54 protein-coding genes and 1 tRNA gene are annotated in these 49952 nt (G+C 63.3%); 22 read left to right on the top strand and 33 right to left on the bottom strand.

Annotation, left to right across the window (positions count from 1 at the left end; genetic code table 11):
• Window positions 1-97 precede the first annotated feature (97 nt).
• The 6 genes from LB565_RS26545 to LB565_RS26570 all read right to left on the bottom strand — a co-directional run bounded on the left by LB565_RS26545 (window position 98) and on the right by LB565_RS26570 (window position 5954).
• A complete protein-coding gene (locus tag LB565_RS26545) occupies window positions 98-508 on the bottom strand; it encodes a GtrA family protein (protein WP_224589065.1) in 411 nt (136 codons plus the stop codon).
• Window positions 505-1326 (bottom strand): ChbG/HpnK family deacetylase, encoded by an 822-nt coding sequence (locus tag LB565_RS26550; RefSeq protein WP_224589066.1) that lies wholly within the window; start codon window positions 1324-1326, stop codon window positions 505-507. The genes LB565_RS26545 and LB565_RS26550 overlap by 4 nt, the downstream gene beginning before the upstream one ends.
• Window positions 1323-2291: a glycosyltransferase family 2 protein gene (locus tag LB565_RS26555; protein WP_224589067.1), complete on the bottom strand. Its 969-nt coding sequence runs from the start codon at window positions 2289-2291 to the stop codon at window positions 1323-1325. The genes LB565_RS26550 and LB565_RS26555 overlap by 4 nt, the downstream gene beginning before the upstream one ends.
• Window positions 2284-3444 (bottom strand): glycosyltransferase 87 family protein, encoded by a 1161-nt coding sequence (locus LB565_RS26560; protein ID WP_224589068.1) that lies wholly within the window; start codon window positions 3442-3444, stop codon window positions 2284-2286. Before LB565_RS26560 ends, LB565_RS26555 begins: the two co-directional genes overlap by 8 nt.
• A 225-nt stretch (window positions 3445-3669) precedes the next feature.
• Window positions 3670-4707: a zinc-binding dehydrogenase gene (locus LB565_RS26565; RefSeq protein WP_224589069.1), complete on the bottom strand. Its 1038-nt coding sequence runs from the start codon at window positions 4705-4707 to the stop codon at window positions 3670-3672.
• A 5-nt stretch (window positions 4708-4712) separates the two neighbouring features.
• Window positions 4713-5954, bottom strand: a complete 1242-nt coding sequence (locus LB565_RS26570; RefSeq protein ID WP_224589070.1) for an acyl-CoA dehydrogenase family protein — start codon at window positions 5952-5954, stop codon at window positions 4713-4715.
• Window positions 5955-6074: 120 nt separating this feature from the next.
• Here LB565_RS26570 and LB565_RS26575 point away from each other — a divergent pair, with 120 nt between their 5' ends.
• From LB565_RS26575 to LB565_RS26600, 6 genes are all read left to right on the top strand, one after another.
• Window positions 6075-6890 (top strand): SDR family oxidoreductase, encoded by an 816-nt coding sequence (locus LB565_RS26575; RefSeq protein WP_140842233.1) that lies wholly within the window; start codon window positions 6075-6077, stop codon window positions 6888-6890.
• Window positions 6891-6942: 52 nt separating this feature from the next.
• On the top strand, window positions 6943-7422 hold the full coding sequence (locus LB565_RS26580) for a MaoC family dehydratase (protein WP_095766281.1): 480 nt from the start codon (window positions 6943-6945) through the stop codon (window positions 7420-7422).
• Window positions 7419-8456 (top strand): phosphotransferase, encoded by a 1038-nt coding sequence (locus LB565_RS26585; RefSeq protein ID WP_224589071.1) that lies wholly within the window; start codon window positions 7419-7421, stop codon window positions 8454-8456. The genes LB565_RS26580 and LB565_RS26585 overlap by 4 nt, the downstream gene beginning before the upstream one ends.
• A gap of 18 nt (window positions 8457-8474) precedes the next feature.
• Complete coding sequence (locus LB565_RS26590) at window positions 8475-9251, top strand: SDR family NAD(P)-dependent oxidoreductase (RefSeq protein WP_224589072.1); 777 nt, start codon at window positions 8475-8477, stop codon at window positions 9249-9251.
• A 160-nt stretch (window positions 9252-9411) separates the two neighbouring features.
• On the top strand, window positions 9412-10056 hold the full coding sequence (locus tag LB565_RS26595) for a TetR/AcrR family transcriptional regulator (RefSeq protein WP_224589073.1): 645 nt from the start codon (window positions 9412-9414) through the stop codon (window positions 10054-10056).
• A 166-nt stretch (window positions 10057-10222) separates the two neighbouring features.
• A complete protein-coding gene (locus LB565_RS26600) occupies window positions 10223-10462 on the top strand; it encodes a DUF680 domain-containing protein (RefSeq protein WP_224589074.1) in 240 nt (79 codons plus the stop codon).
• A gap of 120 nt (window positions 10463-10582) precedes the next feature.
• On the opposite strand, the gene LB565_RS26605 is transcribed toward LB565_RS26600, so the two are convergent.
• The 5 genes from LB565_RS26605 to LB565_RS26625 all read right to left on the bottom strand — a co-directional run bounded on the left by LB565_RS26605 (window position 10583) and on the right by LB565_RS26625 (window position 16069).
• Window positions 10583-10807, bottom strand: coding sequence for a hypothetical protein (locus LB565_RS26605; protein ID WP_224589075.1), 225 nt, complete (start codon window positions 10805-10807; stop codon window positions 10583-10585).
• 72 nt (window positions 10808-10879) lie between these two features.
• On the bottom strand, window positions 10880-11464 hold the full coding sequence (locus tag LB565_RS26610) for a sarcosine oxidase subunit gamma (RefSeq protein WP_224589076.1): 585 nt from the start codon (window positions 11462-11464) through the stop codon (window positions 10880-10882).
• Window positions 11457-14450 (bottom strand): sarcosine oxidase subunit alpha, encoded by a 2994-nt coding sequence (locus LB565_RS26615; protein ID WP_224589077.1) that lies wholly within the window; start codon window positions 14448-14450, stop codon window positions 11457-11459. Before LB565_RS26615 ends, LB565_RS26610 begins: the two co-directional genes overlap by 8 nt.
• On the bottom strand, window positions 14447-14743 hold the full coding sequence (locus LB565_RS26620; protein WP_040997306.1) for a sarcosine oxidase subunit delta: 297 nt from the start codon (window positions 14741-14743) through the stop codon (window positions 14447-14449). The genes LB565_RS26615 and LB565_RS26620 overlap by 4 nt, the downstream gene beginning before the upstream one ends.
• 72 nt (window positions 14744-14815) lie before the next feature.
• A complete protein-coding gene (locus LB565_RS26625; protein ID WP_224589078.1) occupies window positions 14816-16069 on the bottom strand; it encodes a sarcosine oxidase subunit beta in 1254 nt (417 codons plus the stop codon).
• A gap of 203 nt (window positions 16070-16272) precedes the next feature.
• On the opposite strand from LB565_RS26625, the gene LB565_RS26630 reads away from it, so the two are divergent.
• From LB565_RS26630 to LB565_RS26660, 7 genes are all read left to right on the top strand, one after another.
• Window positions 16273-16839 (top strand): YrdB family protein, encoded by a 567-nt coding sequence (locus LB565_RS26630; RefSeq protein WP_224589079.1) that lies wholly within the window; start codon window positions 16273-16275, stop codon window positions 16837-16839.
• On the top strand, window positions 16745-17503 hold the full coding sequence (locus LB565_RS26635) for an SDR family oxidoreductase (protein ID WP_224589080.1): 759 nt from the start codon (window positions 16745-16747) through the stop codon (window positions 17501-17503). The genes LB565_RS26630 and LB565_RS26635 overlap by 95 nt, the downstream gene beginning before the upstream one ends.
• Window positions 17504-17612: 109 nt before the next feature.
• A complete protein-coding gene (locus LB565_RS26640; RefSeq protein ID WP_224589081.1) occupies window positions 17613-17999 on the top strand; it encodes an SET domain-containing protein in 387 nt (128 codons plus the stop codon).
• 179 nt (window positions 18000-18178) lie between these two features.
• A complete protein-coding gene (gene rpsU / locus LB565_RS26645) occupies window positions 18179-18445 on the top strand; it encodes a 30S ribosomal protein S21 (protein WP_224589082.1) in 267 nt (88 codons plus the stop codon).
• A 132-nt stretch (window positions 18446-18577) separates the two neighbouring features.
• Window positions 18578-19429, top strand: coding sequence for a tetratricopeptide repeat protein (locus LB565_RS26650; protein WP_224589083.1), 852 nt, complete (start codon window positions 18578-18580; stop codon window positions 19427-19429).
• A 211-nt stretch (window positions 19430-19640) separates the two neighbouring features.
• Complete coding sequence (locus tag LB565_RS26655; RefSeq protein WP_224589084.1) at window positions 19641-20117, top strand: DUF992 domain-containing protein; 477 nt, start codon at window positions 19641-19643, stop codon at window positions 20115-20117.
• Window positions 20118-20346: 229 nt separating this feature from the next.
• The gene (locus LB565_RS26660; protein WP_224589085.1) at window positions 20347-21798 is read left to right on the top strand and encodes an MFS transporter; all 1452 of its coding nucleotides are present in this window, start codon (window positions 20347-20349) and stop codon (window positions 21796-21798) included.
• Window positions 21799-21847: 49 nt separating this feature from the next.
• On the opposite strand, the gene coaBC is transcribed toward LB565_RS26660, so the two are convergent.
• From coaBC to ubiE, 3 genes are all read right to left on the bottom strand, one after another.
• Window positions 21848-23323 (bottom strand): bifunctional phosphopantothenoylcysteine decarboxylase/phosphopantothenate--cysteine ligase CoaBC, encoded by a 1476-nt coding sequence (gene coaBC / locus LB565_RS26665; protein ID WP_224589086.1) that lies wholly within the window; start codon window positions 23321-23323, stop codon window positions 21848-21850.
• A 72-nt stretch (window positions 23324-23395) separates the two neighbouring features.
• Window positions 23396-24970: a 2-polyprenylphenol 6-hydroxylase gene (gene ubiB / locus LB565_RS26670; RefSeq protein WP_224589087.1), complete on the bottom strand. Its 1575-nt coding sequence runs from the start codon at window positions 24968-24970 to the stop codon at window positions 23396-23398.
• Between the two features lie 58 nt (window positions 24971-25028).
• Complete coding sequence (gene ubiE, locus LB565_RS26675; RefSeq protein ID WP_224589088.1) at window positions 25029-25805, bottom strand: bifunctional demethylmenaquinone methyltransferase/2-methoxy-6-polyprenyl-1,4-benzoquinol methylase UbiE; 777 nt, start codon at window positions 25803-25805, stop codon at window positions 25029-25031.
• Between the two features lie 168 nt (window positions 25806-25973).
• Here ubiE and LB565_RS26680 point away from each other — a divergent pair, with 168 nt between their 5' ends.
• From LB565_RS26680 to LB565_RS26690, 3 genes are all read left to right on the top strand, one after another.
• The gene (locus LB565_RS26680) at window positions 25974-26948 is read left to right on the top strand and encodes an adenosine deaminase (protein ID WP_224589089.1); all 975 of its coding nucleotides are present in this window, start codon (window positions 25974-25976) and stop codon (window positions 26946-26948) included.
• A gap of 154 nt (window positions 26949-27102) precedes the next feature.
• Window positions 27103-27732, top strand: coding sequence for a uracil phosphoribosyltransferase (upp, locus tag LB565_RS26685; protein ID WP_224589090.1), 630 nt, complete (start codon window positions 27103-27105; stop codon window positions 27730-27732).
• Between the two features lie 198 nt (window positions 27733-27930).
• On the top strand, window positions 27931-28497 hold the full coding sequence (locus LB565_RS26690) for a TIGR02281 family clan AA aspartic protease (RefSeq protein ID WP_224589091.1): 567 nt from the start codon (window positions 27931-27933) through the stop codon (window positions 28495-28497).
• Window positions 28498-28503: 6 nt separating this feature from the next.
• On the opposite strand, the gene deoA is transcribed toward LB565_RS26690, so the two are convergent.
• The 6 genes from deoA to LB565_RS26720 form a co-directional block, all read right to left on the bottom strand.
• A complete protein-coding gene (deoA, locus tag LB565_RS26695; RefSeq protein WP_224589092.1) occupies window positions 28504-29820 on the bottom strand; it encodes a thymidine phosphorylase in 1317 nt (438 codons plus the stop codon).
• Window positions 29820-30623 (bottom strand): purine-nucleoside phosphorylase, encoded by an 804-nt coding sequence (locus LB565_RS26700; protein ID WP_224589093.1) that lies wholly within the window; start codon window positions 30621-30623, stop codon window positions 29820-29822. The genes deoA and LB565_RS26700 overlap by 1 nt, the downstream gene beginning before the upstream one ends.
• A 13-nt stretch (window positions 30624-30636) precedes the next feature.
• Window positions 30637-31029 carry a cytidine deaminase gene (cdd, locus tag LB565_RS26705; protein WP_224589094.1) on the bottom strand — a complete coding sequence of 131 codons (393 nt, stop codon included), beginning with the start codon at window positions 31027-31029 and terminating at the stop codon, window positions 30637-30639.
• A gap of 76 nt (window positions 31030-31105) precedes the next feature.
• The gene (locus tag LB565_RS26710) at window positions 31106-32077 is read right to left on the bottom strand and encodes an ABC transporter permease (RefSeq protein WP_224589095.1); all 972 of its coding nucleotides are present in this window, start codon (window positions 32075-32077) and stop codon (window positions 31106-31108) included.
• Between the two features lies 1 nt (window position 32078).
• Window positions 32079-33218: an ABC transporter permease gene (locus tag LB565_RS26715; protein WP_224513932.1), complete on the bottom strand. Its 1140-nt coding sequence runs from the start codon at window positions 33216-33218 to the stop codon at window positions 32079-32081.
• Window positions 33215-34747 carry an ABC transporter ATP-binding protein gene (locus LB565_RS26720; protein ID WP_224589096.1) on the bottom strand — a complete coding sequence of 511 codons (1533 nt, stop codon included), beginning with the start codon at window positions 34745-34747 and terminating at the stop codon, window positions 33215-33217. The genes LB565_RS26715 and LB565_RS26720 overlap by 4 nt, the downstream gene beginning before the upstream one ends.
• Window positions 34748-35011: 264 nt before the next feature.
• Here LB565_RS26720 and LB565_RS26725 point away from each other — a divergent pair, with 264 nt between their 5' ends.
• Window positions 35012-35221: a SlyX family protein gene (locus tag LB565_RS26725; protein ID WP_224589097.1), complete on the top strand. Its 210-nt coding sequence runs from the start codon at window positions 35012-35014 to the stop codon at window positions 35219-35221.
• A gap of 22 nt (window positions 35222-35243) precedes the next feature.
• Window positions 35244-35651, top strand: coding sequence for a hypothetical protein (locus LB565_RS26730; protein ID WP_224589098.1), 408 nt, complete (start codon window positions 35244-35246; stop codon window positions 35649-35651).
• Here LB565_RS26730 and LB565_RS26735 read toward each other — a convergent pair.
• From LB565_RS26735 to LB565_RS26750, 4 genes are all read right to left on the bottom strand, one after another.
• Window positions 35646-36101, bottom strand: coding sequence for a GNAT family N-acetyltransferase (locus LB565_RS26735; protein ID WP_224589099.1), 456 nt, complete (start codon window positions 36099-36101; stop codon window positions 35646-35648). The two genes, LB565_RS26730 and LB565_RS26735, sit on opposite strands and share 6 nt — an antisense overlap.
• Before the next feature lie 97 nt (window positions 36102-36198).
• On the bottom strand, window positions 36199-37188 hold the full coding sequence (locus tag LB565_RS26740; RefSeq protein ID WP_224589100.1) for a BMP family protein: 990 nt from the start codon (window positions 37186-37188) through the stop codon (window positions 36199-36201).
• A 236-nt stretch (window positions 37189-37424) separates the two neighbouring features.
• Entirely contained in the window at window positions 37425-37751 is a 327-nt protein-coding gene (locus tag LB565_RS26745) for a hypothetical protein (protein WP_224589101.1), read from the bottom strand.
• A gap of 84 nt (window positions 37752-37835) precedes the next feature.
• On the bottom strand, window positions 37836-38531 hold the full coding sequence (locus LB565_RS26750; RefSeq protein WP_224589102.1) for a hypothetical protein: 696 nt from the start codon (window positions 38529-38531) through the stop codon (window positions 37836-37838).
• A 456-nt stretch (window positions 38532-38987) separates the two neighbouring features.
• Here LB565_RS26750 and LB565_RS26755 point away from each other — a divergent pair.
• Window positions 38988-39077 (top strand) — tRNA-Ser (locus LB565_RS26755).
• A gap of 280 nt (window positions 39078-39357) precedes the next feature.
• On the opposite strand, the gene LB565_RS26760 is transcribed toward LB565_RS26755, so the two are convergent.
• From LB565_RS26760 to LB565_RS26790, 7 genes are all read right to left on the bottom strand, one after another.
• Window positions 39358-40590, bottom strand: coding sequence for a MalY/PatB family protein (locus LB565_RS26760; protein WP_224589103.1), 1233 nt, complete (start codon window positions 40588-40590; stop codon window positions 39358-39360).
• A gap of 48 nt (window positions 40591-40638) precedes the next feature.
• The gene (locus LB565_RS26765; protein WP_224589104.1) at window positions 40639-41418 is read right to left on the bottom strand and encodes an amino acid ABC transporter ATP-binding protein; all 780 of its coding nucleotides are present in this window, start codon (window positions 41416-41418) and stop codon (window positions 40639-40641) included.
• Between the two features lie 12 nt (window positions 41419-41430).
• Window positions 41431-42570: an amino acid ABC transporter permease gene (locus tag LB565_RS26770; RefSeq protein ID WP_224589105.1), complete on the bottom strand. Its 1140-nt coding sequence runs from the start codon at window positions 42568-42570 to the stop codon at window positions 41431-41433.
• Between the two features lie 3 nt (window positions 42571-42573).
• A complete protein-coding gene (locus tag LB565_RS26775) occupies window positions 42574-43761 on the bottom strand; it encodes an amino acid ABC transporter permease (RefSeq protein ID WP_224589106.1) in 1188 nt (395 codons plus the stop codon).
• A 68-nt stretch (window positions 43762-43829) separates the two neighbouring features.
• Complete coding sequence (locus tag LB565_RS26780) at window positions 43830-44843, bottom strand: amino acid ABC transporter substrate-binding protein (protein ID WP_224589107.1); 1014 nt, start codon at window positions 44841-44843, stop codon at window positions 43830-43832.
• A gap of 171 nt (window positions 44844-45014) precedes the next feature.
• Window positions 45015-46172 (bottom strand): LysR family transcriptional regulator, encoded by a 1158-nt coding sequence (locus tag LB565_RS26785; RefSeq protein WP_224589112.1) that lies wholly within the window; start codon window positions 46170-46172, stop codon window positions 45015-45017.
• 275 nt (window positions 46173-46447) lie between these two features.
• On the bottom strand, window positions 46448-46663 hold the full coding sequence (locus LB565_RS26790) for a KTSC domain-containing protein (protein ID WP_224589108.1): 216 nt from the start codon (window positions 46661-46663) through the stop codon (window positions 46448-46450).
• 103 nt (window positions 46664-46766) lie between these two features.
• Between LB565_RS26790 and LB565_RS26795 the strand changes: the two genes are divergently transcribed.
• The 3 genes from LB565_RS26795 (at window position 46767) to LB565_RS26805 (ending at window position 49115) form a co-directional block, all read left to right on the top strand.
• The gene (locus tag LB565_RS26795; RefSeq protein WP_224589113.1) at window positions 46767-47384 is read left to right on the top strand and encodes an alpha-ketoglutarate-dependent dioxygenase AlkB; all 618 of its coding nucleotides are present in this window, start codon (window positions 46767-46769) and stop codon (window positions 47382-47384) included.
• Window positions 47385-47464: 80 nt separating this feature from the next.
• Window positions 47465-47860 carry a hypothetical protein gene (locus LB565_RS26800; RefSeq protein WP_224589109.1) on the top strand — a complete coding sequence of 132 codons (396 nt, stop codon included), beginning with the start codon at window positions 47465-47467 and terminating at the stop codon, window positions 47858-47860.
• A 64-nt stretch (window positions 47861-47924) separates the two neighbouring features.
• Window positions 47925-49115 carry an NADH-quinone oxidoreductase subunit D gene (locus tag LB565_RS26805; RefSeq protein WP_224589110.1) on the top strand — a complete coding sequence of 397 codons (1191 nt, stop codon included), beginning with the start codon at window positions 47925-47927 and terminating at the stop codon, window positions 49113-49115.
• 77 nt (window positions 49116-49192) lie between these two features.
• Here LB565_RS26805 and LB565_RS26810 read toward each other — a convergent pair whose 3' ends face one another.
• Both LB565_RS26810 and LB565_RS26815 read right to left on the bottom strand, forming a co-directional pair.
• A complete protein-coding gene (locus tag LB565_RS26810; RefSeq protein ID WP_224513916.1) occupies window positions 49193-49627 on the bottom strand; it encodes a hypothetical protein in 435 nt (144 codons plus the stop codon).
• A gap of 114 nt (window positions 49628-49741) precedes the next feature.
• On the bottom strand, window positions 49742-49952 hold a 211-nt coding region (locus tag LB565_RS26815; RefSeq protein ID WP_224589111.1), incomplete at its 5' end, for a hypothetical protein.

The following is a 49952-nucleotide window of genomic DNA, read 5'->3' on the forward strand; positions in this document are numbered from 1 at the left end:
CAGCCAGCATCTTGAATCACAAATCCAACCGAGCGGGAATCCCTTCCGATTCTATCGAGCAGTGAAACGCTCTAGCGGCCGGATACCGGCCGAGTAACTATTTTATGAGCCGGCCCTCGATCGACCAGCGCGCCGCCAGGAAGTTCAGCACGGCCGCGACCACGACGCCGATGATCTTGGCCGGCCACACACCGACGGTCCCGGCCAGTGCCGCGATCGAGAGGCTCGAAACGCCAAGCGAAATCAGCGCCCCAAGCGAGACGAAGCGCAGGAAGGAATGGTGCAGCCGGATGCCCCGGTCCCGCTCGAACGACCAGAAGCGGTTCGCCACGAAGGAGAAAAGGACCGCGACGAACCAGGCGCCGACATTGGCGGCCAAAGCCGGCACCGCGAGCTTGAGCAGCAGGAAGAATGCAGTGAGATCGATGCCGGTGTTGACCAGCCCGACCAAGGCGAAACGGACGATCTTGTTGCCGGTCGAACGCTGCTGCGGCTGGCCGGCGCTCATGCTTTGCCGTCCATGACGCGCGTTCCGGCCCGTTCGAGGCTGGCGCCGAAATCCTCCGAACTCAGAACCGTGAACTCGACCTCACGCGCGCCCTGCATCGGGTCTCGCGCCCGTAAAATGTCATCGACATGGCCCGGATGACACATGAACAAACCTTGTTCGGGCAAGGTGCCGACCGCGGCGCGCAGCGTCGGAGCGAATTTTTGCGGCTGCCGCCAGTCATAGATGCCGCAGAGCGGCGTCATCACGTTAAAGCCGGCCCGCTGCATCGACCTGTTAAAGCCCGCGGCCAGAGCGGCGATCGCCGCGATCTTGGGCGTCGCTGCATCCAGGCCGGGAAGCCCGGGCGCGCCGCGCAGCGCCGGCTTGTGCGCGCTCCCCCCAAACCGCGCGAGCAACCAATTCCGTACCACGGGAAGAAAATGCACATGCTGGTGTCCGTCGATATGGTCGGGCGGGCCAGCCAGCGCTTCGGTGAAGCGGTCGTACTGGGCGTCGAGCTCGGCATGAATGTGCCGCTCGTCGATGCGCGCGCGCCGCACCGGCAGCGCAAGGCAGGAAAGCCCGGGCAGCTTGCCTTCCGGCGCCAGGCTGGACGAACCCGTCGCGGCGATCTGATCGGTGAGGGTCAGGTGCAATCCGATGGCCGCCCGTCGACGGAATGGCCTTATGCGCGCCGCCGCCGCTTCCCAGTCCGGAAAGCCGGTCATGCAACTGGTCCCGGTCAGACGGCCGCCCTCGATAAGGTCGAGGATCGCATCCGATACCCCCGGCGCAAGGCCGTAATCGTCGGCGATCAGGCGGATCGACCTGGTCATCTCTCGGCAGCAATCTGCTCGGCGGCATTGCCATGCAGCACGTCGCGCACGATGTAGACGGGCCGGTCCTTGCTTTCGCTGAGCGTGACCCAGACATACTCGCCGATCAGGCCGAGCAGCGCCAGGTTAAGGCCTCCAAAAAGAACGACGGCAACCATGATGCTGGGGTAGCCAGGCACGGCGATGCCGTAGAACAGCACCTCGAAGAGCACCTTCACGCCATACGCGAGACCTGCGAATGCGGCCAGCAATCCGATAAGGCTGATGACGCGCAGCGGGATCACGGAAAACGAGGTGAACCCTTCAAGCGAGAACGCGATCAGGTTGAACCTTGTCCATTTGGACGTGCCGCTGGCGCGATTTTCCGGCGAGTAAAGCACCGCCTTCTGGCGGAAGCCGGCCCAGGCGAACAGGCCCTTGTTGAAACGGCGCTTGTCGCGCACGCTGGTCAGGGCACGCGCCACGGCGCCGCGCATGACGCGGAAGTCTCCGGCATTTTCGGGGATATCGAAGCGCTGACTGCTGTTGATCAGCCTGTAGAAGAGCCGCGCCAACTGGCTGCGCCGCCAGCTCCCCTCGCGCCGGTCGTTCTGCGCGTAGACGACATCGATCTGCGGATTCTCGACCAGTTCTGCGATCATCCTCAGGCTGATATCCATGGAATGCTGGAGGTCGGAGTCCATGATCAGGACCATGTCGCCGCGGGAATGATCGAGGCCGGCGAGCACCGCCGCTTCCTTGCCGAAATTGCGGCTCAGCCGCACGATCTCCCAGGAGCCGGAGAGCGCAGCCGCGAACGTCTCGGCGCTGCCGTCGCGGCTGCCGTCGTCGACGAGTATCTTGCGGACCGTCATACCGAAGCGCTCCGCCACGCCCACTTCCAGCCTGTCGAGCAGCCCGACAAACGCAATGGCGGATTCGGCCTCGTTGAAGAACGGCGCGATGATGTCGAGCACCTCAGCCATGCGCGACGGCCCCGGCGGCAGGCGCCTTCTGTCTGTCTTGCATCCAGAACCAACCGACGAGCGCGCAGGCGATTATGCTGATGCTGACCGGCCGGAACCACAGGTGGAAGAGATCGTGCAGTCGCAGGTCGACACTGGTCAATCCGGTGACGAAGAGCAACGCTGCCAAGGACCAGCACATGGCCATGGCTCCCTTCTCCCGCCAAAGCATGGCGATGGAGAGGCCGGCAGGCACCGCCACCATGGCGTAAGTGTTCTGCTCGACCCGCGGATTGAAGACGCACATGTAGAATGCCGCGACGAGGAAGATGGCGAGTCCGTTGGAGTCCAGTCTGCGGTCGAACTGGAGCACCAGCCAAAGTGTGAGCAGACCGGCGACGACGCGCACGATCGTCGCGTCAAACTCGGAAAGCGGCATCCCAAACCGCGTGAAAGGCGCCGTGAAGTCGGCCGGGACGAAGGGGCCAGTTGGGTCGACCGTCATCGAAGTCAGCAGCCGGAAGAAATCGTGATATTGCGCGTTGACGTAGTCGGTCGACGCAAAGCCATAGGGGATGGCGAGCGCGACGAGCACCGCCAGCACCAGCACCGGTATCAGCCTGGGGCGCAGCGCTCCCGCCAGAAGCAGCATGATGATCGCGGTCGGCTTGGCGATGATCGCAAGCATGGCCCAGAAGAAGCTTTCGGCCCGGCGCCCCTCGAGTGTCGACAGCGTGAGAAACCAGCATGCGCCGGTGAGCAGGATCGTCGCCTGGCCGTTGCGAAGCGCCGCAAGCGCTAGCGGCAAGGCAAGAAAAAGACCGAAGGACAGCAGCCATGTCTGCTCCTGGCCACCAAGCTTGCGCACCTGACGCATCGCGGCAAAGGTCAGCAAGCCGAAGCCCAGCATGTGCCACAAGATATTGCCCAGATACGGCCCGAGCTTCAGCAGGGGAACAAAGAGGACGGCGAAGGCGGGAGCGTAAAGATACCCCATGGCGACTTCGACCTGGTACAGCGGTTGGCCGCTCAGAAACGCTTCACTGCCATGCCTGTAGATATGGACCACCGAACGCGCATCGGGCGACCACAGCGCCAGGCCAAGCACAATCAGAAACGACCCGACCCAAAGCCAAAACCCCAAACGGTCGAAAACCGGCTTGGTTACCATCATAGCGCACCCCGCGTTCCGACCAGGACGGCTTTCCCATCGCCGCCTGGCTTCACCGCCGGCGAGATATCACATCGAATGGAATAAAACATCCGAGCGTGAATGTTACCGGCGCGGCGCAAGGAAAGGCGCAACAGCGGCAATTTTCCGCCGCTGTCTTGTCGATCACAGCTTTGTGTTCAAGGCACTGGTCTGGTCTGAACAGCTGCGATCGCCGCCCGGATCGCTTCACGGCCTGATGAACACCTTTCCGTTGGGCTTGGCGAGCTCGGCCGGCAGCCGCGCCATCGCCTCGTCCAGCGGCACGACCGCCGTGACGTCGGTCGACCAGCGTCCGTCGGAAAAGCGCTTCTGCGCTTCCAGCACCGCCGGGCCCAGCCTGTCGCGGAACTGCCGCATCCATTCGGCCAGCCAGAAGCCCTCGACGCGCTTGTGCTGGAAGATCAGTTGGCCGGGCTCGCGGATCACCGTCGGCTCGGCATCGAGCCTGCCATAGACGATCCAGCGCGCGCGTTTCGGCATGGCGTTGAAGATGGCGGAAGCCAGCGGGCCAGTGACGGCGTCGAGGAAGATGCGCGGCTGCTCGGCTTTCATCGCCTCGCGCAACGCCACCTCGAATTCCGCCGCCTTCTCGTTGAGCACATGGGCGGCGCCGAGCTCCTTCAAAAGCGGGATCTGCTCGTCGCGGCGCACCGTGACGATCGGCCGGAAACCTTCCTCCTTCGCCAGCCCGATGATCAGCTTGCAGAGCTGGCTGGCGCCGGCCGTCATGATAAAGGATTTTTCGCCCTCCTCCCTGACGATATCGAACATGGCCAAGGCGGTGAGCGGATTGACGATCATCGCTGCGCCGTCCTCGTCGCGCACGGTGTCGAGAAGCGGAATGCAGGACGCCGCCTCGGCGACGGCATAATCCGCCCAGGCGCCCCAGTTCGATACGCCGGTGGCGAAGGCGACGCGTTTCCCTGCAAGGCTTCTTGCATAGGGATCGTCGCCCGTGGCGACGACAATGCCGACGCCCTCGAAACCCGCCGGACGGCCCTTGACCCGCGGCTGGCCGTAATGGCCCTTGATGAAGGCGATGTCGGACGGGTTGATCGAGGCGAGGCTGACCTTGATCAGCGCCTGTGTCGGCCCTGGCGCCGGCACGGCTATGCGGCCGGGCTGGAGGTAAGGCTCCATCGCTTCGAGTGCAGCCGCCGAAGGCGTCCTGGTGTAACCGTCGCCGACAAGCAGCAGACCCTGCATTTGCGACGGAAGCGTCATGGCCGTCAGACCTTTTCCTGCGTGTATTTCTTCAGTTCCGTGCGTGCCACCTGGCGCCGGTGCACGGCATCCGGCCCGTCGGCCAGCCGCAATGTCCTCAAATGCGTCCAGGAGCGGGCGAGCGGCGTGTCCTGGCTGATGCCTTGCGCGCCGAACATCTGCACCGCCTCGTCGGTGACCTTCAGCGCGACGCGGGGCGCCACCACCTTGATCTGGCTGATCCAGGGAGCGGCCGCGCGAGCGTCTCCCTGGTCGATCATCCACGCAGCCTTGAGGCACAAGAGCCGCGCCATTTCGATCTCCATGCGGCATTCAGCGATGATGTCGACATTGGCGCCGAGCTTTGCCAGCGGCTGGCCGAAGGCCTCGCGCCGCACCGAGCGCTGGCACAGCATCTCCAGCGCCATCTCTGCCTGGCCGATGGCGCGCATGCAGTGATGGATGCGGCCGGGCCCGAGCCGCCCCTGCGCGATCTCGAAACCCCTCCCCTCGCCGAGGATCAAATTCGCCGCCGGCACCCGGACGTTATCGAATCTCAGATGCATATGCCCATGCGGCGCGTCGTCATCGCCATAGACCTGCATGGGCCGCAGCTTGGTGATGCCGTTGCTGTCGGAGGGCACCAGGATCATCGAATGCCGGCGATGCTGCGGCTCCTCGTCCGATCCGGTCCTGACCATGACGATATAGATGGCGCAGCGCGGATCGCCCGCTCCGGAAGCCCACCATTTCTCGCCGTTGAGCACATAGTCCTCGCCGCGGCGCTCGCAGCGCATCGAAATGTTGGTGGCGTCCGAGGACGCCACATCCGGCTCGGTCATCAGATAGGCCGAACGGATTTTCCCTTCGAGCAGCGGATCCAGCCAGTCCCGCTTGTGCGCTTCCGAGCCGTATCGCTCCAGCACCTCCATGTTGCCGGTGTCGGGCGCCGAGCAGTTGAAGGTCTCGGCGCCGAGATGCGCCTTGCCCATCTCCTCCGCCAGATAGGCGTATTCGACGGTGGAAAGGCCGTAGCCGCGCTTGGAATCGGTGAGCCAGAAGTTCCACAAGCCGCGCTCGCGCGCCGTCTTCTTCAAGCCTTCCAGGATTTCCGTCTGCCTGGCCGTATAGGCCCAGCGGTCGCCCCCCTTGCCGACTTCAGCGAGAAACTCTTCGCCGAGCGGCGCGATCTCGTCGCGCACCATCGCCGCCACGCGCTGATGGATCGGCTTCAGCCGCTCGGTCATGCCGAGATTCATGTCCGCCATCGCTTCCGCCTTTCCGAAGATAAATCTTTACCCGTGGCAAGGATGACCGTACTTCGGCTAGCCTTGTCAACGCGAGTCCTCGGGCGAGTCCCCTTGCCGGCCAGGATGTAGAGGAGTGCCATGAGCTATCTGGACAAGCTGTTCTCGGTCGCCGGCAAGACCGCGCTTGTGACGGGGGCGGCGACCGGCATCGGCCGCATGGTGGCGACCGGGCTGGTGCGCGCCGGTGCGCAGGTGATGATCGCCTCGCGCAAAGGCGAGGATTGCGCGAAAGTCGCCAACGAATTGAACGCGCTCGGCGGCTCCGGCCATGCCGAGGGCTTTGCCGGCGACGTCTCCAGCGAAGCGGGCATCGCGGCACTCGTCGCCGAGGTCAAGGCACGCACGGAACGCCTGCACATCCTGGTCAACAATGCCGGCATTTCCTGGGGTGCGCCGCTGCAGGATTTCCCCTACCACGCTTGGGCCAAGGTGTTCGGCGTCAACGTCACCGCCGTCTTCCACCTGACACGGGAGCTCTTGCCGCTGCTCGATGCCGCGGCGAGCGACGAGGATCCTGCCCGCGTCATCAATCTTGGCTCGGTGATGGGCACCCAGCCGCTGGCAGACGACGCCTATTCCTACGCGGCTTCGAAAGCCGCGGTGCATCATTTGACGCGCACGCTGGCGATCGAGTTCGCCGCCCGCCGCATCACCGTAAACGCCTTTGCGCCCGGCCCTTTCCAGAGCCGCATGACGGCCTTTGCCACCGCGACCGAGGAGCAGGCGAAACATGTCGGTAACCATGTTCCGCTTGGCCGCATCGGCGTGGCGGATGACATTGCCGGCGCAACGCTTTATTTGTGCAGCCGTGCCGGAAGCTATGTCACCGGCGCCATCCTGCCTATCGACGGCGGCCAGTCGGTGCAGCATGGAATGACTTTGTTCAAGGAATAAGCTGCCCGGTTCGAGGAATCGCTATTCGGGCGGGGGTGCGGAGGACATCAGCGTGGAACCGATCAGTCTCGATACGCTTCTGGCAAGCGTCGGCAAGGAGGTCGGCGTCTCGCCTTGGCGAACGGTCACGCAGCGCATGATCGACCAGTTCGCCGATGCGACCGACGACCACCAATTCATCCATTGCGATCCGGAGCGCGCCGCGCGCGAGACGCCGTTCGGCGGCACCATCGCGCATGGCTTCCTGTCGCTGTCGCTTTTGTCGGCAATGACCTTCGAGACCATGCCGCCGCTGGAGAACAGCAAGATGGGCGTCAATCACGGCTTCGACACGCTGCGTTTCCTGGCGCCGGTGAAGACGGGTTCGCGCATCCGCACCCGCTTCGTGCTGGCGGACGTCAAGGTGCGGCCGTCCGGCTGGGTGCAGACGGCGCATGACGTGACCATCGAGATCGAAGGTTCGAAGAAACCGGCGCTGACGGCGCGCTGGCTGACCTTGACACTGATCGAGCGTCAGCCCGAGAACGCATGAGCGACGAGGCCGGTGCCATAGACCAGGCGGCGCTTGCGCCCTATCTCGAGGCGCATATTCGGGGCTTTGCCGGCCTTTCTGCGATTGAAAAATTCAAGTCCGGCCAGTCCAATCCGACCTATCTTTTGACCACCGCCAGCGGCCGCTATGTGTTGCGCGCCAAGCCGCCGGGGCAATTGCTGAAATCCGCGCATCAGGTCGACCGCGAGTTCCGCGTCATGCAGGCGCTTGCCGGCACGGCCGTGCCGGTGCCGCGCATGCTGCATCTGTCAGGCGAAGAATCCCCGATCGGCCGCATGTTCTATGTCATGGAATATCTCGACGGCCGCATCTTCTGGGATCCGTCGCTGCCGGACGTTTCCGGCAATGAAGAGCGCGCCGCGATCTACGACGCGATGAACGCGACGCTTGCCGCCATGCACGACGTCGATGTCGAGGCCGTCGGCCTTGGCGATTTCGGCAGGCCCGGCAGCTATTTCGAACGCCAGCTCGCGCGCTGGACCGGCCAATACCGCGCCTCCGAAACCGAAACCATAACCGATATCGACAGGCTGATTGCGTGGCTCGAAACGCATATGCCGACCGAAGACGGCCGCGTTTCGCTTGTCCATGGCGACTACCGGCTGGACAACATGATGTTCGCGCCTGACGCGCCGAAGGTGATCGCGGTGCTCGACTGGGAGCTGTCGACGCTCGGTCATCCCTTCGCCGACCTCGCTTATCAATGCATGCAGTGGCGTCTGCCGCATGCCTCAGGTTTTCGCGGCCTCGGCGGCCTCGATCGCCGGGCTGCCGGCGTGCCTTCCGAGGAAGCCTATGTCGCCGATTATTGCCGCAGGCGCGGGATCGAGGAGATCAACAACTGGACCTTCTTCCTCGCCTTTTCCTTCTTCCGGCTGGCGGCGATCTGCCAGGGCGTCTACCGCCGCGCGCTGGACGGCAACGCCTCCAATCCGGAAAAGGCAAGGACCTATGGCGAGGCAGTGAAGCTGCTTGCCGCCCTTGCGGTGCAACTGATCGACGAGAACAGCTGAAGGCGGGAGAGCCGAGCGATGGGCCGTTTCGATGGGATGACGGTGCTGATCACCGGCGCGACCGGCGGTCTCGGCAGCGGCGCGGCAAAGGCCTTCGCCGCCGAAGGGGCGCGGCTGGTGCTCTCCGATCTCGACGAAGCTGCGCTCGGCGGTTTCGCCGCAACGCTCGACGCCGAGACGGCTCACCTTGCCGGCAATATCGCCGACGAAAAGCTCTCGGAGGATCTGGTGAAGCTTGCCATGCAAAAGTTCGGCCGGCTTGACGTCGCCGTCAACAATGCTGGCATCGTCCACTCCTTCGTGCGCCTGCCGCAGGTGTCCTCGGAAGAGGCGCGCCGCGTGGTCGAGGTCGACCTGCTCGGCGTTTTCTATGCCATGAAGCACCAGATTCCTCAGTTGGAACGGCAATTCAAGGAAGGCGGCAAGGGCGGTGTCATCGTCAACATCGCCTCGGTCGCCGGCCTCTCCGGCGCGCCGAAGCTATCGGTCTATGCCGCCGCCAAGCACGGCGTCATCGGCCTGACGCGCTCGGCCGCCCTGGAATATGCCAGCAAGGGAATACGCATCAACGCGGTCTGCCCGGCCCACACCCGCACGGCGATGGTCGACGGCTTCGTGCGTTTCACAGGAGTGTCCGAAGCCGAAGCGCTCGCCGAGCTCACGCGCGGCGTGCCGATGAAGCGTGTCGGCGAGGTCGACGAGATCATCACCGGCATCCTGTTCCTTGCCGACCCTGGCAACTCGTTCATGACCGGCCACACGCTGGCGCTCGATGGCGGCGTTGGCGCTATCTGAGCAACTTCAGGAAAAGTAGCCTAGACTAGCGGTTTTTCGTCCGGAATTGCGTTAAAACAAAGAGTTAGTGTGCACGCAAGGGAACTGGAACGCTCTCTTGTCCGTTTCCGTACACCGTATATAACTTCGTCAGGCAACCAACGATAAGAGGCAGCGGACATTGGCGCTGAGCGTTCAGAAACGCCGCGAGAAACAGAAGGCAGAGCTTCGCTCGGAACTGGTCGCGGCGGCTCACAAGCTGGTCCAGGAAGAGGGCTATGAGGGCTTGACCATCCGCAAGCTGGCCAAGCGCGTCGGCTACGCGCCGATGTCGGTTTATTCCTATTTCGCCGACAAGCAGGACATTCTGTTCGCGCTGGCCGAAGACGCCTTCGAAACGCTCGCCCGCCGCATCGAGGAGCACCCCGCGGACGATCCGGTCGAGGCGCTGCGGGCGGTGATGACCGAATATGCCGCCTTCGGGCTCGGCAACCCCAATGAATACCGTACCGTTTTCATGACCGAGAAAACCAGGTTGCCCGAAGGCCGCAGCTATGAGGACATGGAAGAGGGCAACCCGGCCATGAAGGTGCTGATAAGCCGGGTCGAGGCGTGCGTGGCCGCCGGCAAGCTCAAGGGCGATCCGCGCGCCATCGCCACCATGCTGTGGACCGTCGGCCACGGTACGATTTCGCTCTTGATTACCTTCCCCTTCTATCCGTTCGGTGACCCCCAGGCCTATGTGAAGCGGATGTGCGACTTCATGCTGGCCTCGTTGTCAGCGCAGGATATCCCCGCGCTCACCGAAACGCCCGTCAACTGCTGACCGGCGTCTGCGTCGGCTCTCCGTTATGCTGATCGCCTGGATTTTCGCGCGACGAATTCCTACGTTCAACAAAAGTTGTCGTACACGTACAAATTCCCTCTTGAATTCAGCTTCCGTTAACCGTATTTGTACGTCCTATCGTACATGTACGAACTGGAGATGGAAGATGAAGAAGATGATCCTCGCCCTTGCCACGGTGCTGGCCTTCTCGGGTGCCGCCGTCGCCGGCGCGAGCCATCCGGCGAAGCACGCCCCAGCGGCGGCCTGCGCTCAGGCCAACGCCAATGTGGTTCTTGATTGCACCGCGACCGGTTCGGTCGAAAAGGCGGACGCCGCCAAAACCCAGACCACCAAAAGCCCGCGCCTCGGCATTGACGTGAACCCCTGGTTCGTGCCCGGCCTCTGAAGCAATTCCAGCCTAAAGCTCAGCAGCTTCGAAGCACCGCAAAAGCGAAAAACGAAAACGGGCGGCACTTGGCCGCCCGTTTTCGTTTCGTCTGAAGTCCGATTGCCTGCTGCGACGGCGCTACTTCTTGCGCGACTTCAGTCCAGGCACGGTCTTGGCCTTGCCGGGCTTTGCCGGCCCGCCGGGGATGGAAGTGCTGGTGACCGACACCGGATCGCTGGCCGGAAACGTGTCCTCGAGGCCTTCCTCGAGTTCCTCTTCCTCAAGCTCGCGACGCCTTTCGTGCTCCAGCGAACGGACTGCAGCTGTCTTGTTGGATGACTTCGGCGCGGATTTGGACGGCATCGGCAATCTCCCTCGCAAGCCGCAGAAACGGCATGGACTGGCAATGGTTCCTTGGAACCGACGCCGCGAAGCTCAGTTCGCCGCGTCGCTCGCCGCTTCCGACAGCAGAGTAAAGACATAGTCCGAGAAGGAACGCCAGCATTCCACGCGGAACGCATCGGCCGCGCTGCGCAGCAGCACGATCTCGGACTTGCCGAGAATGGTGCGCGAGGCAGCACCCACCGGGAAAGCCTCGAGCGACAGGTCCTGCGGACAGCCCGAATTGATCGTCGCCGCGGCAGCAGGTCCGGCAACCGAAATCCCGACATTGCGGTGCGAGATGCCGACTGCCGAATGCAGCGCCGTCACCTTGGCGCAGTCGGCGAGCGGATCGTTTCCCGCCTCGTCGATGACCATCCATTCGTCGGGCCCGAGCCACAGCGCCGTGCGCCCGTCCTTCGTCGCCGAAGTCTTGGGCTTTGTCGGCAGCGTGAGACCGAGCGCCTTCGAGAGCGCGGCAAGCGAAACCTGCGGCGCACGCAGCGAGATGCGTTCGGCCGGCGGCAGCACCTCGACTTTGACATCCGGTGCCGACAGCACCCGGCCGTCGAGCGCCGGACGCCGCTCGACGGAGGCGGAAGCAGCAGCGGCTTTTGTCTTGGCGGCGGCCTTAGCCATTGAGGCGTTCTCCTTTCTCGTCGACGAACACCATGCCGGTGACCTCCACCTCGATCGTGCCGTTCGGCATTGGAACGTAGAGCGTCTCACCCATACGGTCGCGACCGCCGGCGACCAGCGCCAGCGCGATCGAGCGTCCGCAATTCTCCGACCAGTAGCTGGAGGTGACGTGGCCGATCATCTTCATCGGAATCGGTTGCTTCGGATCGGCGACGATCTGCGCGCCCTCTTCCAGCACCACCTTCGGGTCCTTGGTCTTCAGGCCGACAAGCTGCTTGCGGCCTTTGGCCACCAGGTCCGGCCGGGTCAGGCCGCGAATGCCGACAAAGTCGGTCTTCTTCTTGCCGACCGCCCAGTCGAGCCCGGCATCGTTCGGCGTGACCGTGCCGTCGGTATCCTGGCCGACGATGATGTAGCCCTTCTCGGCGCGCAGCACGTGCATCGTCTCGGTGCCGTAGGCGGTCGCGCCATGCTTCCGGCCTTCGGCCCACAGCGCTTCCCAGACAGCCTCGCCGTAGTCGGCCGGCACGTTGACCTCGAAGCCGCGCTCGCCGGTGAAGGACATGCGGAACAGCCTTGTCGGCACGCCGCAGATCTTGCCCTCGCGCACCGACATATGCGGCATCGCCTCGTCCGACATGTCGATGCCTTCGACCAGCGGCGCGATGATGTCGCGCGACTTCGGCCCCTGCACCGCGATCACCGCCCATTGTTCGGTGATCGAGGTCAGCCAGACATTGAGATGCGGGAATTCGGTCTGGAGGTAATCCTCCATGTGGTTCATGACGCGCGGCGCGCCGCCGGTCGTCGTCGTCACATGGAAGCGGTCCGGCGCCAGCCTGCCGACGACGCCGTCATCGTAGATGAAGCCGTCCTCGCGCAGCATGATGCCATAGCGGCAGCGGCCCGTTTCGAGCTTCTCCCAGGGGTTGGTGTAGAGCAGCTCCATGAACTTCGCCGCGTCCGGCCCGACCACCTCGATCTTGCCGAGCGTGGAGGCGTCGAACAGGCCGCCCGCCTTGCGCACCGTCACGCATTCGCGGTTGACGGCGGCATGCATGTCCTCGCCCGCCTTGGGGAAATACCAGGCGCGCTTCCAGTGGCCGACATCCTCGAACACAGCACCATGCGACGCCGCCCAGCCATGCGTTGCCGTGCGCCGGGTCGGGTCGAACAAGGCGCCGCGCGCGTGGCCGACGATCGAGCCGAAGGTGACCGGCGTATAGGGCGCGCGGAACGTGGTGAGGCCGACTTGCGGGATCGGCTTGCCGAGTTCCTCCGCGGCGATCGCCAGGCCATGCATGTTGGACGTCTTGCCCTGGTCCGTCGCCATGCCGTTGGTGGTGAAGCGCTTGACATGCTCGATCGAGTGCATGCCTTCATGCACCGCCTGGCGGATATCCTTGGCCGTGACATCGTTCTGGAAGTCGACGAAGGCTTTGACCGTGGTGCCCGGCCCGGCGCCGGGCGCCGCGCCCAGCATGCCGCGCGACCAGCTCTCGCCGGCGTCGACCTTCGGCTTGGCGCCCTTGCCGATCTTGCCGCCAGCCTCCTTCGCCGCCTTGGCGCCCGCCGCGTAAGCCTCGTCAACCGAGGCGGCCAGCCCGTCCGCGCCATTGCAGGCGCCGACCGAGACGCAGTCCTGCGCATAGGTGCCGGGCACGAAGCGCTTGGTCTCGTCGTTGAAGGCGACCTTGCCCCGCGATTGCGAGAACAGATGCACCGACGGCGTCCAGCCAGCCGACATCAGGATCGCGTCGACCGGAATCGTGCGCTCGCCGCCGCCATTCTTCGGCTGCACCGTCATCGAGGACACGCGCAATTTGCCGCCGGCGCTGACCACCGCGCGGCCGAAATTGATCTCGATGCCGAGTCCCCTCGCCTCGTCGATCACCGGTCCGGCCGGATTGTCGCGAAGGTCGACGATCGCCGCGACATTGACGCCGGCCTTCTTGAGGTCGATTGCCGCCGCGTAGGCGGAATCGTTCGCCGTATAGACGCCGACATTCCTGCCGACCGCCACACCATAGTGATTGAGATAGGTGCGCGCCGCTGAAGCGAGCATCACGCCCGGACGGTCGTTGTTGGCGAACACCATGTGGCGCTCGATGGCGCCGGTGGCGATCACGACGCGATTGGCGCGAACCTGCCACAGGCGCTCGCGCGCCAGCTCGCGGCCGGGGTTCTTGAGATGGTCGCTGACCCGTTCGACGAGGCCGACGAAATTCTGCGCGTAGTAGCCGAAGGCCGTGGTGCGGGAGAGCACACGCACATTGTCCATGGCCTTGAGCTTGGCGATCGCCGCTTGTGCCCAGGCATAGCCGTCCTGGCCATCGATCCTGGCGCCGCTCTCGAAGCGCAGGCTGCCGCCGAATTCGGCCTGCTCGTCGGCGAGGATCACCCGCACGCCGGTTTCGGCCGCGGCGAGCGCGGCCGCGATGCCTGCGGCGCCGCCGCCCAGCACCAGCACCTCGCAATGCGCGTAGCGCGCGGCGTAATGGTCCGGGTCCGGCTTTTCGGGAGAAACGCCGAGGCCCGCGGCAGCGCGGATCTTCGGCTCGTAGAGATCCTTCCAGGCCCATTTCGGCCACATGAAGGTCTTGTAGTAGAAGCCGGCCGAGAACATCGGCGATGCAAGGTCGTTGACGGCGCCGACGTCGAAGGCAAGCGACGGCCAGCGGTTCTGCGAATTGGCCGTCAGCCCGTCATAGAGCTCCTGCACGGTGGCGCGCACATTCGGCGTCTTGCGCGCATCATCGCGCACGATCTGCACCAGCGCGTTGGGCTCTTCGGCGCCCGCCGACAGGAAGCCACGCGGACGGTGATATTTGAACGAGCGCCCGACGAGATGCACGCCATTGGCGAGCAGCGCCGAGGCCAGCGTGTCGCCCTCGATGCCGATGTAGGGCTTGTCGTCGAAGCTGAACGAGGCGGTCTTCGCCTGGCTGAGGCGACCGGCGCCGGAAATGCGGAAAACGGCGTTCATTTCGAGGCTCCGGGCAGCTTCGCGGGCTTCGGCTCGCCGGCCTTGTAGGTCATGACGAACTTGTCGGTGACGGTGTCGCGCACGGCGTTGAAGAAGCGCGCGCAGCCATGGATGTGCCGCCAGCGCTCATAGATGACGCCTTTGGGATTCGCGCGGATGAAGAAGAATTTCTCGAAATCGTCGTCGCTCTCGGCGGCAATGTTGGTTGGGCGCGCGATATGCGCCTCGCCGGCATTGCGGAACTCGAGTTCCGGGCGCTCTTCCTCGCAATAGGGGCAGCGGATGAGAAGCATCTGGGTGATCCTAAAACTTGCCGTGACCGGCGCACGCGCCGGCTAAGTGAAAGCAAATCGGCTGAGCCATCATCAGTGCGCCACCGCCGCCGCGGCGGCCTCGTCGATGAGGCGCCCCGTGCGGAAGCGCTCGAGCGTGAAGGGCGCGTTGATCGGGTGCGGCTCGTCCCTGGCGATCGTGTGCGCGAAGACGTTGCCCGAGCCGGGCGTCGCCTTGAACCCGCCCGTGCCCCAGCCGCAATTGACGTAGAGCCCCTTGACCGGCGTCTTCGCCAGGATCGGCGAGCGGTCGGGGGTCACGTCGACGATGCCGCCCCAGGAGCGCAGCATCTTCATGCGGGTGAAGATCGGGAACATCTCGCAAATGGCGTCGAGCGTGTGCTGCAAGATGTGCAGGCCGCCGGTCTGCGAATAGGAGACATACTGGTCGGTGCCGGCGCCGATCACCAGCTCGCCCTTGTCGGACTGCGAGATATAGGCGTGCACCGTGTTCGACATCACCACGCAAGGCACCACCGGCTTGATCGGCTCCGAGACCAGCGCCTGCAGCGGATAGCTTTCGAGCGGCATGCGCACGCCGGCCATGTTCATGATGACCGACGAGTGGCCGGCCGCGACCACGCCGACCTTTTTGGCGCCGATGAACCCGCGCGTCGTCTCCACACCGCTGACCGCGCCATTGGCCGCGCGCTTGATGCCGGTGACCTCGCAATTCTGGATGATGTGCACGCCGCGCGCCGAAGCGCCGCGCGCATAGCCCCAGGCGACCGCGTCGTGGCGCGCCGTGCCGCCGCGGCGCTGCAGCGCGGCGCCCATCACCGGATAGCGCGCATCCTTGGAGATGTTGAGCGGCGGGCAGAATTCCTTCGCCTGTTCGGGCGTCAGCCATTCATTGTCGATGCCGTTGAGGCGGTTGGCATGGATGTGGCGCTTGAACACCTGGACGTCATGCACATTGTGCGCCAGCATCATGACGCCACGCGGCGAATACATGACGTTGTAGTTGAGTTCCTGGCTGAGCCCGTCCCACAGCTTCAGCGCATGGTCGTAGATGCCGGCGCTCTCGTCATAGAGGTAGTTGGAACGGATGATGGTGGTGTTGCGGCCGGTGTTGCCGCCGCCGAGCCAGCCCTTTTCCAGCACGGCGATATTGGTGATGCCGTGCTCGCTCGCCAGATAATAGGCCGTCGCCAGGCCATGTCCGCCGGCGCCGACGATGATGACATCGTATTCCTTCTTCGGCTCGGGCGACGTCCACTGCTCTTCCCAGCCCCTGTGGCCGCGCATCGCCTCGCGGGCAATGGCGAATACCGAGTATTTCTTCACGTTAAGCCTCGCGCCAAAAATCGCGGATGTCGTTCGGGCCTCTCCCGTCACGCGAGGTGTATCACTAGCGAAACCGCGATGTCATCCTTGCGCTGTTTGCGACGGCGCTTGCCGTTTTGCGCCACACTCAAAACGGAGTGTCTGCTCTGGCTTCCGCGGTTCTGTTCGGCGACACTCCTGCCGCGTGATGCCGGAGGACGACAATGGGTAATGCCTGGTGGAATCTGACCCTGCGCTTCCTGCTGGAACTTGCAGCGCTGCTTGGGCTCGGCTTGGCCGGCTGGAGCTTTGCCGTCGGGTTCAGCCGCTGGATTCTTGCTATCGTCTTGCCGCTCGTCGCGGCGGTGCTGTGGGGCACTTTCGCCGTGCTCAAAGATCCGAGCCGGTCGGGTCGAGCTCCGGTGCCGGTGCCCGGCGCCGTCAGGCTGGCGTTGGAACTTGTCATCCTGTGCGGCGGCGCCGCGGGATTCTATCTGACCGGTCACGCGGCCATCGGCATTATCATGGCTCTGCTGATTGCCCTCAGCTACGCCTTCTCGGGTCGACCGGCTGGCTTGGCTGTTGCGACAGTAGGGCAATGGCGGCTTTGCCGGTTTCGGGTGGCCGCAGCAATCCTCATCTGCGACCAAGCATCCAACCGCCGGCAAGCCCGGCACAAAGGAAGGATGCAAAGACATGTTCACCCTTGCAAACAAGGTCGCGATCGTCACCGGCGCGAGCTCCGGCATCGGCCGCGCCACCGCCAAACTGTTCGCCGAGCAAGGCGCTAGCCTGGTCGTCGCGGCCCGGCGTCAGGCCGAGCTCGACGCGCTCGTCGGCGAGATCGAGGAAGCGGGTGGCACAGCGATCGCCCTTGCCGGCGACGTCCGGGACGAACCCTATGCCAAGGCTCTGGTCGAGCTCGCCGTCAAAAGGCTCGGCGGCCTCGACATCGCCTTCAACAATGTCGGAGCCGTCGGTCAGATGGGGTCGGTTTCCGACCTGTCGCTGGAGGGCTGGCGCGAGACGCTCGATACCAATCTCACCAGCGCGTTTCTCGGCGCGAAGTATCAGGTGCCGGCGATGATCGACCAGGGTGGTGGTTCGCTGATCTTCACTTCCACCTTTGTCGGCCACACCGTCGGCATGCCCGGCATGACCAGCTACGCGGCGAGCAAGGCCGGCCTGATCGGATTGACGCAGGTGCTTGCCGCCGAATACGGTCCGAAAGCCATTCGCGTCAACGCGCTCCTGCCGGGCGGCACCGATACGCCCGCGGCAACGTTCAAGACGCCGGAATCGCGGACATTCGTCGAAAATCTGCATGCCTTGAAGCGCGTGGCCCAGCCGGAAGAGATAGCCCGTTCGGCGCTCTACTTAGCTTCCGACGCATCGAGCTTCACCACCGGCACAGCCTTGTTTGCCGATGGCGGCGTCTCGATCAACCGGACGTGATCCGGTCGGCAGGTTGGAAACACGCTCATCCGCTGAAATTTAGCGGTACGGCCTTGCATTTCGGCGCAAATTGACGATTTCGTTTCCCGTCGAAAACGGACGGGGAACGATGCTGCTGATCAGAACCTATGTTGCCCAGAGTGCCATCGAAGGCGTCGGTGTCTTCGCCGCCGAGCCGATCCGCAAGGGCGCTTCGATCTGGCGCCTCGACCCGAATTTCGACCGGCTGATCCCTATGGATAAATATGAGGCCGCGCCGCCGCATCTGCGCGAGTTGCTCGACCGCTACGCCTATCCGAGCCCGGACAAGCCTGGCTTCATGGTCTATGAGGTCGACAATGGCCGCTTCATGAACCATTCGGAACGGCCGAACACGGATTTCTCGCAATATGGCGGCGCCACCGCCATTCGCGACATCGCCGCCGGCGAGGAAATCACCTGCGACTATGGCGAGTTTTTCGGGGACTTTGCGCGCCTCCATCTGACGACCGCGTAGGGCGAACAAACCTCCGGGCGCAGCGCTCGGGTTTTTGATCGCTGTTTCCCGCAATCAAAGGTGGACATGCCAGCGTGATTCTGCTATCAGCCGCCACAATTCGCGGTGCAGCTCGCCGCGGAGGCATCTCAGCTATGGCTGTTTGCCTAACGATTTCAAACCCGAAGACAGGATTGCCCGTGCAGGTACTCGTCCGCGACAACAACGTTGATCAGGCGCTTCGCGCGCTGAAGAAGAAGATGCAGCGCGAAGGTATTTTCCGCGAAATGAAGATGCGCGGTCATTACGAGAAGCCGTCCGAGAAGCGTGCCCGCGAGAAGGCGGAAGCCGTGCGCCGCGCCCGCAAGCTGGCCCGCAAGCGCGCCCAGCGCGAAGGTCTGCTGCCGATGGCCCCGCGCCCGGCTCCGGCTGGTGCTGCCGGCGCATCGCGCTCGCCGCGTTCATAACGCCAATTTTTCGTCCTTTTCGAAGGATACCGAGGGTGGCGCGATGCGGAATCGCCGCCACCTTTTTGTTTATAGATTCGAGCCGGGTCGGAGAGGGAACGGACTGACGGCGCCGCGGCAGTGAGGACAAAGATGAACGCAATTTCCGTAGAGCGCGGAACCGCTTTTCGCGGCTTCGCCCTGACGGCGGCCCTGCTTTCGGGTCTGGCGCTTGCAGCATGCCAGACGACCCCGACAGGTGAGTTCAATTCGATCGACAAGGCGCAAGCGTCGAGCGAGAACATCTCCTCGCTGTCGGCGGTCATCCAGCGCAATCCGCAGGATCCCGAAGGCTATAATGTGCGCGGCTCGGCCTATGGCCGCGGCGGCCAGTACCAGGCGGCGCTCAAGGACTTCAATCAGGCCATCCAGCTCAATCCGAACTTCTACCAGGCCTATTCCAACCGCGCGCTGATCCAGCGCTTCCTCGGCAATCAGCAAGCAGCTTTGGCCGACTACAACCGCGCGATCCAGATCAACGCCAACTACGACGCCGCCTATATCGGCCGCGGCAATCTCTACCGCAAGGCGGGCCGCACCCAGGATGCCTTCAACGACTTCCAGAAGGCGATCCAGCTCGACACCACCGATGCCCGCGCCTATCACAATCGCGGCCTGATCTATCAAAGCCAGGGTCAGCACAAATTCGCCATCGAGGATTTCTCGACCGCGATCTCGCTGGCGCCGGACGCCGCCGAGCCCTACAACGGCCGCGGCCTCTCCTATCTGGCGACAGGCGACGAGGACAACGCCTTCGCCGACTTCAACATGGCCATCAAGCTCGACGGCAAGAATGCCGAGGCATGGGCCAACCAGGCGCTGATCTACGAGCGGCGCGGCGACAAAGGAAGGGCGGCCAAGTCGTATCGCGAGGCTGTCCACCTCGACCCCAACTACCAGCCGGCCAAGGACGGCCTTTCGCGCACCGGCGGCAACGCCAGCTGATCGGAAGCTGACGCCAACAGGCAGTTTTGCACGACGCACCGTTGTCACCGGCGGCCATAGTGTTGCGCAGCGGGGACGCCGCTGGCGATCCGTTAACCGCACCAAGGCAAAGCGTTAACCTTCGTCATGTTCGCGCCAAGTTTTCGGCGGAACGCTCGACACACCTCGATCGTTTAGGCCGGGGCCAAGATTTTCGCGAAAGGACCTTTCCATGATCAAAACACTTGCCTATGCCGCTGCCGCGCTTGTCGCCACGGTCCTCGCTTCTCCGGTAAGCGCCGGCACGCTCCGGCTCGGCACGCTCGATTGCACCATCGACGGCGGCGTCGGCTACGTCATCACCTCGAACAAAGGCGTGTCCTGCGTCTTCCGCCCATCCCATCACGGCCCGGCCGAGATTTATACCGGGATCATCTCCAAGCTCGGCGTCGACGTCGGCAAGACGCATCAGGGCCAGCTCGTCTGGGCGGTGCTTGCCGCCACCCGCAGCCATGATGCGGGCGATCTCGCCGGCAGCTATTACGGCGTCAACGCCGAGGCGAGCGTGGTGACCGGCGGCGGCGCCAACGTCCTGGTCGGCGGCTTGGACAGCGCCTTCATGCTGGAGCCGCTCAGCGTGCAGGCGCAGACCGGCCTCAACCTGGCCGTCACCGTGGCGTCGCTGGATCTCGTCCACTCTTATAAGTGAGCCTTCGGCTTTTCAAATTCATTGCGCCGCACTCGGCCCGGAACATCTGTTCCGGGCCGAGTGCTTTGGAAAGCCGGATCCCTTCGGCGCCAATGGTGGCTTGCCCCGAAAATTCGCGAAAAAGCCTGTTGAGCTCAACTGCGCTTGAGGTTCTACAAGCCCTGCCGAACTGGATCTTGCCCCTCGTTCGCAACGCGGATGAGGTGCGCAGAACAAGCAGGAGATCGGCGTGACGGCAGCGAGCGGCAACAAGGCGGCCAGCAACAGGGTGGATTGGCGGGCGCTGTGGGCGAGCGGCGACCTGGCGCGCTTCTGCTTCGTCAGCCTCGGCATCCTGCTGCATGCCACCAACGAAACGATGGTGGCGACGGTGATGCCGGCCATGATCGGCGAACTGGCGGGCGTGCAGCTTGTCGGCTGGTCGCTGGCGGTCTATGAGCTCGGCGCGATCGTCGCCGGCGCCGCGGCCGGCCGGCTGGTCAGTTATGTCGCCCTGCGCTCCAACATGATGGTCGCCGCACTGCTCTATGCGATCGGCGCGCTGATCTGCGCCGCGGCGCCTTCCATGCCGTTGTTCCTCGTCGGACGTCTGGTCGAAGGGCTTGGCGGCGGCGCGCTCGTATCGCTGGCCTTCGTCTCAGTCGAGCGCCTGTTTCCACGCAACATCTGGCCGCAGCTCTTCGGCATCATGTCCGCGGTCTGGGGCGTCGCAGCCTTCAGCGGCCCCATGCTGGGCGCTATCATGACCGAGTTCCTGTCGTGGCGCTGGGCTTTCGGCGTCTTCACCTTGGGTGGCGCGGCGATGGCGCTGGCAAGCTTCATCGTGCTCGACACGCCCCAGGCGAGGAAGCCGCAGGCGAGCGACGGCAAGGCACCGCCCTTCCCCTATCCCGCGCTTGCCTGTCTCGCCCTCAGCGTCGTGCTGATCGCCGCCGCCGGCATCGATATCGCCCTGGTGCGCTCGTCGCTCCTCCTCTTCCTCGGCCTGATCGGCCTGGCGCTTTTCTTCCACATGGATGCGCTTAGACCGCAATCCCGGCTCTTCCCGTCGCCTCTGTTTTCATGGCGCTCGCCGCTTGGCAGCGGCATGACCATGGTTGCGGCTTTCTCCGTGGCGACCTGCACCTTCACCATTTACGGGCCGCTGCTTCTGACCACGCTGCACGGCATTCCGATCCTGACCACCGGCTACATCATCGCCGCCGAATCGATCGCCTGGTCGGTCCTGTCGATCCTCATCGCCAATGCGCCGCTGGAGCGCGAGAGGCTGATCATCGTCGCCGGCGCGCTGATGATCGCCTCCGGCCTCGCCGGCTTCGCCTACACGATCCCTGCCGGCTCGATCCCGCTGATCCTGCTCTGCGCCCTTTTGCAGGGCGGCGGCTTCGGCGTTTGCTGGCCCTTCCTCACGCGCGTCATCGTCGCCTCGGCCCGCGATGGCGAGCAAACCATCGCCTCGGCCGCCGTGCCGACCATGCAGCGCATCGGCTATGCCGTGGGCGCGGCGGTTGCGGGCATCATTGCCAATGCCAGCGGCTTCTCCGAAGGGTTGAACCGCGATGCCGCAGCAAGCGTCGCCGGCTGGCTGTTTCTGGCTTTCGTGCCCCTCGGCGTGTTCGGCTGCCTGGCGGCGCTGAGGATATTTTTAGCGGCAAACCGGCCGCGATTGGCAGCGGGTTGACGGGGATGTCAAGGCGGCCGCGGCCGAAGCGCCGGCTTGCCGCTCGGGCTCAGACCGCGACAGTCTGCTGCAGCCGCGCCGCAATCAACGCGGCGAGCCGCGCCGCCACCTCGTCCTTGCCCATTTCCGGCCATTCCTCGACGCCGGCCCTGGACACGATGCGCACCTTGTTGCGGTCGCCGCCCATCACCCCGGATGGCCCGATCCCGCTTTCATGCGAGACATCATTGGCGACGATGAAGTCGGCGCCCTTCTTCTTCAACTTGGCCTCGGCATTGGCGATCAGATCCTGGGTCTCGGCGGCGAAGCCGACGACGAGGCCCGGCCGCCGGGCATGATGGCTGATGCCGGCCAGGATGTCCGGATTTTCGACCATCTGCAGCGAAGGCGGCCCTTTGCCCGCCACCTTCTTGATCTTCTCGCCGGCGGCGTTTTCCGTGCGCCAGTCGGCAACCGCCGCGACGAACACGGCGGCATCCGCCGGCAGCAGGCTCTCGACCGCTTGCTTCATCTGCACGGCCGTTTCGACGTGAATGGTCGCAACACCGGCCGGATCGGCAATGGTGACCGGGCCGGAGACAAGCCTGACATCGGCGCCGAGCTTCGCAAGCGCGACCGCGATGGCGTGGCCCTGCTTGCCGGAAGACCGGTTGGCGATGTAGCGCACCGGGTCGATCGGCTCATGCGTCGGCCCGGAGGTGACGATGATCCTGCGGCCGGCAAGCGGCTTCGGCTTCTCGTCGAGCATGGCCTCGATCGCGGCGACGATCTCTAGCGGTTCGGCCATGCGGCCCTCGCCCGCTTCGTTGCTCTCGGCCATCTCGCCCTTGCCGGGACCGACAAAGATGATGCCGTCCTTCAGCAAGATCGCCCGATTGCGCCGCGTTGCCGGATGCGCCCACATTTTCGGGTTCATCGCCGGTGCCATCAGCACCTTCTTATCGGTGGCCAGAAGCACGGTCGAGGCAAGGTCGTTGGCGTGGCCATTGGCGAGCTTCGCCATCAGGTCGGCGGTCGCCGGCGCGACAACCAGCAGATCGGCCTCGCGCGACAGCCTGATATGGCCGACATCGTGCTCGTCCTTGCGGTCGAACATTTCGGTGAAGACATGATCGGCCGAAAGCGCGCCGACCGACAGCGTGGTGACGAATTCCTGCGCTGCCGACGTCATCACCACCCGCACCGAAGCGCCGCGCTCGCGCAACCGCCGGATCAGGTCGAGGGCTTTGTAGGCGGCAATGCCGCCGCCGATAATGAGCAGGATGCGTTTGCCGGAGAGAGAACCTCGCGAAACTGATTTGGCGGATGCGGCGACAATCGGCGCCGCCCGCTCCTTTGAGCCTGTCAGCGCACGCAGCTTTTCTTCGATCTGGCCGATGCGATCGGCCTGCCCTGCCCGGCCTTCGACCGCGGCGCGTATCATCGCCCGCGCCTGCTCCTCCATCGAGCAGCCATTTTCGGCCGCGAGTTGCCGCAGCAGCTCCTTGACCTCGTCATCCAGATTGCGGATCGTGATGCTGGCCATGTGATTGCACTCGCATGAGGTAGCGCTTGCAATGATAGCAATGCAATCAATCGGCGACAAGCCGTGTGGCGGTCAGAGCAATTTCCAGGCGATGCAGATCAGCGTCAGCGCAATCACCCACAGCGCCACTCGACCGGAGCGGGTGTGGCGCGCTTCCGCCCTGCCTATCGCGCGCGCGGTCGCTTCGTCGAAGCGCAGGCCGTTTTCCGCCATCAAATCGATCTCGCGCGACAGCCGCTCGGTGCGGGCCACAAGATCCGGCGCCTGCCTTGCCAGCGACACAAGGGCTCTGCCAGCGTCGCGGGCGTCGGCGAGCATGCCGCGCGGGCCGAGATTGCCCGCGATCCAGTCGCTGACCACAGGCTCGGACGTCTTCCACATGTTGAAGGCCGGATCGAGCGTGCGGGCGACGCCTTCGACCACCACCATGGTTTTTTGCAAAAGCACCAGCTCGGTCCGCGTCGCCATATCGAACAGCTCGGTGACTTCGAACAGTAGCGTCAGCAACTTCGCCATCGAAATGGTCTCGGCCGACTGGCCGTGGATCGGCTCACCGATGGCGCGGATCGCCTGCGCGAAGGCCGAGACATTGTGCTGGCGCGGCACATAGCCCGCCTCGAAATGCACCTCGGCGACGCGCTGATAGTCGCGCACGATGAAGCCGTAGAGGATTTCGGCGAGGAAGCGCCGCTCCTTCTTGCCGAGCCGGCCTGCAATGCCGAGATCGACGGCGACGATGGTGCCGTTCGCCTCGACAAACAGATTGCCCGGATGCATGTCGGCATGGAAGAAGCCGTCGCGCAACGTGTGCCTGAGGAACGACTGGACCAGATTGGCGGCGATCGCCTTGAGGTCGTGACCGGCGGCGGCAAGGCCGGCCAGATCGTTCATCTTGACGCCGTCGATCCACTCCATGGTGAGGACATCGCGGCCGGTCCGCTCCCAGTCGACCGCCGGCACGCGAAAACCCGGATCGTCCTTGGTGTTCTCGCCGAGTTCGGAAAGCGCGGCCGCCTCAAGCCTCAGATCCATCTCGATTCTGGTGGTCTGTGCCAGCGTCTCGGTCACCTCGACCGGGCGCAGGCGACGCGACGCGGGGATGTATTTCTCCTGCAGGCGGGCGGCAAGGAAATAGCTTTCGAGGTCCTGGAAGAAGCGGTGCCGCACGCCGGGCCGGATAACTTTCACCGCCACCTGCGAAGCGCTACCCTCGCGCACGATTTCGGCGCCGTGCACCTGCGCGATAGAAGCCGCCGCCACCGGCTCGCCGAAGCTCGAATAGAGATCGTCTATCCTGCGACCAAGCGAGGCTTCGATCGCATGGATCGCCGCCGCCTTCGGGAAGGTGTGCATCTTGTCCTGCAGCAATGCGAGATCCAGCGCCATGTCGTTGCCGACGACATCGGGCCGCGTCGCCAGGAACTGGCCGAGCTTGACGTAGGAGGGTCCGAGCCGCACCACCGCGCGCGCCAGCCTGTCGCCGCGCTGATAGCTCAACGCCCGGCGGCGGGTGAAAAGCCGCGCCACGCGCCATCCGAATTTCGGCATGCCGGAGAGCTCTTCGCCCGGCAGCGCCGCGACGACGCCCTCGCGGACCAGCACCCAGCCGGCCCGGGCGAGCCTGAAGGCGGCGGCAACGCTGCTCATAGGCCTGCCTGCCTCAAAGGGGCCTGTTTCAAAGCGGCCTGCTGCAAAGGGCTGCGCCTCAAAGCTTCCAGCCGGAATGAAGGGCGGCGATGCCGCCCGAATAGTTGCGGAAGGTGACGCGGTCGAAGCCGGCGCGGGTGATCATTGCTGCGAAATTCTGCTGGTTGGGGAACTTACGGATCGATTCGACCAGATAAGAGTAGGGCTCGTCGTCGCCGGTCACCGCCTTGCCGATCCTGGGGATCGCGTTGAACGACCAGGCCTCATAGGCCTTGTCGAGCAGCGGCATGTCGACCTCGGAGAACTCCAGGCACAGAAACCGTCCGCCGCGCTTCAGCACGCGATAGGCTTCGGCAAGCGCGACCTCGATGCGCGGCACGTTGCGGATGCCGAACGCGATCGTATAGGCATCGAAGCTATCATCCTCGAACGGCAGCGCCTCGGCATTGGCCTCGACGAAATCGGTGTTTGCGGCAAGCCCCAGCTTCTCGGCGCGGTCGCGGCCGACGGTCAGCATCGAGCCGTTGATGTCGAGCACCGTGGCATGGGCCTGGCGCTGGCTGGCCTCGACGATGCGGAAGGCGATATCGCCGGTGCCGCCGGCGACATCGAGCACTTTCCAGCCCACTTTCTTGGGAGGGTTCAGCCAGGCGACCATCGCGTCCTTCCACAGCCGATGCAACCCGGCCGACATCAGATCGTTCATCAGGTCGTATCGATTGGCCACCTTATGGAAGACGTCGTTGACCAGGGGCTGCTTCTCGCCTGCCCCGACCTTCCTGAAACCATAGGAGGTTTCCATGCCGCCCGCGGCCGTGGTTCTCTCAACTGACATTATTTTGATCCGCCATAAAACCGGCGGGACCATAGCCGATCGATGGTGCCGACGCTATTGTCCAAGGCGCGGTTTTCGGCCGCGCTGTCAAAACCCTGCCGGGAATGGTCTTGCATGATTTTCCGGCCAGCACCTGTGCGAGAGCAGCATACCGGACGGGATGACCGCATGATTTTGAAGGCCGAACTGCACTGCCACATCGAAGGGGCGGCAGCGCCCGAGCTCGTCGTCAGCCAGGCCCGCAAATACGGCAAGGATCCTTCGCCCTATATCCAGGACGGCTCCTTCGTCTGGCACGATTTCACCTCGTTTCTCGCGGCTTACGATTTCGCTTCCGACCTGTTCCGCAGTGAAGAAGACTATGCACGCCTCACCGACTATTATCTGACCAGCCTCGCCCGCGACGGCGCCATCTATTCCGAGGTTTTCACCTCGCCCGACCATGCCAAAAAGGCCGGGCTGTCGCCAAAAGCCTATACGGATGCGCTGGGCGAAGGCATGGCCCGCGCGAGAGCCAAGACCGGCATCGAGGGCCGCATGATCGTCACCGGCGTGCGCCATGTCGGCGTCGAGGCGATCGAGCAGGCGGCGCGCTTCGCGGCGCGTTGCGGTCACCCGCTGGTGACCGGGTTCGGCGTCGCCGGCGACGAGCGCATCGGCGATTTCGAAGATTATGTGCGCGCCTTCGAGATCGCGCGCGAAGCGGGCCTCGGCATCACCATCCATGCCGGCGAGCTGATGGGCTGGGAAAGTGTGGCCGCGGCTCTCGACCACATCCGCCCCTCCCGCATCGGTCATGGCGTTCGCGCCATCGAGAACCCCGACCTTGTCCGCCGCATAGCCGACCAGGGCGTGGTGCTGGAATGCTGCCCAGGCTCCAACATCGCGCTGAAAGTTTTCGACAGCTTCGCCGACCACCCTTTTCCGGCGCTGCGCGCCGCCGGCTGCAAGGTGACGCTCAACTCCGACGACCCGCCCTATTTCTGGACCTCGCTGAAGCGCGAATACGATATCGCCGCCGAGCATTTCCGCATGGATGACAAGGCGCTCACCGCCGTCACCAGGACGGCCATCGAGGCGGCCTTCGTGGACAAGAAGACCAAGGCGATGCTGCTAGGCCGGTTGGACGTGAAGATGCGGTGAGCAGGGAAAAGGGAGTGGTCAGTAGTGATTGATTTGGCCGCGCGCACATCACGCGGTTGAAGGCTGGTGCTTTCCCTCAGTCAGGGACTCGCAAATCGGCTCACTATTCACTACTCACTAGGCACTACCCACTGCGAACCAGTCGGAGCACATCATGCAGGGCGTCACCGTCGTCGACCACCCCCTTGTCCAGCACAAGCTGACCATCATGCGCAAGAAAGAGACCTCGACGGCCGGCTTCCGGCGGCTGCTGCGTGAGATTTCACTTCTGCTCGGCTATGAGGTCACCCGCAATCTCGAGCTGACCACGACCACGATCGAGACGCCGATCGAAGAGATGGAGGCGCCGACGCTGGAAGGCAAGAAGCTGGTCTTCGCCTCGGTGCTGCGCGCCGGCAACGGCCTGCTCGAGGGCCTGCTCGACCTGGTGCCGGCGGCGCGCGTCGCCCATATCGGCCTCTACCGCGACCATGAGACGCTGGAAGCGGTCGAGTATTTCTTCAAGGCGCCGAGCGATCTTGCCGACCGTCTGGTGATCGTCGTCGATCCGATGCTGGCGACCGCCAATTCGGCGATCGCGGCGATCGACAAGCTGAAGGGACGCGGCGCTACCAACATCCGCTTTCTCTGCCTGCTGGCCGCCCCGGAAGGCATCGAGCGCTTCACCAAGGCGCATCCGGACGTGCCGGTCTTCACCGCCTCGATCGACCGGCAGCTGAACGACAAGGGCTACATCATGCCCGGCCTCGGCGATGCCGGCGACCGCATGTATGGGACAAAGTGAGCGCCCCTCTTAACCGGCCGTTTACGCAAGCTTGCGGTTCCCGCGCGCGTTAAAGTCGTGCACACCATGCCGGACTAAGCATGCTGCTTCGGGAGCAATTCCAGGAAAAGTGCGAGGCGGTTTTCCGTTCGGAATTGCTCCAAAGACAAAGAGCGGTTCAACGTTTCCTTGAAATGGTGAAACGCTCCAGGGGCATCCATGCTGCGCAAGCTTCTCATCCTCGGCATCTTTGCCGGAACCTCGGCCTCAATTCCGATCGTCTATCAGGCTAACCCGCATCTGGTGGACGGCCTGCTGAAATCGACCCTCGGCTCGCAGCCGGCAGCACCGGAAGCTCAGCCGCAGGTCAATCTCGCTTCGGTCCCGGACAAACCGCCGACGCCGATGCCGCTCGGCCGCCAGGTGCTGGTCAACGCCGATGCGCGCGGCCACTTCACGTCGCAGTTCAAGCTCAATGGCCGTCAGATCGACGGCTTGATCGACACCGGCGCGACGCTGGTTGCCATCAACACCTCGACCGCGCGCAGGATCGGCATCTCGCTCAACCCGTCGGACTTCAATCGTCAGGTGAACACCGCCAACGGGGTGATCAAAGCCGCCGTGGTGACGGTCGAGCGCCTGCAGATCGGCAAGATCTCCGTCGACAGCGTCCAGGCGATGGTCCTCGACGACAAAGCGTTGCAGACCAACCTGATCGGCATGAGCTTCCTGCAGCGGTTGCAGAAATACCAGGTCCAGGACGGCGCGCTGCTGCTCGTCCAGTAAGTCCGATCAGCGCGGCAGTATCCGCCTGAGCACGGTCTTTTCGGCGGGCGGTTTGGAACCGCCGATCGTATAAGCCGCTCGCACGGCCGCAGCCGCCGCCTCCGCCTCCGCATTGGTGCGGGCATGCACCAGCGCCAGCGCCTCTCCCGGGCGCAGCTCGGCGCCGACCGGCAACAGTCGGGTCAGACCGACGGCATGATCGATTTTGTCGTCCGGATGAGAGCGCCCGCCCCCGAGCGTGACGACGGCAAGCCCGATGTCGCGCGTGGCGATGCCGGTCACGAACCCGTCCTGTTCCGCTTTGACGGCGAGTTCGACCGGCGCCGCCGGCAGATAATTCTCCGGCTTCTCGATGAAATCGCCGGGACCGCCAAGCGCGGAAACCATCCGCGCGAAGACGGCTGCGGCACGGCCGCCGGCGAGCGCTTCGGTGGCGCGCCTGATACCGTCCTGGTGGGACGAGACGAGGCCCGCCGACTGCAGCATCTCGGCCGCCAGCGCCAGCGTCACCTCCTCCAGCCGGCGGTCGCGATAGCGGCCGGTGAGGAAATCGACGGCATTCTTGACCTCGACCGCATTGCCGGCGGCCGAGGCCAGCGGCTCGTTCATGCCCGTCACCAGCGCCGATGCGCTCAGGCCGGCGCCATTGGCCACCTCGACAAGGCTGTTCGCCAGGGCGGCCGCGTCGCGCGACTTTTCCATGAAGGCGCCGTTGCCGACCTTCACGTCGAGCACCAGTGAGCCCAAGCCCGCGGCGAGCTTCTTCGACAGGATCGAGGCGGTGATCAGCGGGACCGATTCGACTGTGCCGGTGACGTCTCGGATCGCGTAGAGCCGGCGGTCGGCCGGCGCGAGATTGGCGGTCTGGCCGATAATGGCGCAACCGGTCTCGAGCACCGTCTTGCGAAAGAGCGCCACGTCCGGCTGGCTGGCATAGCCGGGAATGGCATCCATCTTGTCCAGTGTGCCGCCGGTGTGGCCGAGGCCGCGACCCGAGATCATCGGCACATAAGCGCCGCAGGCGGCGACGATCGGCGCCAGCATCAGCGAGACATTGTCGCCGACGCCGCCGGTCGAATGCTTGTCGGTGACCGGGCCCGGCAGGTCGGACCAGTCGAGCACGTCGCCGGAATCGCGCATGGCGAGCGTCAGCGCCACGGCTTCCTCGCGGCTCATGCCGTTGAGGAAAACTGCCATCGCAAAAGCGCCGACCTGGCCCTCGGAGATGGTGCCGGCCGTCAGCCCGGCGATGAAGGCCGCGATCTCGTCGGCCGAGAGTTTGTGGCCGTCGCGTTTGCGGCGGATGATCTCCTGCGGCAGCATCAGTCGGGCAAGCCGTCCTGGAAGACGCGCCGCAGGATCGTCGCCAGCCGCGCGCCGCCGACCGGCGCCATGTCCTTGGTTTCCTGGTGCGAGAGTTCCGCTCCCGTCATGCCGGCCGCCAAATTGGTGACGACAGAGCAGGCGGCGACCTTGAGCCCGAGGAAGCGGGCGAGGATGACCTCCGGCACGGTAGACATGCCGACGGCGTTGGCCCCCATGACGCGCGCCATGCGGATCTCGGCCGGCGTCTCGAAGCATGGTCCCGAGAACCACATATAGACGCCTTGATGCAGCGCAGTTCCCGTTGCCTTCGCCGCCTTCTCGATCGCTTTGCGCAGGCCCGCATCATAGGCCTCCGTGAGGCCGACGAAGCGGCGGTCGCTCGGCTCGCCGATCAGCGGGTTGGAGCCGGAGAAATTGATGTGGTCGGTGATCAGCATCACCGAGCCCGGTCCCATTTCAGGATCGACCGAGCCGGCGGCATTGGTGAGGATCAAATGCGAGATGCCGATGCCGGCAAGCACCTCGAGCGCCGGCCGCATCGCGGCTGCGTTGCCATGCTCGTAATAATGCGCCCGGCCGGACAGCATCAGCACCGGCGTGCCGGCGAAATGTCCGGCCACCACCTCGCCGGCATGGCCGGAAACGCCGCTGCGCGGGAAGCCCGGCAATTCGGCATAGGAAATGCGCCTGGCGTCCTTGACCTGGTCGACCAGCCCGCCGAGGCCCGAGCCCAGCACAAGCGCCGCTGTAGGCGCCAGCCCGTCCAGCTTCTCGACCAGATGATCCAGCGCTTCCTTCATTTCAGCCCGCTCTTCATTTCAAGATGTCGCCCCTGAAGCCGTAGGGCAGCATGTCGCCCATGGTCACAGTCTCGGCCACGCCGGCATTGTCGCACAGATAAAGCTTCGTCTCCGGCCGGCAGAATTCCGCCAGCCGCTGCCGGCAGCCGCCGCAGGGCGAGCATTTGGCCATGCGCTCGGCGATCACCGCGATCTCGACGATCTTGCCGCCGCCGCCCATGATGTAGTGGCCGAGCGCCGTCGTCTCCGCGCACCAGCCTTCCGGATAGGACGCCACCTCGATGTTGGCGCCGGTGAAGATGCGCCCGTCCTCGGTGCGCAGCGCTGCGCCCACCGGGAACTTCGAATAGGGCGCATAGGCCTTGGCCATCGCCGTCTTCGCCGCCTCGAACAGATCATGCGACATTCGGTTCTTCTCTCCCACGATCTTGTTCAAATGCCGGTCGCCACCGGGCGAAATTTCGCCCCGGCGTTCTCCGACCTTAGCGTTCCTTCACGTAAGGCACGCCGCCGGCGCGCGGCGGAATGGCCTTGCCGATGAAGCCGGCGAGCAGGACGACGGTGAGCACATAGGGCAGCGCCTGCATGAACTGCACCGGCACCTTGCCGATGATCGGCAGCGGCGAGCCCTGCAGGCGGATCGCCGCGGCATCGAGGAAGCCGAACAAAAGGCAGGCGAACATGGCGTTGACCGGCTTCCATTTGGCGAAGATGAGCGCTGCCAGCGCGATATAGCCCTTGCCCGCCGTCATGTCCTTCACGAAGCCGCCATTCTGCACCATCGAGAGATAGGCGCCGGCGACCCCGGTGAGAATGCCGGTGCAGATCAGCGCGCGATAGCGCAGCCAGGCGACCGAGATGCCGGCGGTATCGACGGCAGCGGGATTTTCGCCGACGGCACGCATCCTCAGCCCAAAGCGGGTGCGAAACAGCACCCACCAGGTGAACGGCACCATGGCGAAGGCGAAATAGACCAGAATCGAATGGCCGGAGATCAGCTCGCCATAGATCGGGCCGATGACCGGCACATCCTTGACCGCGTCGGCGCCGGGCCAGGTGATCGCTTCGAAACGCTCGCCCGGCTGCAGCGCCGGCGTGCGCCCGCCCTGTTGGAACCAGGCCTGGCCGAGGATGATGGTCGATCCGGCGGCGATGAAATTGATCGCCACGCCGGAGACGATCTGGTTGCCGCGATGCGTGATCGAAGCGAAGCCGTGCACCAGCGCGAAGGCGACGGAGATCAGCACCGCCGTGCCGAGACCGATCAGCGCCGAGTGGAAGACCGCGGCGGCCGAAGCCCCGGCAAAGGCGCCGACCAGCATCTTGCCTTCGAGCCCAATGTCGAAGATGCCGGCCCGTTCCGAATAGAGGCCCGCCAGGCAGGCGAGCAGCAGCGGCACCGAAAGGCGGATCGTCGAATCGAGCACCTGGACGATTGCGTTGAACATGTCCATCTCAGGCCCCCGTGCCTTTGACCGCCTGCATGCCGACCGATTTCGGACTGACCGAGGCGAACAGCGCCTGGATGTAAGGCCTGAACATATGTTCCAGCGCACCGGCAAAGAGGATGACCAAGCCCTGGATGATGACGATCATGTCGCGGCTGATCGCCGGCATCTCGAAGGCAAGCTCCGCGCCGCCCTGGTAGAGCATGCCGAACAGGATCGCCGCCAGGACGATGCCGACCGGATGCAGCCGGCCCATCAGCGCCACCGCGATGCCGACATAGCCGGCGCCGGATACGAAATCGATCGCGACATTGTGCTGGTCGCCCATCACCGGGTTGAGCGCCATCATGCCGGCCAGCGCACCCGAGATCATCATCGCGGTGATGATGATGCGGGTTTCCGATATGCCGGCATAGCGCGCCGCCTTCGGGCTGTGGCCATAGGTGCGCATCTCATAGCCAAGCCTGGTGCGCCAGATCAAAAGCCAGACGAGGAAGGCCATGACCAGCGCCAGCAGGAAGCAGATGTTGAGCGGTGCGGAACGGATCTTGGCGCCGAACAATTCGATGATCCAGTTGAGCTTCGGCAGTTCGGCGCCTGCGAGGAAATTGCGCGTCTGCGGCGCCTGCGAGCCGGCCGGCTTCAGCGGGCCGACCAGCAGATAGACCATCACCGAGGCGGCGATGAAGTTGAACATGATGGTGGTGATGACGATGTGCGAGCCGCGCTTGGCCTGCAGATAGGCTGGGATCAGCCCCCACAGCGCGCCGAACGCCGCCGCGGCCACGATCGCGATCGGAAAGATCACCCACCAGGGCAGCACGCTGTCGAAGCTCAGGCACACCAGCGCGATGCCCAGGCCGCCTATATAGGCCTGGCCCTCGGTGCCGATGTTGAACAGGCTGCAATGCGCCGCCACCGCCACCGACAGGCCGGTGAAGATGAAGGTCGTGGCGTAGAAGAGCGTGAAGGCGATGCCTGTGCCCTTGCCGAAGGCGCCTTCGACCAGGATGACGGCGGCACGGAACGGATTTTCGCCGACCAGCATGACGACGAAGCCGGCGACGATGAAGGCGACCGCCAGGTTGATCACCGGAATCAACCCATAATCGGCCCAGGCCGGCAGCTTGGCGTAAGGCGTGCTCATTCGGCGGCCTCCTGGTGCTCGACGCCGGCCATGAGCAGGCCGAGCTCGCCTTCGGTCGCATCAGGACCGCGCTCGCCGACGACCCGGCCGGCGAACATCACCAGGATGCGGTCGGACAGCGAGCGGATCTCGTCGAGTTCGACCGAGACCACCAGCACCGCCTTGCCCTGGTCGCGCATGGCGATCAGCCGCTTGTGGATGAATTCGATGGCGCCGACATCGACGCCGCGCGTTGGCTGGCCGACGATCAGCACGCCCGGATCCTGCTCCATCTCCCTGGCCAGAACGATCTTCTGCTGATTGCCGCCGGAGAAATTGGCTGTCTTCAGCCGCGGATTGCCGGGGCGGATGTCGTATTTCTCGATCTTGTCCTTCGCGTCGGCCATGATGGCATCGACGTCGAGGAACGGCCCCTTCAGATAGCGCTCGTCGTCATGATAGCCGAGGATCGAATTCTCGTTCTCCTCGAAGGCGAGCACCAACCCGACATGATGGCGGTCCTCCGGCACGTGGGCAAGCCCACGGTCGCGCAATTCGCCGGGATCGGCCTTGCCGGTGAGATCGATCGGCTTGCCGTCGAGCATAACCTCGCCGGAAACCGCATGCCTGATGCCGGAGATCGCTTCGAGCAGTTCGGACTGGCCGTTGCCGGCAACGCCAGCGATGCCGACGATCTCGCCGCCGCGCACGTCGAAGGAGACGTTGTCGACCATGGTGACGCCGCGCGAATCCTTCACCGTCAGGTTCTTGACCGAGAGTTTTACGGCGCCTGCTTCCGACTGGCCCTTCTCTACCCGCAGAAGCACGCGCCGGCCGACCATCAGCTCGGCCAGTTCGCCGACCGTGGTCTCCTTCGTCACCCGGGTCGCCACCATCGTGCCTTGGCGCATCACCGAAACCGTGTCGGTGATCGCCATGATCTCGCGCAGCTTGTGCGTGATGAGCACGATCGTTTTTCCCTGATCTTTCAATTGCTTGAGGATGCGGAAGAGGTGGTCGGCCTCGGCCGGCGTCAACACGCCCGTCGGCTCGTCGAGGATCAGGATCTCGGCGCCGCGATAGAGCGCCTTGAGAATTTCGACACGCTGCTGCAGGCCGACTGGCAGCTCTTCGATGACGGCGTCGGGATCGACCTCGAGCCCGTATTCGCGCTCCAGCCGGTCGAGTTCCGAGCGCGCTTTGGCGATGCTGCTCTTCAGCAGCACATCGTTCTCGGCGCCGAGGATGACGTTCTCCAGCACCGTGAAATTGTCGACCAGCATGAAATGCTGGTGCACCATGCCGATGCCGAGCGCGATAGCATCGTTGGATGTGTTGATCGACACCGGCTTGCCGCCGACGCGGATTTCGCCGCTGTCGGCCTGGTAGAAACCGTACAGGATCGACATCAGCGTCGACTTGCCGGCGCCGTTCTCCCCGACAATGCCGTGGATGGTGCCGCGCGCGACCTCCAGATTGATGTCGCGGTTGGCGCGTACGGCGCCAAAACTCTTGTTGATGCCTATGAGCTCGATTGCGGCTTGCGCCATGCAGCCTGTCCCACTCGTTATTTTTTATCGCTTGGTCAAAATGCCTAGCATGATGCCCCGCCCGTGCCAATTGGCCGGAACGCCATTCACTCTCGACAAATCCCCGCGCCCTTGTCAATTTCGAACCTGAGCAGGTTCCGCAAAAGTGTCCCACGGTTTTGCGACCAGAATCTGCGAGAACCAACAGAGCATAAGCAGATATTTCGTGGGCATCCCACGAATATCTGCTTGAGTGGAGGCTTCACATTCGAAGGGTCGATTTGCATGGCCATGCCTGACGATCGGTTGACGACGCTTGAAATCCGCGCCGCCGAGCAGGAAAAGACCATCGAGGAACTGTCCGGCCAGATCGCCGAGCAGTGGAAGGCGATCGAGCGCATGGAGCGCAAGCTCGCAGCCCTCGCCGACCGTTTCCTGGAATTGGAGGAGCAGACCGCCTCCGACGTTCCGGTGACCAAGCCGCCGCATTGGTGACGAGCCATGGGGAAAGACGGCCATGTCTAGTGAAAGCGACCGTGTCGCGAGGGCCGGCGATTATGTCTTTGGCCTGATGAACGACAGGGAACGCGCCCGAGCCGAGCGCGACCTCGAGATCGACGCCGCCTTTCGCGACACGGTGCTGCGACTGGCCGAGCGCTTGCGCGTCTTCGATCCCGCGGGGCCTGACGAGCGCGGCAACCGCTGGGAGCTGGTCACGCAACGCCTTGCCGAACTGCCGCAGATGCAGACGCGGCTGGCTGGCGTCGCCGCCCGCGAGACGGAACCGCCGCCGCCGATGATCCACCGGCTCGAGCGCAAGCCCTATGGGGTCGGCCTGCATTCGCTCGGCGGCAGGCTGGGCTTTGTCATCGCGCTTGCCCTGGCGGCGGCCTTTGCGCTCGGCTATCTCGCCGGCACGCTATAGGTCACGTGACATCAGAAGCATCGGCGCGCCGTCCTGCTCGAAAGTCTCGACTGCCGACCACCCGAGCGCTTCGTAAAAGCCGCGCGCCTGCCAGGTGTAGAGATAGAGCGTTCCGACACCGGCCGTCGCTGCATGGGCCTCGACGGTTCTGACCAGTGCCGTGCCGACACCGCCGCTTCGATAGGCTTCCTCGACGACCAGTCCGGCCAGCCATGGCGTCAGATTATGCGGCGAACTGATCTCGTCGCGGACGAGCAGGCAGCTCGCGACCGGCCGGCCACGGTCGCGGGCGACAAAAGCGGCCTCGAAGCCATCGCCGGCAATCAGCCCGCGCAGGCCGGCCATGTCCTCGTCGAGTGTCCGATCCGTGCCCTCGAAGAAAGCTTTGAGCCGAAGCCGTGCCGTCGATTCGACGTCGTCCTCGGCCATGCCTTCGATTGTCGGCTGCATCACACAGTCTCCAAACGAAACCGCCGGGCGTTGGCCCGGCGGTGAAACAAAAAGTCGGAGCGGTTCAATTGCTGAACCGCTCTGGTTCAGCCGCAGATCAATAGGGGCAGGCGTTGTCGGTGGTGTAGTCGTGCACCTGGACCTTGCCCGAGATGATGTCGGCCTTGGCCTTTTCGACGGCCGCCTTCATCTCATCGGTCACTAGCGCCTTGTTGTTGTCGTCCATGGCGTAGTCGACGCCGCCTTCCTTGAGGCCGAGATTTTCGAGGCCGCCTTTGAAGGTGCCGTTCTTGCCATCCATGAAGGTATTGTAGACGGCAACGTCGACCCGCTTCATCATCGAGGTCAGCACCTTGCCCGGCTGCAGGCCGTTCTGGTTGGAATCGACGCCGATGCCGAGCTTGCCCGCATCCGCCGCGGCCTGCAGCACGCCGACGCCGGTGCCGCCGGCAGCCGCGTAGACCACGTCGGCGCCCTGGTCGATCTGCGTCTTGGCGATCTCGCCGCCCTTGGTCGGGTCGTTCCAGGCGGCGGGCGTGTCGCCGGTCATGTTCTGGATGACGTCGGTCGCGCCGGCCGACTTGGCGCCGCCGACATAGCCGCATTCGAACTTGCGGATCAGCGGGATGTCCATGCCGCCGACGAAGCCGACCTTCTTCGACTTCGACGCCATCGCCGCCAGGATGCCTACGAGATAGGAACCTTCATTCTCCTTGAACACCAGCGAGCGGACATTGGGCAGGTCGACGGCGTCGTCGATGATGGCGAAATTCAGGTCGGGATAATCTTTCGCGACCGCTTTCAGCGCGTCTTCCCAGGCAAAGCCCGCCATGACGATCGGGTTGCGGCCGTCCTCGGCGAAGCGGCGCAGCGCCTGCTCGCGCTGCGAGGCGTTGGAGACCTCGAATTCGACATAGGGAATGCCGGTCTCGGTCTTGAACTTCTCCGCGCCGTGATAGGCTGCCTCGTTGAAGGATTTGTCGAACTTGCCGCCCAGATCATAGAGGATGGCCGGCTGGACATCCGCGGCGAAAGCCGGAAGAACCATTGCGGTTGCGGCCAGAAGGCCGAGAACGATACGTTTCATGTGATCCACACCCTGTCGGTTATTTTTCCGTTTTTGCACCGCCTGCCCGCCCGGTTCTCCGGCGGGCTTGCGGCGCCAGGCAGGAAGTGTTTTCCCCTCCCGCTCGAGGTCAATCTGGCACGGCACGAAACAAAATTCACGTGGAATTTTGACCTGTTGGAAAAAGCGTTACCGGCGGTTGGACTCGGCGGTTTCGCCGTAGCCGACCGTCCGCAACAGCGTCAAAACAAGGGACTTCAGGGCGTCGGGGCGAATTCTGCGCCGCGGCGCTTGCGCCGGTAGCCGATGGCGTAGAGCAGGAAGGCAAGCACCGCGAACACCGCAAAACCGGGCTGCGCGAGCACCCAGGCGACGACGCCGTCCCAGACCAGCGGGCTTGCCTTGGCACGCACGAAAGTTTCGAAGGCCGCGCGGGTATCCGGCGAGGCCGCGAGCCAGCTTGCGTTGAGCGGCGTCATCACCAGCGCCGATGCCGCGACAGAGCGTGTCGTGTCGATCACCGCCATGATGACGGAGATCGACAGCGCAATCATGGCTGCCAGCCGAAAGATGAAACGCAACATCGACGCTCTCCCCGGGAACGCTCCCGTCTAGCCCGCAATCGACATAGAGCGTGCGTGGTTCCCACGCAATCGCGGCCCGTGAAATTAGCGAGCCCGCGCAGGCTTATGCCGGTTCACCCGCCAGATGGCGAAAATCCCGCCGGCGATCGCGCCGACGATCAAGCCGCCCAGGCCGACAAAAGCCGCAAAAAATCCGCAGGCGCCCTCGAAACAGCTCATATGCGTCAGGTCCGCGATCAGCGAACCGGCGAAGAACCCGCCGCAGGCGCCGATCGCGCCGCCAAGGAGGATGCCGAGCAGCGCGGCAAGGATCGAGACCAAGACCGGCGGCCGTTCGGTCTCCGGATTGGCATAGACCGTCTCGGAGCCCGAGCCGTTGCGCAGGAGATAGATGCAGAGCAGGCCGATGGCGATCTCGGCCACGATGAAGCCCAGCGCCTCGACCGAGAACACGAAGGCGTAGGACACATAGGCCTGGCGCAGGACGAGCCAGATGATGATGGCGATCTGCCAGATCGTGTAATGGCGCGGGAAGCGGGCCGAGCGGTTGAAGGCAAGGCCAAGCAGGTACAATCCCCACAGGATGGTGATCACGCCGCCGGCCAAGCCGCCATAGACGAGCAGGAATGCATTTTCCGGCAGGCTGAAGTCGCCGATCAGCCGCCAGTTCGCAATCAGGCCGTAGGCCGACAGGCCCATGACGATGACGAGCCACGCCACCGGGATGAAGGAAAGCCCGCTGTCCGGCCGCCCCGTGGGTTGCTGGTCGATCGACGCCATGCCAGGACGATGCCCCTCGCCCAAGCAATTCCGGGAAGGCCGCCTGGCGGCTTTTCGTCGGAATTGCAAAAACCGAACCGGCAATTCCAGGGAAGCTCGCAACCGTTCACCGGGATTGCATGAAAAACAGAGATTTGGCGCAGTCGACAGCCGGGCGGAGGCGAAGTCAAGCATCACCGGTGGAGCATGATGGGCCTGTGCACATCATTCGAACGGATCGCCCCTCTTGACCCACGCCTCGGCTCTCTCCGCGGCAAAAGCCGCGGCAATGCCATTATGGCTTGGCATTCGCTTTCGGATCGACTAGATGAGCCCCGCGCCTGTTTGCCTAGACGGCTATCGGCGCAGGGAAGGGTTGCCTGCCGGTTGAAGGCACCACATATCCGTTGAGGACTTCCCATGGGAGCATCTCCCCAACCCGCGCGGCGAAACCGGCCAGCGCGAGATGTCAAGGACGGAGAGGTGGCCGAGTGGTTGAAGGCGCACGCCTGGAAAGTGTGTTTACGGGAAACCGTAACGCGGGTTCGAATCCCGCTCTCTCCGCCAGCAGATTTCATAATAAACGAATTATTTCAAGAAGTTAGCTAACTCATAGGAACGTTTCAAGGTCGAAGCGTCCTTAATCTGTGTAACAAACTGTCAGGAATCCGCTTAGTCCGCCATGACGTCGCTCAACGTCGAGGTGGTCAGCGTCCTGTTTGGGCCGTTTCCAGATTGTCCGCATGTGGCGGGCGGAAGTCGGTCAATGATAGTAACTTGCCCGGAGGGCGTCTGAGGATGATTCGCTAGAAAGTGAGCTTTCGCCGACTCCGGCTTAAGCCCCTTGTCACGACGAGACCAGCGCGTTAGCCATGCGCTCCAGCCCTCGACGCAATAGAGGACGCGGACAGCCGACATTGAGGCGAATGAATCCTTCGCCACCGGGCCCATATATGCGGCCATCGTACAAATTGACCCCGGCACGATTGACAAAGAACTTCTGAACTCCTTCCACCCGGCGATCGAGCGCGCGCGCATCCAACCACACTAGAAACGATGCGTCGGGCATCATCGGCGTAATTCCTGGAAGATGTTCGCGGGCGAATTCGCAGACCAGATCGATGTTGTCGCCGATGTAGCGCGTCAGTTGGTCGAGCCATGGCGCACCGGTACTGTAAGCTACCTCCAAGGCGAGGCGGCCGAAAAAGTTCGCGTTCACCATGAATGAGGCCTGCATCGCGGCAAGAAGCTTGTGGCGGCGCGTTTTGTTCGCCACCGAAATGGTCGCTGAAGGAATGCCGGCCAGATTGAAAGTCTTCGTCGGCGCCGTGCAGATGAACGACTTCTCCGCCGCATCCTCCGAGATGGAGGAGAAGACGATGTGGGGCCGGTCGGACAATCTTATGTCGCAGTGAATGTCGTCGGAAATGACCAAAACCCCATAGCGCTCGCAAATAGCGTTCAGCGCCGTCAGTTCGTCGAGCGTCCAGGCCTTTCCGGCAGGATTGTGGGGATTGCAAAGCAGGAACACCTTGGCGCCGCTTGCCGCTAGCGTCTCGAAATCGTCGAGATCGAGCTCATATTTGTTGCCTTCCAGCTTCAGCCGGTTCGTAAGCAGAACCCGTCCGTTCCCCTGGACCACTTCGAAATAGGGCGAGTATACGGGCGCCTGCACGATGACGCCGTCACCCGGCTTGGTAAAGGTTCGTAGTATTGTCGCCATCGACGGCATGATCGCCGGCGCGGGAAGCAGCGTTTCCAGCTCCGGTGACCAATTGTGACGTCGCGCAAACCACGATTGCACGATCTCATAGTGGCGCGGATCGCGACGCGTGTAGCCGTAAATACCGTGGTCTGCCGCTTCGCGCAGCCGCGCGACGACGGTTTCCGGAGCCCGGAAATCCATATCCGCCGTCCATAGCGAGAGCAGGTCTTCGCCCTCGACCCGCGGGGAGAACTCATCCCATTGATTGGCCCATTTGACCGATCCGAATTGCTGGCGGTCGTGGATTTTGTCGAAATCCACTCCTGCAACGCTTGCTGCCGCGATCGACGGATTGGACGTGTCTGCACATGCCATTTGTAATGCCCGCAAAAGTCTGTTGTCGCGCTTGCCGCATTGCCGCGGCTATTTGAGGATTTGCGCCAGAAACTGGCGCGCCCTCTCCGATCGGGAATTGGCGAAGAACTCATGTGGTGTGTTCGCCTCAACGATCTCGCCGTGGTCCATAAACACCACTCGATCGGCTATCTCCCGCGCGAAGCCCATCTCGTGCGTGACGCAGAGCATCGTCATGCCCTCGCTGGCGAGCGACACCATCGTGTCAAGGACCTCCTTTACCATCTCCGGATCGAGGGCGGAGGTCGGCTCGTCGAAGAGCATTACTCTTGGGTTCATGCAGAGGGCACGGGCAATCGCAGCGCGTTGCTGCTGGCCACCCGACAACTGCCCCGGATAGTTGGTCGCCTTTTCCGCGATCTTGACGCGATCGAGATAATGGCGCGCCAATTGTTCTGCCGCCATCCGCGGCATCTTCCTCACCCACACCGGCGCAAGCATGCAATTCTCGAGCACCGTCAGGTGGGGAAACAGATTGAAGTGCTGGAACACCATACCCACGTTGCTGCGGACTTCGTCTATCCTGCGGAGATCCTGCGCCACCGGCTTTCCGTTGACGATGATCTCGCCCGATTGATGCTCCTCGAGATGGTTTATGCATCGGATCATGGTCGATTTGCCCGACCCGGATGGGCCACAGATCACGACTCGCTGACCGCGAGGCACCGAGAGCTTGATGTTCTTGAGCGCATGGAACGAGCCGAACCATTTGTTAACGTCGCGCAGCTCGACGGCGACGACGGACTCGCCGGGTGCTTCCCTTCTCGGAGTGTACACTGCTTGAGGCATCGTCGTTCGTTCCTAGGATTTGTGGCCGCGCGCCAGCTGGCGCTCCATTGACTGCGAGTAACGGGACATGCCGAAGCAGAAGCCCCAATAGACCAGCCCCGCAAAAAGGTACCCTGTTGAGGAGATCGTAGGGCCTGCCCAGCTCGGATCGACCCGCGCCGTTTCGACGGCCTTCAAGAAGTCTGCGATGCCGACGATGGCAACCAGCGTCGTGTCTTTGAACAGGCCGATGAATGTCGAGACAATGCTCGGGATGACGATCGTCAATGCCTGGGGCAGTACGATCAGGCGCATCATGTCGAAGTAGCTGATGCCGAGCGCCTTCGCCGCCTCGTATTGGCCTTTCGGAATCGCCTGAAGACCGGCCCGCACAACTTCTGCCATGTAGGCGGAGGAGAACAAGGCTATGGCGATGAGCGGGCGCAGGAGACGATCTGGCGTCAAGTAATCCGGCACGAAAAGCGGCATCATGAAGTTCGCCATGAACAACACAGTGATAAACGGCACGCCCCGAACGACTTCGATGAATGTTAGGCAAACCGCCTTGACGATTGGGAGGTCCGACCTGCGTCCGAGCGCCAGGAGGATCCCGATCGGAAGCGAGAAGACGATGCCCACGATCGACATGAGCAGCGTAATCAAGAGCCCGCCCCAGAGCATGGTGTCAATCACGGGCAAATGGAGCAGAGCGACGCCACGCAAGAGAACGAAGGCGGCAACGGGGTAGAAAACGAAAAATAGCATTGCCGCCAATTTGCGCCGCGGAGCCTTCGTCCACAGCAGCCAAGCTATCAGGATGGCCCCGATCGCCTGCGTGAGATCAACGCGCCACCGCTCGGAAATGGGGTACGCGCCGTATCGCAGATAATCGAATTTCTGCGCGATGAAGGGCCAGCAGGCTCCTTCCGGGTTCGCACGGCAGGCCTCTCGGCCGCCGCTCCAGACCGCGTTGAGGATGGCGAAGCTCAGAACCTGATGCAGCAGCCACACCGCAAGGAGGACGAAGCATATTGTCAGCGCGCCCGAGAAAGGGGTCGAGAACAGATTCCTTTTGATCCAGGTCAACGGACTCGGCCGGACATCGGCAGGCGGTGCCATCGCCGGCATCAGTGCGAGATTGACGATTGGTGGACGCAAGGATTGATCGGTCATGCGTCACCTCTCGACGATCGCAAAATGCCGGTTGAACGCGTTCATGGCCAACGAGGTGACGATGGAGATGGCGAGATAGACCGCCAGGGTGATTGCCATCACCTGGACGGCCGCTCCCGTCTGGTTGAGCACCGTCCCCGCAAAGATCTGAACGAGGTCGGGGTAGCCGACGAAGACGGCAAGCGACGAGTTCTTGGTCAGGTTGAGATACTGACTTGTCAGAGGCGGTATGATGATGCGCAGCGCCTGCGGAACAACGACCAGGCGAAGCGTCTTGCCCGGTGAGAACCCCAGCGCGTAGGCAGCCTCGGTCTGGCCCTTTGCCACCGCCTGGACGCCACCACGGACGATCTCGGCGATGTAGGATCCGGTGTAGACCGACAGGCCGATCAGGAGAGCGGCGAACTCCGGATAGAGCTGGTGTCCGCCTTGAAAATTGAACCCGTGCAGCTGCGGCCTTATGAACGATACCGGCTCGCCGGCCGCCAGGAAAATGACGAGGGGAAACCCTATCAGGGTCGCGAGGCTAACCAAGAGCACTGGCAGTTGCCTGCCAGTTCGTCTCTGGGCGCGCTTGGCGTAGAAGCAGAAGACGATGCAGAAGAAAATGGCTGCCGCGAATGCCAGGTCCACCAGCCCCGCTCCCGGATGCAGTTGGATCTCCGGAATTATGAGGCCGCGATTGTTGAGGTAGATGCCGCCGGGAATTTCGATCGACGACTTCGGCGCGGGCAGCGGCTTGAGGACGGCGTTGTACCAGAAAAGCAGCTGCAGCAATAACGGGATGTTGCGTATGACCTCGACATACGAAGTCGCGACCTTCGCCACGATCCAGTTCTGCGACAAGCGGGCAATGCCGACCACGAAGCCAAGCAAGGTTGCCAACAGGATTGCCAGCAAGCTGACGTAGAGCGTGTTGACCACGCCCACCCAGAAGGCCTGGCCGTAGGTAGAAAGCGTGTCGTAGGATATGAGCGTCTGATTGATGTCGAAGCCGGCAGCCTCATTCCAAAAGCCGAATGAAAGCGGGATCCCCCGTGCCCGCATATTCGAGGTGGTCTGGATACCGATACCGAGGGCCAAGGCCAACAGACTGCCGGCGAGCAGGACCTGGTAGAAAATGCCTCGCACCTTCTTATTGTGCAAAGAGAGGCTTCTGCGCGGCTGCACGGAAAGCGTCAAATCGGACATGGCCGGTCCTGTCGGGTAAGCACAACGGCGCTAGCGATTATGCGCCAGCGCCCGGCAATGATGTCTTCTTAGCGAATTGGCGGAGCGTACTGAATGCCGCCCTTGTTCCAGAGCGCGTTGAGGCCGCGCTCCATTTTGAGCGGCGAGTCCTTGCCGACATTCCGGTCAAAGACTTCACCGTAGTTGCCCACCTGCTTGATCACCTCGACCGGCCAATTGTCGCCGAGCCCGATGTCCTTGCCTATGCTGCCTTCTACGCCGAGCAAACGGCGGATGTTCGGATTGTCCGAAGATTTCATTGCATCGACATTTTTCGAGGTGACCCCAAATTCTTCAGCGGCCACCATGACATAGAGCGTCCACTTCGCCACGTTGAACCACTGATCATCGCCCTGCCGCACCGCTGGGCCAAGCGGTTCCTTGGAGATCAACTCGGGAAGCACGATGCTGTCGTCCGGCTTGGCCATACGCAACCGCGACGCGTTCAAGGTGGAGGTGTCCGCGGACAGGACGTCGCAACGCCCCTCCTCAAAAGCCTTTACGACAGCTTCCTCGTCGGCGAACCCAACCGTGCTGTATTTGAGCGATTGCGAACGGAAGTAGTCGGCAAGGTTCAATTCGGTTGTGGTGCCTTGGGTTACGCAAATCGATGCGCCATCCAGCCCCTTGGCTGACGTGATGTTGTCCGCTTTGCGCACCATAAAGCCCTGACCGTCATAGAAATACGTACCAGCGAAAAGAATGCCGAGCGACATGTCGCGGGAGGATGTCCAAGTTGCGTTATGCGCGAGAATGTCGATCTCTCCCGACTGCAACGCGGTGAAGCGATCTTTCGGCGTCAACGGAATGAACTTCACCTTTTGCGCGTCGCCAAGCACGGCGGCAGCCACAGCACGACAGTAATCGACGACGAATCCAGTCCACTTGCCTTCATTGTCCGGAAGGCTGAAGCCTGCGGTTGCTGAATTTGTGCCGCAGGTGAGGACTCCATTCTTCTTGACATTGTCGAGGGTTGCGGACCACGCCGATGAGGCGGTGCACGCCATGGCTACGGCAATCAAACCCTTAAGCATCGATCTCATTTCGGTGTTCCCCTGTTTTTGTTGGGTCCAATCTGCACGTTGCGCGAACTATTCGTCAAATTGATTGTCTTCATTGTGAAAATGAATATCGATCATAATTTGCACGCAGAAAGAACGGTCGGCATTTAGATTGCTGTGCAGTAGCCTAGCGAAACAGGGTTCAATGGGCGGCTATTGTTTCGGTCGACCTGGTGCTCCGATGTCGACGATTGAACTTCGGCGCCTCTTGGCCTGGGACTCGTTGTAGATTCCCACGATCACCTCCCGGAGCCACTTGGTCCCCGGATCGTTCGCCATCTGACGGTGAACGATGAGCCACGCATTGACATCCGAAATAGGAAGCGGTGGCGAGATAAGGCTCACTTCACTTCTCTCATCCAGCATCTGTAGAATGGCATCCCCGCAATGGGTGATCAGTTCGGTGCCGCGCAGCGCCCAGGGAAGCACCAGATAGTTCGAGATGGTAGCAACGACGTTGCGCCGCAGACCGCGCTGCTTGAGGGCGGCATCTGCCAACCCCTCTGCTTGACCATCGGCGGAGATCTGGAGGTGGGAACTGGCCAAGTAAGCTTCCAGCGTCATACCGCCCCTGGCGATCTTGCTTCCACTCCACACCGCGCAAAAAAGGCGGTCCTGCCCGAGCTCCACCTTCAGGAGATTCGGATCGTCGCGTATTGCCGCTCCCGTCAGCGCACAGTCAACTTGCCTCAGATAGACCGAGGAGCCGATGTCGGGTCCGTTTGCGGGAATGACGTTCAGTGTCGCGTTAGGAGCCTGCCTCGAAAACTCTCGAATGAGCCCCGGGATAAATATCATGGCGTGATAGTCGGTAAGTCCAACGCGAAAGTTGCGTCGGGTCGTCGCCGGATTGAACACTTGATGCCGGTCGATCGAGGCACGAATCGTTGCCAGCGCAGCAGCAATATCTGACAGCAAGTCCACCGCCCGAGGCGTTGGCCGCATCTCGCCCCCATCTCTGGTGAACAATTCGTCCTTCAACAGATACCGCAGCTTCGACAGGGAGTGGCTTACAGCTGATTGCGTCCTGCCCAATTCGGCAGCTGCGCGCGTCACGCTTCTTTCACGCATCATCACATCGAAAACGCGCAACAAGTTGAGGTCCATGTCGACAAAGTTCATAGCGCTACCTCGTCCGTAGAAATCGCGGCTCTGCACCACGCGTCCACCAAGTGAGGTATTAAAGGTGACAGATGCCGCCTGGACAGTGAAGATAGCTCCGCCCCAGCGATGATCGACGCCCCTGGACCAGCACTGATCGAAATCAATCATCGCACCAGGGGATTGAGGCGGCTGTTGAGCAAAGAGCACCGCCGGCAAGCAGCGATCTGAAAATAGGTCTGCTTTCAGGCGTTGCACAAGCGGGTTTGAACGACAGGCATTAGGCGCAAAGCGGCCATCCTAGGTTGCGTAAAAAAACTGTGTAACAAATAGCATGAAAAACTCAATGTTTTCAGCGCAATAGGCAGAAACCGAAAGACGCTCTCTCCGCCAGTAATTTCATAATATGCAATATTTTCAGACACTTAGTAGGCCAGCCGCTGCAGCCGCCGACCAACGTCCTCTGCTCGCACCGGCCATAGCGCTCAATGACGATCTTCATGCTCGACCAGGTGATATCTAAAACGGTCGCGCACGAATTCGTTGAAGAACTGCCCTTTCGAGAAAGCCGCCTTGAAAGCCGTGTAGACCTCGGGTCCCACGTCTTCATAATCGTATCGCCTGCCGGTTGGAACGAACCATACCGAAAGGATCCGCCTCGACGGATCGTAATGGATATTCCGGATGGCGGTGGACGGCATGATCGCAACCCTGCTTTCCACCACCAATCCCTGGCGCAACGCGAGGTTCCGCTTTGGCAGGGGCTGGACTTGCCCAAGCGTTCCGGTTGCCTATCTGAGCCCCATGTCATCAGTCAGGAACCGAGCCGGCGGGGGCGCCTTCCAGGGCGATCTCTTCGGTGCGCCGGCCGGCCTGCCGCCCGCAGGCGTGCCTGAAGGCTTCTCCTACCAGCCGGACCTGATTGCGCCCGACGAGGAAGATGAACTCGTGGGTCACATCCAGCACCTGCCTTTCAAGCCGTTCGATTTTCACGGCCACCTTGCCAATAGACAGGTCGTCGGCTTCGGCCTGCGCTATGATTATGAGCGCCGCCAGGTGCTCGAAGCGCCGCCGATTCCGGACTTCCTGCTGCCGCTTCGCGCCAAGGTCGCCGCCTTCGCGGGCGTCCCGGCAGCCGAATTCGCGCAGGTGCTGATCAACGAATATCGCCCCGGCGCCGGCATAGGTTGGCACCGGGACAAACCGCATTTCGAGCTCGTCGCGGGCGTCTCCCTGCTCGCGCCCTGCAGCTTCCGGCTGCGCCGCAAGAACGGCGCGGCGTGGGACCGTGAAACGATCGAGGTCGAGCCCAGATCCATCTATCTCATGGCCGGCCCGGCGCGGAACGAGTGGGAACACTCCATCCCGCCTGTCGAACGCCATCGCTATTCGGTTACGTTGCGGACAATGCGGGCTCTTTAAGCCGCACCGGCGACTATCCGGGAACCATCGCCGGACCCCCGGGTTGTGTCGTCAGAATTTCGAGATCGAAAGGAAAGACGATGCGTATGCTGACGATGGTCCTGACGCTGTCGGCAATGGCATTGGCGCAGCCCGCTTCCGCCCAACGCGCCGATCCGCAGCCGCCGCAAGGGCCGCCCCCTGCCCAGGAGCCCGTCCCCGGCCAGCCGCAGCCCGGCCAGGACGATGCCGCCCAGAATGTCACCAACATCGTCGTGGTGTCGATGGAGGACTTGCCTTCGGAAGTGAAGGCGCAGGCCGAAGCCATAGTCACCAGGACGACGGCCAAGGAGTTGGCCAAGCTGCAGAGCTCGGTCGACGCCTCGCCCGAGGCGACGTCGGTCCTGCACGCGAACGGGCTGAATTCCTCGCAGGTCGTCGCCGCCAACATCGACGGTGACGGCACGCTGACGCTGATCATCCAGACCACGGCATGACCCGGACGGACGGCGGCCGACGGGCCGCCGTCCGCATTCGATCCCCACTCTTGCGGAGGCCGTCATGACCGAATCCGCAGTCCGCAACTTCACGCTCAACTTCGGGCCGCAGCACCCGTCGGCGCATGGCGTGCTCAGGCTGGTGCTGGAATTGGACGGCGAGATCGTCGACCGTGCCGACCCGCATATCGGCCTGCTCCACCGCGGCACCGAGAAGCTCATCGAATACAAGAACTATCTGCAGGCCGTGCCTTATTTCGACCGGCTCGACTACGTCGCGCCGATGAATCAGGAGCATGCCTTCTGCCTCGCCGCCGAAAAGCTGCTCGAACTGTCCGTCCCCCGGCGCGGCCAGTTGATCCGCGTGCTGTTTTGCGAGATCGGCCGGCTCCTGTCGCATCTTCTCAACGTCACCACGCAGGCTATGGACATCGGCGCGCTGACGCCGCCGCTCTGGGGCTTCGCCGAGCGCGAGAAGCTGATGGTTTTCTATGAACGCGCATCCGGCGCCCGCATGCACGCGAATTATTTCCGTGTCGGCGGCGTGCATCAGGACCTGCCGGAAGAGCTGCTCGACGACATCTGGAATTTCTGCGATCCGTTCCTGAAGGCTTGCGACGATCTCGAAGGCTTGCTTACCGACAACCGCATCTTCAAGCAGCGCAATGTCGACGTCGGCGTGATCTCGCTCGACGACGCCTGGGGCATGGGCTTCTCCGGCCCCATGGTGCGCGGCTCGGGCGCCGCCTGGGACCTGCGCAAGGCGCAGCCTTATGAATGCTATCCCGAAATGGATTTCGACATCCCCATCGGCAAGCATGGCGACTGCTACGATCGCTATCTGGTGCGTATGGAGGAGATGCGCCAGTCGGTGCGGATCATGCGGCAGTGTCTGGAAAAGCTCCGCTCGGCCGATGGCCGGGGCCCGGTCGCGGTGCCCAACCAGAAGATCACGCCGCCGCCGCGCGCCATCATGAAGCGCTCGATGGAGGCGACCATCCATCACTTCAAGCTCTATACCGAAGGCCACCGCGTGCCGCCTGGCGAAGTCTATGCGGCCGTCGAGGCGCCGAAGGGCGAGTTCGGCGTCTATCTGGTCTCGGACGGCAGCAACGTTCCCTATCGCTGCAAGATACGCGCGCCCTCCTTCGCCCATCTCCAGGCGATGGATTTCCTGTCGCGCGGGCATATGGTGGCGGACGTCGCGGCGATCATCGGTTCGCTCGACATCGTCTTCGGCGAGATCGACCGCTGAGGCGGAGGAGAGCCCGGCGCCTCTCCTTCGTTTCCGTCAACCGTCGAGCCCGACGCGGTCCCGCCGACGCAACCGCTCTAATGCATGAACACCGCTCTCAGCCAGGCAAAAATGCCCGCGCCGGGAGAGATCGCCGCGCGCACGCGCGATGCCGCCCAGCGGGCCGGCATGTTGGCGCCGACATGGCAATGGCAGACGACCTCATGCAGCTGCCAGTCGCTCATTTCGAAGAAGCGCCTGGCTTCACCATAGGTGTCGTCTCGCAAGCCTTGCGCGCGAAAGATCGGATCCTCGAAAGCGACGGTGATCGCCGATCCGTCGGTGCGCATTCTTTGACGCACATCTGGCGAAGCGTATTCGGTGCCCGTCAGCGCCGTGAGGCGGCGGCCGGGGTCTTGTTCGAGAAGTTGCGCCCAGCGCTCGAGGCGCTGGCCACGATTGGCGATGAGAGCCGGTGCTTCGGCATGAACGTCGGCAACGGCGTTGATTTGGTCAAGGGTTTGGTGCTTCACGGCCGTCTCCTGTATCGGCAAATTTGGCCACCCGCTGGCAATGGAACTAAGGCACCGCCGGTCGCCGGCAAGAGCCGGAATAGGCGCGCAGAATCATTTGATCGCCACTTGCCGTCATCGCGCGGCGCGATCGTGTGGGAACCATCCGCGGGCGTGGCCGTTCTGCCAGCTTGCGCTGCCGATCCTCCCGACGAAGCGTCTGAATGCGGCGGCGATCACACCATCGTTTAGGGTCGGGCAGGAGATCCCGGTTTTTGGATCACAGCAAAGCTTGTCGGGCACAGAGCGGAAGGAAACGCGATGGCCATTCTCCCCAACCCGGACC

This window comes from Mesorhizobium sp. CA14 (assembly GCF_020165195.1).
Lineage (GTDB): Bacteria > Pseudomonadota > Alphaproteobacteria > Rhizobiales > Rhizobiaceae > Mesorhizobium.

Coding starts and splice junctions, on each gene's coding strand:
- LB565_RS26545 (WP_224589065.1), bottom strand. CDS start 508: ATGAGCGCCGGCCAGCCGCAGCAGCGTTCGACCGGCAACAAGATCGTC.
- LB565_RS26550 (WP_224589066.1), bottom strand. CDS start 1,326: ATGACCAGGTCGATCCGCCTGATCGCCGACGATTACGGCCTTGCGCCG.
- LB565_RS26555 (WP_224589067.1), bottom strand. CDS start 2,291: ATGGCTGAGGTGCTCGACATCATCGCGCCGTTCTTCAACGAGGCCGAA.
- LB565_RS26560 (WP_224589068.1), bottom strand. CDS start 3,444: ATGATGGTAACCAAGCCGGTTTTCGACCGTTTGGGGTTTTGGCTTTGG.
- LB565_RS26565 (WP_224589069.1), bottom strand. CDS start 4,707: ATGACGCTTCCGTCGCAAATGCAGGGTCTGCTGCTTGTCGGCGACGGT.
- LB565_RS26570 (WP_224589070.1), bottom strand. CDS start 5,954: ATGGCGGACATGAATCTCGGCATGACCGAGCGGCTGAAGCCGATCCAT.
- LB565_RS26575 (WP_140842233.1), top strand. CDS start 6,075: ATGAGCTATCTGGACAAGCTGTTCTCGGTCGCCGGCAAGACCGCGCTT.
- LB565_RS26585 (WP_224589071.1), top strand. CDS start 7,419: ATGAGCGACGAGGCCGGTGCCATAGACCAGGCGGCGCTTGCGCCCTAT.
- LB565_RS26590 (WP_224589072.1), top strand. CDS start 8,475: ATGGGCCGTTTCGATGGGATGACGGTGCTGATCACCGGCGCGACCGGC.
- LB565_RS26600 (WP_224589074.1), top strand. CDS start 10,223: ATGAAGAAGATGATCCTCGCCCTTGCCACGGTGCTGGCCTTCTCGGGT.
- LB565_RS26605 (WP_224589075.1), bottom strand. CDS start 10,807: ATGCCGTCCAAATCCGCGCCGAAGTCATCCAACAAGACAGCTGCAGTC.
- LB565_RS26610 (WP_224589076.1), bottom strand. CDS start 11,464: ATGGCTAAGGCCGCCGCCAAGACAAAAGCCGCTGCTGCTTCCGCCTCC.
- LB565_RS26615 (WP_224589077.1), bottom strand. CDS start 14,450: ATGAACGCCGTTTTCCGCATTTCCGGCGCCGGTCGCCTCAGCCAGGCG.
- LB565_RS26620 (WP_040997306.1), bottom strand. CDS start 14,743: ATGCTTCTCATCCGCTGCCCCTATTGCGAGGAAGAGCGCCCGGAACTC.
- LB565_RS26630 (WP_224589079.1), top strand. CDS start 16,273: ATGGGTAATGCCTGGTGGAATCTGACCCTGCGCTTCCTGCTGGAACTT.
- LB565_RS26635 (WP_224589080.1), top strand. CDS start 16,745: ATGTTCACCCTTGCAAACAAGGTCGCGATCGTCACCGGCGCGAGCTCC.
- LB565_RS26640 (WP_224589081.1), top strand. CDS start 17,613: ATGCTGCTGATCAGAACCTATGTTGCCCAGAGTGCCATCGAAGGCGTC.
- LB565_RS26650 (WP_224589083.1), top strand. CDS start 18,578: ATGAACGCAATTTCCGTAGAGCGCGGAACCGCTTTTCGCGGCTTCGCC.
- LB565_RS26655 (WP_224589084.1), top strand. CDS start 19,641: ATGATCAAAACACTTGCCTATGCCGCTGCCGCGCTTGTCGCCACGGTC.
- coaBC (WP_224589086.1), bottom strand. CDS start 23,323: ATGGCCAGCATCACGATCCGCAATCTGGATGACGAGGTCAAGGAGCTG.
- ubiB (WP_224589087.1), bottom strand. CDS start 24,970: ATGAGCAGCGTTGCCGCCGCCTTCAGGCTCGCCCGGGCCGGCTGGGTG.
- ubiE (WP_224589088.1), bottom strand. CDS start 25,805: ATGTCAGTTGAGAGAACCACGGCCGCGGGCGGCATGGAAACCTCCTAT.
- LB565_RS26680 (WP_224589089.1), top strand. CDS start 25,974: ATGATTTTGAAGGCCGAACTGCACTGCCACATCGAAGGGGCGGCAGCG.
- upp (WP_224589090.1), top strand. CDS start 27,103: ATGCAGGGCGTCACCGTCGTCGACCACCCCCTTGTCCAGCACAAGCTG.
- LB565_RS26690 (WP_224589091.1), top strand. CDS start 27,931: ATGCTGCGCAAGCTTCTCATCCTCGGCATCTTTGCCGGAACCTCGGCC.
- deoA (WP_224589092.1), bottom strand. CDS start 29,820: ATGCTGCCGCAGGAGATCATCCGCCGCAAACGCGACGGCCACAAACTC.
- LB565_RS26700 (WP_224589093.1), bottom strand. CDS start 30,623: ATGAAGGAAGCGCTGGATCATCTGGTCGAGAAGCTGGACGGGCTGGCG.
- cdd (WP_224589094.1), bottom strand. CDS start 31,029: ATGTCGCATGATCTGTTCGAGGCGGCGAAGACGGCGATGGCCAAGGCC.
- LB565_RS26710 (WP_224589095.1), bottom strand. CDS start 32,077: ATGGACATGTTCAACGCAATCGTCCAGGTGCTCGATTCGACGATCCGC.
- LB565_RS26715 (WP_224513932.1), bottom strand. CDS start 33,218: ATGAGCACGCCTTACGCCAAGCTGCCGGCCTGGGCCGATTATGGGTTG.
- LB565_RS26720 (WP_224589096.1), bottom strand. CDS start 34,747: ATGGCGCAAGCCGCAATCGAGCTCATAGGCATCAACAAGAGTTTTGGC.
- LB565_RS26725 (WP_224589097.1), top strand. CDS start 35,012: ATGGCCATGCCTGACGATCGGTTGACGACGCTTGAAATCCGCGCCGCC.
- LB565_RS26730 (WP_224589098.1), top strand. CDS start 35,244: ATGTCTAGTGAAAGCGACCGTGTCGCGAGGGCCGGCGATTATGTCTTT.
- LB565_RS26735 (WP_224589099.1), bottom strand. CDS start 36,101: ATGCAGCCGACAATCGAAGGCATGGCCGAGGACGACGTCGAATCGACG.
- LB565_RS26740 (WP_224589100.1), bottom strand. CDS start 37,188: ATGAAACGTATCGTTCTCGGCCTTCTGGCCGCAACCGCAATGGTTCTT.
- LB565_RS26745 (WP_224589101.1), bottom strand. CDS start 37,751: ATGTTGCGTTTCATCTTTCGGCTGGCAGCCATGATTGCGCTGTCGATC.
- LB565_RS26750 (WP_224589102.1), bottom strand. CDS start 38,531: ATGGCGTCGATCGACCAGCAACCCACGGGGCGGCCGGACAGCGGGCTT.
- LB565_RS26760 (WP_224589103.1), bottom strand. CDS start 40,590: ATGGCATGTGCAGACACGTCCAATCCGTCGATCGCGGCAGCAAGCGTT.
- LB565_RS26765 (WP_224589104.1), bottom strand. CDS start 41,418: ATGCCTCAAGCAGTGTACACTCCGAGAAGGGAAGCACCCGGCGAGTCC.
- LB565_RS26770 (WP_224589105.1), bottom strand. CDS start 42,570: ATGACCGATCAATCCTTGCGTCCACCAATCGTCAATCTCGCACTGATG.
- LB565_RS26775 (WP_224589106.1), bottom strand. CDS start 43,761: ATGTCCGATTTGACGCTTTCCGTGCAGCCGCGCAGAAGCCTCTCTTTG.
- LB565_RS26780 (WP_224589107.1), bottom strand. CDS start 44,843: ATGAGATCGATGCTTAAGGGTTTGATTGCCGTAGCCATGGCGTGCACC.
- LB565_RS26790 (WP_224589108.1), bottom strand. CDS start 46,663: ATGCCGTCCACCGCCATCCGGAATATCCATTACGATCCGTCGAGGCGG.
- LB565_RS26795 (WP_224589113.1), top strand. CDS start 46,767: ATGTCATCAGTCAGGAACCGAGCCGGCGGGGGCGCCTTCCAGGGCGAT.
- LB565_RS26800 (WP_224589109.1), top strand. CDS start 47,465: ATGCGTATGCTGACGATGGTCCTGACGCTGTCGGCAATGGCATTGGCG.
- LB565_RS26805 (WP_224589110.1), top strand. CDS start 47,925: ATGACCGAATCCGCAGTCCGCAACTTCACGCTCAACTTCGGGCCGCAG.